54 protein-coding genes (1 of these 54 only partly in view) are annotated in these 56,946 nt (G+C 72.7%); 41 read left to right on the forward strand and 13 right to left on the reverse strand.

Annotation, left to right across the window (positions count from 1 at the left end; genetic code table 11):
* Together infB and rbfA are read left to right on the forward strand one after the other, a co-directional pair.
* Positions 1-2,037, forward strand: a 2,037-nt coding sequence (gene infB, locus ACSJD1_RS15800; protein WP_438856244.1) for a translation initiation factor IF-2, incomplete at its 5' end; no start/stop codon positions are given.
* A 128-nt stretch (positions 2,038-2,165) separates the two neighbouring features.
* Positions 2,166-2,621 (forward strand): 30S ribosome-binding factor RbfA, encoded by a 456-nt coding sequence (gene rbfA / locus ACSJD1_RS15805; RefSeq protein ID WP_438856245.1) that lies wholly within the window; start codon positions 2,166-2,168, stop codon positions 2,619-2,621.
* 87 nt (positions 2,622-2,708) lie between these two features.
* Here the strand turns inward: rbfA and ACSJD1_RS15810 are convergent, their stop codons facing one another.
* A complete protein-coding gene (locus ACSJD1_RS15810) occupies positions 2,709-3,641 on the reverse strand; it encodes a LysR family transcriptional regulator (protein WP_438856246.1) in 933 nt (310 codons plus the stop codon).
* A 124-nt stretch (positions 3,642-3,765) separates the two neighbouring features.
* Here ACSJD1_RS15810 and ACSJD1_RS15815 point away from each other — a divergent pair, with 124 nt between their 5' ends.
* The 3 genes from ACSJD1_RS15815 to ACSJD1_RS15825 all read left to right on the forward strand — a co-directional run bounded on the left by ACSJD1_RS15815 (position 3,766) and on the right by ACSJD1_RS15825 (position 8,557).
* The gene (locus ACSJD1_RS15815) at positions 3,766-5,136 is read left to right on the forward strand and encodes an MFS transporter (protein ID WP_438856247.1); all 1,371 of its coding nucleotides are present in this window, start codon (positions 3,766-3,768) and stop codon (positions 5,134-5,136) included.
* Between the two features lie 200 nt (positions 5,137-5,336).
* Entirely contained in the window at positions 5,337-7,160 is a 1,824-nt protein-coding gene (locus ACSJD1_RS15820) for an NAD(P)/FAD-dependent oxidoreductase (RefSeq protein WP_438856248.1), read from the forward strand.
* The gene (locus ACSJD1_RS15825) at positions 7,157-8,557 is read left to right on the forward strand and encodes an adenylate/guanylate cyclase domain-containing protein (protein WP_438856249.1); all 1,401 of its coding nucleotides are present in this window, start codon (positions 7,157-7,159) and stop codon (positions 8,555-8,557) included. The genes ACSJD1_RS15820 and ACSJD1_RS15825 overlap by 4 nt, the downstream gene beginning before the upstream one ends.
* A 6-nt stretch (positions 8,558-8,563) precedes the next feature.
* On the opposite strand, the gene ACSJD1_RS15830 is transcribed toward ACSJD1_RS15825, so the two are convergent.
* Positions 8,564-9,472: an HhH-GPD family protein gene (locus tag ACSJD1_RS15830; protein ID WP_438856250.1), complete on the reverse strand. Its 909-nt coding sequence runs from the start codon at positions 9,470-9,472 to the stop codon at positions 8,564-8,566.
* Positions 9,473-9,545: 73 nt separating this feature from the next.
* On the opposite strand from ACSJD1_RS15830, the gene ACSJD1_RS15835 reads away from it, so the two are divergent.
* Positions 9,546-10,214 (forward strand): nucleoside/nucleotide kinase family protein, encoded by a 669-nt coding sequence (locus ACSJD1_RS15835; protein WP_438856251.1) that lies wholly within the window; start codon positions 9,546-9,548, stop codon positions 10,212-10,214.
* A 48-nt stretch (positions 10,215-10,262) separates the two neighbouring features.
* Here the strand turns inward: ACSJD1_RS15835 and ACSJD1_RS15840 are convergent, their stop codons facing one another.
* Positions 10,263-11,315, reverse strand: coding sequence for a hypothetical protein (locus ACSJD1_RS15840; protein WP_438856252.1), 1,053 nt, complete (start codon positions 11,313-11,315; stop codon positions 10,263-10,265).
* A gap of 72 nt (positions 11,316-11,387) precedes the next feature.
* Entirely contained in the window at positions 11,388-12,395 is a 1,008-nt protein-coding gene (locus ACSJD1_RS15845) for a ketopantoate reductase family protein (RefSeq protein ID WP_438856253.1), read from the reverse strand.
* A 59-nt stretch (positions 12,396-12,454) separates the two neighbouring features.
* On the opposite strand from ACSJD1_RS15845, the gene truB reads away from it, so the two are divergent.
* The 4 genes from truB to ACSJD1_RS15865 are packed head-to-tail and all read left to right on the forward strand — an operon-like array spanning position 12,455 to position 15,166.
* On the forward strand, positions 12,455-13,360 hold the full coding sequence (gene truB / locus ACSJD1_RS15850) for a tRNA pseudouridine(55) synthase TruB (protein ID WP_438856254.1): 906 nt from the start codon (positions 12,455-12,457) through the stop codon (positions 13,358-13,360).
* Positions 13,357-13,725 carry a hypothetical protein gene (locus ACSJD1_RS15855; protein WP_438856255.1) on the forward strand — a complete coding sequence of 123 codons (369 nt, stop codon included), beginning with the start codon at positions 13,357-13,359 and terminating at the stop codon, positions 13,723-13,725. The genes truB and ACSJD1_RS15855 overlap by 4 nt, the downstream gene beginning before the upstream one ends.
* A 26-nt stretch (positions 13,726-13,751) precedes the next feature.
* Positions 13,752-14,240 (forward strand): hypothetical protein, encoded by a 489-nt coding sequence (locus ACSJD1_RS15860; RefSeq protein ID WP_438856256.1) that lies wholly within the window; start codon positions 13,752-13,754, stop codon positions 14,238-14,240.
* Entirely contained in the window at positions 14,237-15,166 is a 930-nt protein-coding gene (locus ACSJD1_RS15865) for a bifunctional riboflavin kinase/FAD synthetase (RefSeq protein WP_438856257.1), read from the forward strand. The genes ACSJD1_RS15860 and ACSJD1_RS15865 overlap by 4 nt, the downstream gene beginning before the upstream one ends.
* 33 nt (positions 15,167-15,199) lie before the next feature.
* Here the strand turns inward: ACSJD1_RS15865 and ACSJD1_RS15870 are convergent, their stop codons facing one another.
* Both ACSJD1_RS15870 and ACSJD1_RS15875 read right to left on the reverse strand, forming a co-directional pair.
* Positions 15,200-15,886 (reverse strand): hypothetical protein, encoded by a 687-nt coding sequence (locus tag ACSJD1_RS15870; protein WP_438856258.1) that lies wholly within the window; start codon positions 15,884-15,886, stop codon positions 15,200-15,202.
* A gap of 112 nt (positions 15,887-15,998) precedes the next feature.
* Positions 15,999-17,453, reverse strand: a complete 1,455-nt coding sequence (locus ACSJD1_RS15875) for a DHA2 family efflux MFS transporter permease subunit (protein WP_438856259.1) — start codon at positions 17,451-17,453, stop codon at positions 15,999-16,001.
* Positions 17,454-17,534: 81 nt separating this feature from the next.
* On the opposite strand from ACSJD1_RS15875, the gene ACSJD1_RS15880 reads away from it, so the two are divergent.
* The 9 genes from ACSJD1_RS15880 to ACSJD1_RS15920 all read left to right on the forward strand — a co-directional run bounded on the left by ACSJD1_RS15880 (position 17,535) and on the right by ACSJD1_RS15920 (position 26,833).
* Positions 17,535-18,173 (forward strand): TetR/AcrR family transcriptional regulator, encoded by a 639-nt coding sequence (locus ACSJD1_RS15880; RefSeq protein ID WP_438856260.1) that lies wholly within the window; start codon positions 17,535-17,537, stop codon positions 18,171-18,173.
* 61 nt (positions 18,174-18,234) lie between these two features.
* Positions 18,235-19,449: an MFS transporter gene (locus tag ACSJD1_RS15885; protein WP_438856261.1), complete on the forward strand. Its 1,215-nt coding sequence runs from the start codon at positions 18,235-18,237 to the stop codon at positions 19,447-19,449.
* 150 nt (positions 19,450-19,599) lie between these two features.
* A complete protein-coding gene (locus ACSJD1_RS15890) occupies positions 19,600-20,544 on the forward strand; it encodes a sugar-binding transcriptional regulator (protein WP_438856262.1) in 945 nt (314 codons plus the stop codon).
* Between the two features lie 33 nt (positions 20,545-20,577).
* Positions 20,578-21,585: a deoxyribose-phosphate aldolase gene (deoC, locus tag ACSJD1_RS15895; RefSeq protein WP_155051793.1), complete on the forward strand. Its 1,008-nt coding sequence runs from the start codon at positions 20,578-20,580 to the stop codon at positions 21,583-21,585.
* Between the two features lie 17 nt (positions 21,586-21,602).
* Entirely contained in the window at positions 21,603-23,165 is a 1,563-nt protein-coding gene (locus ACSJD1_RS15900) for an aldehyde dehydrogenase family protein (RefSeq protein ID WP_438856263.1), read from the forward strand.
* A complete protein-coding gene (locus tag ACSJD1_RS15905; protein WP_438856264.1) occupies positions 23,162-24,022 on the forward strand; it encodes an aldehyde dehydrogenase family protein in 861 nt (286 codons plus the stop codon). The genes ACSJD1_RS15900 and ACSJD1_RS15905 overlap by 4 nt, the downstream gene beginning before the upstream one ends.
* A 10-nt stretch (positions 24,023-24,032) precedes the next feature.
* Positions 24,033-24,272, forward strand: coding sequence for a hypothetical protein (locus ACSJD1_RS15910; protein WP_438856265.1), 240 nt, complete (start codon positions 24,033-24,035; stop codon positions 24,270-24,272).
* The gene (locus ACSJD1_RS15915) at positions 24,269-25,807 is read left to right on the forward strand and encodes an SDR family oxidoreductase (RefSeq protein WP_438856399.1); all 1,539 of its coding nucleotides are present in this window, start codon (positions 24,269-24,271) and stop codon (positions 25,805-25,807) included. Before ACSJD1_RS15910 ends, ACSJD1_RS15915 begins: the two co-directional genes overlap by 4 nt.
* 78 nt (positions 25,808-25,885) lie before the next feature.
* Complete coding sequence (locus ACSJD1_RS15920; protein WP_438856266.1) at positions 25,886-26,833, forward strand: glycerophosphodiester phosphodiesterase; 948 nt, start codon at positions 25,886-25,888, stop codon at positions 26,831-26,833.
* Between the two features lie 51 nt (positions 26,834-26,884).
* On the opposite strand, the gene ACSJD1_RS15925 is transcribed toward ACSJD1_RS15920, so the two are convergent.
* Positions 26,885-27,436: an O-acetyl-ADP-ribose deacetylase gene (locus ACSJD1_RS15925; protein WP_438856267.1), complete on the reverse strand. Its 552-nt coding sequence runs from the start codon at positions 27,434-27,436 to the stop codon at positions 26,885-26,887.
* A gap of 7 nt (positions 27,437-27,443) precedes the next feature.
* Positions 27,444-27,722, reverse strand: coding sequence for a metal-sensitive transcriptional regulator (locus ACSJD1_RS15930; RefSeq protein ID WP_400993551.1), 279 nt, complete (start codon positions 27,720-27,722; stop codon positions 27,444-27,446).
* A gap of 81 nt (positions 27,723-27,803) precedes the next feature.
* Between ACSJD1_RS15930 and ACSJD1_RS15935 the strand changes: the two genes are divergently transcribed.
* Complete coding sequence (locus ACSJD1_RS15935; RefSeq protein ID WP_438856268.1) at positions 27,804-29,774, forward strand: DUF2207 family protein; 1,971 nt, start codon at positions 27,804-27,806, stop codon at positions 29,772-29,774.
* A 47-nt stretch (positions 29,775-29,821) separates the two neighbouring features.
* Here the strand turns inward: ACSJD1_RS15935 and ACSJD1_RS15940 are convergent, their stop codons facing one another.
* Positions 29,822-30,034: a hypothetical protein gene (locus tag ACSJD1_RS15940; RefSeq protein WP_438856269.1), complete on the reverse strand. Its 213-nt coding sequence runs from the start codon at positions 30,032-30,034 to the stop codon at positions 29,822-29,824.
* A gap of 291 nt (positions 30,035-30,325) precedes the next feature.
* Between ACSJD1_RS15940 and ACSJD1_RS15945 the strand changes: the two genes are divergently transcribed.
* The 9 genes from ACSJD1_RS15945 (at position 30,326) to ACSJD1_RS15985 (ending at position 40,967) form a co-directional block, all read left to right on the forward strand.
* Positions 30,326-32,449, forward strand: coding sequence for a DEAD/DEAH box helicase (locus tag ACSJD1_RS15945; RefSeq protein WP_438856270.1), 2,124 nt, complete (start codon positions 30,326-30,328; stop codon positions 32,447-32,449).
* A gap of 155 nt (positions 32,450-32,604) precedes the next feature.
* On the forward strand, positions 32,605-33,636 hold the full coding sequence (locus ACSJD1_RS15950) for a 6-phosphofructokinase (protein ID WP_438856271.1): 1,032 nt from the start codon (positions 32,605-32,607) through the stop codon (positions 33,634-33,636).
* 4 nt (positions 33,637-33,640) lie between these two features.
* Positions 33,641-34,123 (forward strand): 8-oxo-dGTP diphosphatase, encoded by a 483-nt coding sequence (locus ACSJD1_RS15955; protein WP_438856272.1) that lies wholly within the window; start codon positions 33,641-33,643, stop codon positions 34,121-34,123.
* A 91-nt stretch (positions 34,124-34,214) separates the two neighbouring features.
* On the forward strand, positions 34,215-35,393 hold the full coding sequence (locus ACSJD1_RS15960; RefSeq protein WP_438856273.1) for an inorganic phosphate transporter: 1,179 nt from the start codon (positions 34,215-34,217) through the stop codon (positions 35,391-35,393).
* Positions 35,390-35,725 (forward strand): peptidase, encoded by a 336-nt coding sequence (locus ACSJD1_RS15965; RefSeq protein WP_328289034.1) that lies wholly within the window; start codon positions 35,390-35,392, stop codon positions 35,723-35,725. The genes ACSJD1_RS15960 and ACSJD1_RS15965 overlap by 4 nt, the downstream gene beginning before the upstream one ends.
* Before the next feature lie 103 nt (positions 35,726-35,828).
* On the forward strand, positions 35,829-37,307 hold the full coding sequence (locus tag ACSJD1_RS15970; RefSeq protein ID WP_438856274.1) for an NCS2 family permease: 1,479 nt from the start codon (positions 35,829-35,831) through the stop codon (positions 37,305-37,307).
* Between the two features lie 183 nt (positions 37,308-37,490).
* The gene (locus ACSJD1_RS15975; protein WP_438856275.1) at positions 37,491-37,784 is read left to right on the forward strand and encodes a hypothetical protein; all 294 of its coding nucleotides are present in this window, start codon (positions 37,491-37,493) and stop codon (positions 37,782-37,784) included.
* Positions 37,785-37,902: 118 nt separating this feature from the next.
* Positions 37,903-39,282 (forward strand): adenylate/guanylate cyclase domain-containing protein, encoded by a 1,380-nt coding sequence (locus ACSJD1_RS15980; protein ID WP_438856276.1) that lies wholly within the window; start codon positions 37,903-37,905, stop codon positions 39,280-39,282.
* Positions 39,283-39,455: 173 nt separating this feature from the next.
* Positions 39,456-40,967 carry an aspartate ammonia-lyase gene (locus ACSJD1_RS15985; RefSeq protein ID WP_438856277.1) on the forward strand — a complete coding sequence of 504 codons (1,512 nt, stop codon included), beginning with the start codon at positions 39,456-39,458 and terminating at the stop codon, positions 40,965-40,967.
* Positions 40,968-41,081: 114 nt separating this feature from the next.
* Here ACSJD1_RS15985 and ACSJD1_RS15990 read toward each other — a convergent pair whose 3' ends face one another.
* The gene (locus tag ACSJD1_RS15990) at positions 41,082-41,957 is read right to left on the reverse strand and encodes a fumarylacetoacetate hydrolase family protein (protein ID WP_438856278.1); all 876 of its coding nucleotides are present in this window, start codon (positions 41,955-41,957) and stop codon (positions 41,082-41,084) included.
* Between the two features lie 71 nt (positions 41,958-42,028).
* The gene (locus ACSJD1_RS15995) at positions 42,029-43,597 is read right to left on the reverse strand and encodes an AlkA N-terminal domain-containing protein (protein WP_438856279.1); all 1,569 of its coding nucleotides are present in this window, start codon (positions 43,595-43,597) and stop codon (positions 42,029-42,031) included.
* Positions 43,598-43,671: 74 nt separating this feature from the next.
* Between ACSJD1_RS15995 and ACSJD1_RS16000 the strand changes: the two genes are divergently transcribed.
* The 12 genes from ACSJD1_RS16000 to ACSJD1_RS16055 all read left to right on the forward strand — a co-directional run bounded on the left by ACSJD1_RS16000 (position 43,672) and on the right by ACSJD1_RS16055 (position 55,435).
* Positions 43,672-45,159 (forward strand): FAD-binding oxidoreductase, encoded by a 1,488-nt coding sequence (locus ACSJD1_RS16000; protein WP_438856280.1) that lies wholly within the window; start codon positions 43,672-43,674, stop codon positions 45,157-45,159.
* 9 nt (positions 45,160-45,168) lie between these two features.
* Positions 45,169-46,356, forward strand: a complete 1,188-nt coding sequence (locus ACSJD1_RS16005) for a PrsW family intramembrane metalloprotease (RefSeq protein ID WP_438856281.1) — start codon at positions 45,169-45,171, stop codon at positions 46,354-46,356.
* Positions 46,357-46,436: 80 nt separating this feature from the next.
* The gene (locus tag ACSJD1_RS16010) at positions 46,437-47,192 is read left to right on the forward strand and encodes an outer membrane protein assembly factor BamB family protein (protein WP_438856282.1); all 756 of its coding nucleotides are present in this window, start codon (positions 46,437-46,439) and stop codon (positions 47,190-47,192) included.
* Positions 47,193-47,261: 69 nt separating this feature from the next.
* Positions 47,262-48,575, forward strand: a complete 1,314-nt coding sequence (locus tag ACSJD1_RS16015) for a GAF domain-containing protein (protein WP_438856283.1) — start codon at positions 47,262-47,264, stop codon at positions 48,573-48,575.
* A 137-nt stretch (positions 48,576-48,712) separates the two neighbouring features.
* Positions 48,713-50,236, forward strand: a complete 1,524-nt coding sequence (exaC, locus tag ACSJD1_RS16020) for an acetaldehyde dehydrogenase ExaC (RefSeq protein ID WP_438856284.1) — start codon at positions 48,713-48,715, stop codon at positions 50,234-50,236.
* 13 nt (positions 50,237-50,249) lie between these two features.
* On the forward strand, positions 50,250-50,669 hold the full coding sequence (locus tag ACSJD1_RS16025) for a DUF779 domain-containing protein (RefSeq protein ID WP_438856285.1): 420 nt from the start codon (positions 50,250-50,252) through the stop codon (positions 50,667-50,669).
* Between the two features lie 295 nt (positions 50,670-50,964).
* A complete protein-coding gene (locus ACSJD1_RS16030; protein ID WP_438856286.1) occupies positions 50,965-51,333 on the forward strand; it encodes an FKBP-type peptidyl-prolyl cis-trans isomerase in 369 nt (122 codons plus the stop codon).
* Positions 51,334-51,539: 206 nt separating this feature from the next.
* Positions 51,540-52,373, forward strand: coding sequence for a DUF4397 domain-containing protein (locus ACSJD1_RS16035; protein WP_438856287.1), 834 nt, complete (start codon positions 51,540-51,542; stop codon positions 52,371-52,373).
* Positions 52,374-52,378: 5 nt separating this feature from the next.
* Positions 52,379-53,080 (forward strand): class F sortase, encoded by a 702-nt coding sequence (locus ACSJD1_RS16040; RefSeq protein WP_438856288.1) that lies wholly within the window; start codon positions 52,379-52,381, stop codon positions 53,078-53,080.
* 45 nt (positions 53,081-53,125) lie between these two features.
* Positions 53,126-53,794, forward strand: coding sequence for an RNA polymerase sigma factor (locus tag ACSJD1_RS16045; RefSeq protein WP_438856400.1), 669 nt, complete (start codon positions 53,126-53,128; stop codon positions 53,792-53,794).
* Complete coding sequence (locus ACSJD1_RS16050) at positions 53,775-54,608, forward strand: anti-sigma factor (RefSeq protein ID WP_438856289.1); 834 nt, start codon at positions 53,775-53,777, stop codon at positions 54,606-54,608. Before ACSJD1_RS16045 ends, ACSJD1_RS16050 begins: the two co-directional genes overlap by 20 nt.
* A gap of 98 nt (positions 54,609-54,706) precedes the next feature.
* Positions 54,707-55,435: a lysoplasmalogenase gene (locus ACSJD1_RS16055; protein ID WP_438856290.1), complete on the forward strand. Its 729-nt coding sequence runs from the start codon at positions 54,707-54,709 to the stop codon at positions 55,433-55,435.
* On the opposite strand, the gene ACSJD1_RS16060 is transcribed toward ACSJD1_RS16055, so the two are convergent.
* Together ACSJD1_RS16060 and ACSJD1_RS16065 are read right to left on the reverse strand one after the other, a co-directional pair.
* Complete coding sequence (locus ACSJD1_RS16060; protein WP_438856291.1) at positions 55,404-55,826, reverse strand: protealysin inhibitor emfourin; 423 nt, start codon at positions 55,824-55,826, stop codon at positions 55,404-55,406. The two genes, ACSJD1_RS16055 and ACSJD1_RS16060, sit on opposite strands and share 32 nt — an antisense overlap.
* A 10-nt stretch (positions 55,827-55,836) precedes the next feature.
* Positions 55,837-56,946: the 3' portion of a M4 family metallopeptidase gene (locus ACSJD1_RS16065; protein ID WP_438856401.1), read on the reverse strand. The gene runs 54 nt beyond the window's last position; only the last 1,110 of its 1,164 coding nucleotides appear in the window; its start codon lies off the right edge, out of view — the gene reads right to left on this strand; the stop codon is at positions 55,837-55,839.

Here is a 56,946-nt window from a genome sequence, read left to right on the forward strand (position 1 = left end):
GGCGGCGCCGGCGGCGGCTTCCGTCCGGGCGGCGCGCCCGGCGGCGGCTTCGGCGGCCCGCGCCCCGGTGGCGGCGGCGGCCGCGGCCGTGGCCCCGGCGGCGGCACGGCCGGCGCGTTCGGTCGCGGTGGCGGCAAGAGCAAGGCCCGCAAGTCCAAGCGGACGAAGCGGCAGGAATTCGAGATGCGGGAGGCCCCGTCGCTCGGCGGCGTGAGCGTCCCGCGCGGCGACGGCAACACCGTCATCCGCCTGCGTCGCGGCGCCTCGATCTCCGACTTCGCCGACAAGATCGACGCCAACCCCGGTTCGCTCGTCACCGTGCTGTTCCACCTCGGTGAGATGGCGACGGCGACCGAGTCGCTCGACGAGGCCACCTTCGAGGTGCTCGGCGCCGAGCTCGGCTACAAGATCCAGGTCGTCTCCCCGGAGGACGAGGACCGCGAGCTCCTCGAGGGCTTCGACATCGACCTCGACCAGGAGCTCGAGGACGAGGGCGACGAGGACCTCATGCCGCGTCCGCCGGTCGTGACCGTCATGGGCCACGTCGACCACGGTAAGACGCGACTGCTCGACGCGATCCGCAACGCGAACGTCGTCGCGGGCGAGGCCGGCGGCATCACCCAGCACATCGGTGCGTACCAGGTGCACACCGAGCACGAGGGCATCGACCGCGCGATCACCTTCATCGACACCCCGGGCCACGAGGCGTTCACCGCCATGCGTGCCCGTGGTGCCCAGGTGACCGACATCGCGATCCTCGTGGTCGCGGCCGACGACGGCATCATGCCGCAGACGGTCGAGGCGCTGAACCACGCCCAGTCGGCGAACGTGCCGATCGTGGTCGCGGTGAACAAGATCGACAAGCCCGACGCCAACCCCGGCAAGGTTCGCCAGCAGCTCACCGAGTTCGGGCTGGTGGCCGAGGAGTACGGCGGCGACGTGCTGTTCGTCGACGTGTCGGCCCGCGAGAACATCGGCATCCAGGACCTGCTCGACGCGGTCCTCCTGACCGCCGACGCCGGTCTCGACCTGCGCGCGAACCCCGACAAGGACGCGCGCGGCGTCGCGATCGAGGCCAAGCTCGACAAGGGGCGCGGCGCCGTGGCGACCGTGCTCATCCAGTCGGGCACGCTGAAGGTCGGCGACGCGATCGTCGCGGGCACGGCCTACGGTCGAGTCCGCGCGATGACGGACGAGAACGGCGACGCGGTCGCCGCGGCGACCCCGTCGCGTCCGGTCCAGGTCCAGGGCCTCTCGAGCGTCCCGCGCGCCGGCGACACCTTCCTCGTCACCGAGGAGGACCGCACGGCCCGTCAGATCGCCGAGAAGCGCGAGGCCGCCGAGCGCAACGCCCAGCTGGCCAAGGCCCGCAAGCGGATCTCGCTCGAGGACTTCACTCGTGCCCTCGAGGAGGGCAAGGTCGAGGCGCTCAACCTCATCATCAAGGGCGACGTGTCGGGTGCCGTCGAGGCGCTCGAGGAGTCGCTGATGAAGATCGAGGTCGACGACTCGGTCCAGCTGCGCATCCTCCACCGCGGTGTGGGTGCCGTCACCGAGAGCGACATCGACCTCGCCACGATCGACAACGCGATCGTGATCGGGTTCAACGTCCGCCCCGACGTGAAGGCGCGCGAGCGCGCCGCCCGCGAGGGCGTCGACGTTCGCTTCTACAACGTCATCTACAACGCGATCGACGACATCGAGAACTCGCTGAAGGGCATGCTCAAGCCCGAGTTCGAAGAGGTGCAGTCGGGTGTCGCCGAGATCCGCGAGGTGTTCCGCTCCTCGAAGTTCGGCAACATCGCCGGTGTCATCGTGCGGTCGGGAACGATCACGCGGAACGCCAAGGCACGCGTCATCCGCGACGGCGTCGTGGTCGGCGACAACCTGGCCATCGAGTCGCTGCGCCGGTTCAAGGACGACGTCACCGAGGTCCGGACGGACTTCGAGGCGGGCATCGGCCTCGGCAAGTACAACGACATCCAGGTCGGCGACGAGATCGAGACCATCGAGATGCGCGAGAAGCCGCGGGTCTAGGCCCACGGTGCGGGGCCCCGTTCGTCGAGAGATGAGCGGGGCCCCGACCCCTCGACCAGAACCGAAGGAACCGTCCCGGGCGTCGCCGCAGCCGCGGCATCCGGGGCGGAACGGAAAGGCAGGCCATCATGGCCGATCCGCAGCGGGCCAGGAAGCTGGCCGACCGCATCAAGGAGATCGTCGCGCGTCGCCTCGACAAGGGCCTGCGCGACCCGCGCCTCGGGTTCGTCACGATCACCGACGTCCGGGTCACGGGCGACCTGCAGCACGCGAGCATCTTCTACACGGTGTACGGCACCGACGAGGAGCGACGCGATTCGGCGCTCGCGCTGAAGGCCGCGACGGGGATGCTGCGGAGCGAGGTCGGGCGGAACATCACGGCTCGGCTGACCCCGACGCTCGAGTTCATCGCCGACGCGATCCCCGAGAACGCGCAGCACATCGAGGAGCTCCTCCGCGAGGCGCGCGATCGCGACGCCGAGACCACGGCGCTCGCCGCCGGTGCACAGTACGCCGGCGACGCCGACCCGTACGTCACGCCGCGCGAGGCCGACGACGAGTTCGACGACGAGGCGGGTCGCTGACCCACCCGAGTCTGCGCCACTCGGGCCGTCGACGGCCCGATGCGGGGTCTGCTCGAAGCGGTGGACGCCGTTCTGGAGCCCGCGTGATCACGGCCCCGCCGGGGCGTCGGGCGCAGTCCGTCCGAGCAGTGCCGCCCGAGCCTCGGCCATGCGGGTTCGGAGCGCGGCGATGAACGCGACCGCCGTCGGCTGTCGCAGCGCCTCGGGTCGGCACACGAGCCAGTAGGGCAGGCGCTCCTCGACCTCGTCGGGGAAGAGCCGCACGAGATCGTCGTGCGGATCGGCGAGGAACGCCGGCAGCAGGCCGAATCCCGCTCCGGCGCGCGTCGCGTCGACGTGCACGTAGACGTTGGTGCTCGAGACGGCGTCGACCATGCCGCGCGTCGACCGCCGCGCCGCGTCGAGCGCGTCGACCTGGAGCATCGACTCGATGAAGTACACGAGGGGTTCGCCGGCGAGGTCGTCGACCGATGCCGGCACGCCGCGCCGGGCGAGCAGGCTCCGGCTCGCGTAGAGGCCGAGCACGTAGTCGCCGAGGTGGATCGCCTCGGCGCGGTGCACGTGCGGGCGGCCGACGACGACCTCCAGGTCGACGCCGACGCGCTGCTGTGCGGCGCGTCGGGTCGCGGCGACGATCTCCAGCGAGACATCCGGATGCCGCGCGCGGAGCGCCGCCATCGCGGGCGAGGCGATGAACCCGCTGAAGCCGTCGGTCGCCGACAGGCGGACGACGCCCGCGAGCGTCGGCTCGTCGGGGGAGAGGCGCCGCAAGGCCTGCTCGACATCCTCCGCGGCGGCGAGCGCGTGCTCGCCGAGCGGGGTCAGGACCCACCCCGCCGCGCCACGGACGAGCACCCGGCCCCCGAGCGCCTGCTCGAGCGCGTCGATGCGGCGGGCGATCGTGGTGTGGTTGAGGCCGAGCCGTGCGCCGGCCCCGGTGTAGCGGCCCTCCCGGGCGACGGCGAGCAGGACGATCAGGTCGTCGGCGCTCGGCGCCCGGCGCGGCGGTGCGGCTGGCATCTGTGCAGTTTCGCACATCACTGGTGCGAGGTTCGCCATTGGACTGCACAGGCATGCACGCGAGACTCATCCGGTGACGCGACAGCGTCCGACCCCCTCCACGTTCCATGCAAAGGAGCATCGAATGACCCAGGCACCCGCACGGGACGCCGCCACCGAGCCCTCCACCTCCGGCCTGCGGCGCGTCGTCACCGCGTCGATGGCGGGAACCGTCGTCGAGTGGTACGAGTTCTTCCTCTACGCCTCGGCCGCCACGCTCGTGTTCGGCACCGCGTTCTTCCCGCCATCGGACGACCCGTACGCGGGCATCATCGCCGCCTTCCTCACGTACGCGGTCGGCTTCATCGCCCGTCCGCTCGGCGGGATCGTGTTCGGTCACCTCGGCGACAAGTACGGACGCAAGCGCCTGCTGCAGTTCAGCATCATCCTCATCGGCGTCGCGACGTTCCTCATCGGCTGCCTGCCGACCTACGCGCAGGTCGGGCTCCTCGCACCGGCGCTGCTCGTGCTGCTGCGCTTCCTGCAGGGATTCGCGCTCGGCGGCGAGTGGGGCGGCGCGGTCCTGCTCGTGGCCGAGCACAGCCCGTCCGAGCGTCGCGGCTTCTGGGCCAGCTGGCCGCAGGCCGCCGTGCCCGTCGGCAACCTGCTCGCCACGCTCGTGCTGTTCGTGCTCAGCTCGACGCTCTCCGACGAGGCGTTCCTCGGCTGGGGCTGGCGCGTCGCCTTCTGGCTCTCCGCGGTCATCGTGCTCATCGGCTGGTACATCCGCACCAAGGTCACCGACGCGCCGATCTTCCTGGAGATGCAGGCCGAGCGCGACGCAGCGAAGGCGACGAGCTACGGTGTCGTCGAGGTCATCAAGCGGTACCCGCGGGGCGTCGTGACCGCGATGGGCCTCCGCGTCGCGGAGAACATCCTCTACTACGTCGTCGTCACCTTCTCGATCGTCTACCTCACGCAGGTCGTGAAGGAGGGCACGGCGAACACGCTGCTCATCCTCGTGGCCGCGCACGCCGTGCACTTCGCGGTGATCCCGGTCGCCGGCAACCTGTCCGACCGCTTCGGACGCAAGCCGGTCTACGCGGCGGGCGCGATCCTCGGCGCGACGTGGGCGTTCTTCGCCTTCCCGCTCATGAACACGGGGAACCCGATCATCATCTGGGCGGCCATCTCGCTCGGCCTGGTCTTCCACGCGCTCATGTACGCCGCGCAGCCGGCGATCATGGCCGAGATGTTCCCGACGCGCATGCGCTACTCGGGGGTCTCGCTCGGCTACAAGGTCACCTCGATCTTCGCGGGCTCGCTCGCGCCGATCATCGCGACGAGCCTGCTCGGCCAGTACGGTTCGAGCGTCCCGATCGCGATCTACGTGGCGATCGCCTGCGCGATCACGCTCGTCGCCGTGGCGGCGGCGCGCGAGACCCGCGGGCTCGACCTCCGCGAGGTCGACGCCGCCGATCGGGCGCGCACCGAGGCCGACGCGACGATCTCCTGACCGACGGGCGGTCGACCCGCCCGCCGACCCAGACGGATGCCCCGGGGTCGACCCCGGGGCATCCGCTCGTCCATGCGACACCCGGACGGACCGGTGGGCCCTGTCCGGAGCGAGGGAGCGGGCGGTACACTGCGGGCGTCGGCGTCGCCCGGTCGACGACCCGAAGGGGTGGTCGCGGCGTGCCGACGGGAGGAGAAGGCATGAGCGTCGCACGACCGGTCATCATGGTGGTCGTACGGGACCCCGGCGCCCGGACCTCCGTGGTCACCGAGCTCGAGCGCCGCTATCGCGTCGACTACGAGGTCGTGCAGGCGCACGACGAGCAGGAGGCCGCCGAGCGCATCGAGTCGCTCGCCGACGAGGGCGGCCTGCTCGCGCTGATCCTCGCCGATCGCGCGGGCGACCTCGAGGGCCGGACCGTCTTCTCCCGCGCCCGGCGCCGGTTCCCCGACGTCCGGCGCGGCCGCCTCATCGAGTGGGGCCAGTGGGGCGATGCGGCCGTGCGGGAGGAGATCCTGTCGCTGATGGCCGCCGCCGAGCTGGAGTACTACGTCATCCGCCCGTGGCACTCGCCCGACGAGTACTTCCACCGCACGATCACCGAGTTCCTGCTCGAGTGGGAGCGCTCCATCGGCCTGCGACCCAGGGAGGTCGCGGTCATCGGGAAGGCGGGGTTGCCGCGCACGCACGAGCTCCGGAGCCTCCTCGCCCGAGGTGGGATCCCGCACGAGTGGCTGGAACCCGATTCGGACGCCGCGCGCGAGCGGCTGGCGGCGGTCGGCGTCGAGGACGAGGTGCCCGACGTCCCCGTGGTGCTGCTCCTCGACGGACGCCTGCTGCGCGACCCGGGCAACGCCGAGCTCGCCGCCGCGTACGGGCTGACGACGACGCTCGACGGAGAGGCCGATGTCGTGGTCGTCGGGGCGGGGCCCGGCGGGCTCGCCGCGGCGGTGTACGCGGCATCCGAGGGACTGGACGTGCTCGTCGTCGAACGCGAGTCGATCGGCGGGCAGGCGGGCTCCAGCTCGCTGATCCGCAACTACCTCGGCTTCTCGCGGGGCATCTCGGGGTCGGAGCTCGCGCAGCGGGCGTACCAGCAGGCGTGGGTGTTCGGCGCGCGCTTCGCGCATGCGCGCGAAGCCGTCGGCATCGAACGCGACGCCGACGGGTTCCGCGTGCGCGTCGCGCCCGAGGACTGCATCCGCTGCTCGTCGATCGTCCTCGCGACCGGGGTCTCCTACCGCCGACTCGAGGTCGACGAGCTCACGCCGTTCGAGGGGGCCGGCGTCTACTACGGCGCGTCGGCGATCGAGGCGCAGGGCATGGCCGGCCGCCACGTCACGATCATCGGCGGCGGCAATTCCGCCGGACAGGCGGCGCTGCACCTGTCACGGTACGCGGCATCCGTCACCGTCCTCGTGCGCGGCTCGGGTCTCGCGGCGTCGATGTCCCAGTACCTCATCGACCAGCTCGTCGCGCAGGGCGTCGCCGTGCGCACGCGGGCCGAGGTCGTCGGCGGCGGCGGCGACGGCGTGCTCGAGCACATCCGCGTGCGGGATCGCGACACGGGAGAGGAACGCGACGTCGAGTGCGGCGGGCTCTTCGTGCTGATCGGCGCGGCGCCCCGAACCGAGTGGCTGCCGCCCGAGATCCTTCGCGACCGATGGGGGTACGTGCTCACCGGACCCGAGGTCGTCGCCGAGGGCGAACGCGCGAACTGGCCCCTCGAGCGCGAGCCGTTCCCGCACGAGACGAGCGTTCCCGGCGTGTTCGCCGTGGGCGACGCTCGGCGCGGCTCGGTCAAGCGCGTGGCGTCGGCGGTCGGCGAGGGCTCGGTCGTGGTGTCCTCGGTGCACCGGCGACTCGCCGAGGTCGAGACCGGCACGGTGGAGCCGGCGTCCGCGGCGACGCTCGGGGTCGCACCGCCCTCGGAGGAAACGCCCACGCCACCGGCCCCGCCAGCTCCACCTGCGGATGACGTTGCGCCGACGGCCGCGGTCGGGTCGGAGGCATCCGGGCCGTGAGCGCGCTCGCGCCCGGCACGGGGCCGGCGGCGCCGCCGCCGACCGCCGGGCGGATCGCGTGGGCGATCGTGCTCCTCGCGATCCCGCTCGCCGGGCTGGCGCTCCTGATCGCCCGCCCGGCGCTCGACCTCGAGTGGGAGCACCAGCCGACCCACTTCTGGCTCGTGCTCGCGGCCGGGACCATCAACGCGGCGCTCGCGTGGGCGGTCGCGGCGGCGGCGCGCCTGCGCCACGACGCACGACTCGTCCTCGTGTCGCTGTCGTTCCTCGCGGCGGCCGGGTTCCTGGCGCTGCACGCGCTCGCGACGCCGGGCGTGCTGCTCTCGGGCAGCAACACCGGGTTCGCGCTCGCCACTCCCGTCGGCCTCACGATCGCCGCGGTGTTCGCGGCCTGGTCGAGCTCAGACCTCGACGGCGCGCGCGGCGCGCGCGTGCTCCGGCTCGCGCCATGGCTCGTGGCCGCGCTCGTCGCGGCCATGCTCGCCTGGGGCGTGGTGTCGTTGCTCGAGCTCGGCCCGTTCGCGGAGACGGCCCCCGAGCGCATGACGATCCCCTTCGCGCTGCTCGCCATCGTCGGGCTCGCGTGCTACGCGGTCGCCGTCGTCCGGTACCTCCGGATGCCGCGGCACGCCGCCTCGCCGCTGCCGCTCGCGTTCGCCGCCGCCTTCACCCTCCTCGCCGAGGCCGAGATCGCGGTCGTGTTCGGCCGCAACTGGCACCTGTCGTGGTGGGAGTGGCACGCCCTCATGCTGGCCGCCTTCGTGGTCATCGTCGTCGCGGCCCAGCGGTCGTGGCGCGAGGAGCGCTGGGCCGGCCTCTACACGCAGGACACCGCGGCCGGCGAGCGCGAGGTGTCCGTGCTCTTCGCCGACCTCGCCGGCTTCACGAGCTTCTCGGAGGCGCACGACCCGGCCGAGGTCACCGCGACGTTGAACGCGTACTTCACCGACGTGATCCCACCCCTCGTCGAACGCTTCGGCGGCCGGGTGGACCGGTTGATCGGCGACGCCGTGATGGTCGTGTTCGAGGACGCCGGCTCGACCTCGTCGCACGCCCGCCGGGCGGCCGGCGCCGCGCTGGCGCTGCAGCGCGCGGCCGGGGCGGTGCAGGCCTCGCACCCGGACTGGCCGAGGTTCCGTGTCGGCGTGAACTCCGGCGTGGCGAACGTGGGGCTCCTCGGCACCGGCGGCGGGCGCACCTACACCGTCATCGGCGATGCGGTGAACGTCGCCTCGCGGCTGGAGGGTTCGGCGCCCGTCGGCGGGGTCGCGATCGGCGCGGACACCGCACGGCGGCTCGGCGGATCGGCCGTGCTCCGTCCTCTCGGCGCACTCCAGGTCAAGGGCCGCCGGGCACCCGTCGAGGCGTTCGAGCTCATCGGGCTCGACGGGGAGTAGTCGGGCTCACGCCTCCGGCAGTGCGACGCCGCCGTCGACGAGCACGGCGAGACCGTCGGCCACGAGGCCGTCGAGCGCTCGCGCGAGCCGGTCCGGGTCGGCGACGGCGCGCGCGAGTTCCTCGTGGGGAATCGGGCGGTGCGCGGCGCGCAGCTCGCGCATGACGAGTCCGCGTGCTTCGCGGTCGCTGCCCTCGAACCGCGGCTGGCGTGACCGGCGTGGGCCCTCGTACGCCGGGTACCCGGCGGCTCGCCAGGCGCAGCGGGGCGCGATCGGGCACTCGTCGCAGCGCGGCGCACGCGCCGTGCAGACCGTCGCGCCGAGTTCCATGGCGGCGGCGTTGAACGTGCGCGCCTCGCGGCGGTCCTCGGGAAGGAGCGCGGCCATCCCGGCGAGGTCGCGCGCCGTGGACGGCGGGCCGGCCTCGGCGAGCCCGTCGACCGCTCGGGCGATGACCCGCCGCGTGTTCGTGTCGACGACCGGGTGCCGCTCCCCGAACGCGAACGCCGCGACCGCTCGCGCCGTGTACGGCCCGATGCCCTGCAGGGCGAGCAGGGAGTCGAGGTCGCGCGGGACCTCGCCGCCGTGACGCTCCACGATCTCGGTCGCCGCGCGGTGCAGCCACAACGCGCGACGCGGGTAGCCCAGTCGATCCCACATCCGCACGGCCTCCGACGGCGGCGCCGCGGCGAGGTCGGCGGGCGTCGGCCATCGCCGCATCCACTCCTCCCAGCGCGGCTGCGCGCGCGCGACCTGGGTCTGCTGCAGCATGAACTCGCTCACGAGCACCGCCCACGGGGACACGTCGGCCGCCCGCCAGGGGAGCGGCCGGGCGGCGTCGGCGAACCATCGGTTCAGGTCGCCGGGGATCGCGCCGGCCGGCGCCGGGTCGGCGTTCGGCGCGCGGGTCGGCATCCGTCCAGCGTACGGCCCCGCATCGCCGGAGCGGCGGTCGACGAGGTCGAGTGCGCCGACGTACGCTCGGAGCATGCGCCTGGTCACGACGCCCCGGGTGGCGTTCCTCCGAGGAGTCGCCGACGAGATGCTCGCCCGCATGGGCCGCGGGCGGGTGGTCGTCGCGATCGACGGGCCGCTCCGGAGCGGCAAGACCGACCTCGGGGACGACCTGGCCGACGTGCTCCGCGAGCGCGACCGCGCGGTGTTCCGGGCGAGCGTCGAGGACTTCCACCGCTCGCGCGAGGCTCAGGCCGAGTACGGCCCCGACACCCCCGAACGCTACTGGCGATACGGCATCGACGAGTCCCTGCTGCAGCGCACGCTCATCGAGCCGTTCCGGATGGCCGGGTCGACGGCGTTCGTCACGCGCGGCTTCGACCTCGCGCGCGACGCGTGGGTCGAGCCGAAGTGGCGCACCGGTCCCGCCGACGCGATCCTCGTGCTCGACGGCCGGTTCCTGCTGCGGGCGCGCCTGCGCGACGAGTGGGACGTGGCCATCGCGGTCGACGGCGAGCCGACCGATGCCGCGGACCGCCTCGCCTACGCGTCGAGCGATCCGCGCGAGGTCGCGTCGATCGTCGTCGACCTCGCCGACCCGGCGCATCCGCGGCGGGGTGCGGCGGGCGCCGCCGGCGCCGACGAGGGACCGGCCGACGAGGCGTGGGCCGAGGCGGCGGGCACGCCGCCCGAGGCCGACTGACGTCGGGTCGCTCCGCGCCGCTCGGACCGACGCGGACGGTCGGGCGCGTCAGTCCGTCCGCGAAGCGGGCGAGCCGCATGGCGCGGCATTCCCGTCGACGTCCGCCGAGGGGTGGCCGGATCCCTCCGCCGGGCCCCGAGCGCGCGTCGACGCGCGATTCCGCCGGACGACGAGGCGGGCGAGCAGTCCGAGTGCGGCGATCACGACGGCGACGACGAGCGGGGGCACGACGACGTCGGGCATCGTCGAGGCCGATCGGAACACGCCGACCGCCTGGTCGAGCATCTCGTCGGGGTGGCGTGCGAGCACGCGGCTTCCGGCGGCGCTCGAGACCGCGATGATGAGCGCCGGACCGATCCACAGCACCGCGAGCGCGACGATCGCGGCGATGACGCGGCCGACCGTTCCGACGCCGCCCCACGCGATCGCGACGCCGACGAGCACCGCGGGCAGCCAGCGCAGCACGAGGAGCACGGCGTCGGTGACGGGACCGGTCGTCACCGGGTCGGGCAGGAGGAGGCCGCCGACCCAGGACGGCGCGAGCACGGCGGTGAGGGCGAACGCGATGACCGCGCCCGCGCGCGGCGCGGCGGCGACGAGGAGCATCACGAGCACGCCGACGAGGTTCGCGAGCACCGCGATCCCGACGAGGGCGGCGACGTAGAGGTCCGACTCGACGCGCTCCTCGAGCCCGCCGCGGACGACCGTCGTGGTCTGCACGATCGCGGTCGCCTGCACCGCGAGGAGTCCGACGAGCATCCAGGCGACGCCGAAGCGCCGCTGCCGCGTGCGCGTCGCACGCGCGACGATTCCCGCGGTCGCGGCGCCGACGACGAGCAGCGCCGCGATCCTCGTGAGGAAGTACTGGCTGAAGGGCAGGAGGACCAGCGGGTACTCCTCGGGCGCGGCATCCGTCGCCCACAGGTTCTGCAGCGGCAGACGCATGCCCTCGACGAGCCACGGCAGCAGGCCGAGGGCGGCCGCGCCGGCGCCGATGAGCAGGCACAGCCACCAGCCGAGCTGGCGCGAGTGCGCGGCCTCCGGCTCGGTCGGGTCATCGGTCGAGCGGTCCGGCTCGGTGGCGGTGTCGTCGGGTTCCACGTGGGCTCGCTTCGGTCGGGTCGTTCCGGTCGGGTGCACGGGCACCCTAGCCGCACGACGGCCCGGACCCGGTCAGTCCGCGCCGACCTCGCCGAGGACCGCGATCACCCGCTCGGCCGGCAGCGGGGTTCCGGAGGCCTCGACCTCGTGAACGAGCGCCGTGAGCGCGCGGTTCACCGGCGCGTCGATCCCGGCCGCCTGCGCCTCGCGGACGACCGCCCCGTTCAGGAAGTCGACCTCGGTCAGCTGGCCGCGACGGAGGCTCTGCTGCGTCGACCCGAGGTTCGGCACCGAGCCCATGCGCACGCGCATCGACCACGGCAGCACCTGCGCGGCGCCGAGCGGCAGGCGCGCGAACGCGCGCAGGCGACGGTCGCCGAGGCCCTGCAGCGATCCGAAGCGGATGCCGCGGGCGACCCCCACGCGCACGCACTCGCGCATGGAGGCCGCGACCACGCGCCGGAGCGCGGGGTCGTCGACGACCTCCTGGACGCTCCGACCGACGATCGCCGGCACGGCGTTCAGCATGTTGACGACGAGCTTCGTCCACTGCGCGCCCCGGAAGTTCGACACGGCGACGATCGGCACGGCCTCGGAGAGGAGGGCGGCGGTGCGTCGCACCTCGTCGTCGGGCGCCCCGTCGCCGCGACCGAGGTAGCTCGCCGCGGTCGTCGTCACGCGTACGGATCCCGGCTCGGTGTAGTTGGCCGCGATGATCGAGAGCATGCCCATGCACGACGAGCGGGGGAGCAGCCGCTCAGCGGTCGCGACGCCGTCGAGGCCGTTCTGCACGACGACGACGGGCACCCCGTCGATCGCGGCGCCGTTCGCGGTGATCGCGGTCGCGGCATCCTGGGCCTTCGTGCAGACGAGGACGAGGTCGGGGCGCGCGGTGAGCCGCTCGGCGGCGGCCGGATGCGCGAGCGCCTCGCCGTACCCGCCCGAGAGCCGGATGCCGCCCTCGCGGATCGCGTCGAGGCCCGCGCCGCGGGCCGTCACCTCCACGTCGTGCCCTGCGCGCGCGAGCAGTGCGGCGAAGGTGCCGCCGAGCGCGCCCGCGCCGATGATCCCGATCCTCACCGGACCAGCGTAGGGCGACCCGGCCGGGACCGACGGCACCCGCTGTTAGCCTGTACGGCGTGAACAGCGGCATCCTCCTCGTCGACAAGCCGCAGGGGATGACCAGCCACGACGTCGTCGCCCGCGTGCGACGCCTCGCGGGCACCCGGAAGGTGGGTCACGCCGGCACGCTCGACCCCATGGCGACCGGGCTGCTCCTGCTCGGCATCGAGAGCTCGACGCGGCTCCTCCATCACCTCGTGGGTCTCGACAAGGAGTACCTCGCGACCGTGCGCCTCGGCTGGGCCACGACGACCGACGACGCCGAGGGCGAGGCGCTCCCCGCGGCCGCCGCCGAGGCCGTCGCGGGGATCGGACGCTCCGAGGTCGAAGCCGGCATGGCCGAGCTCACCGGCACGATCGAACAGGTCCCGAGCGCCGTCAGCGCCGTCAAGGTCGACGGCAAGCGCGCCTACCAGCGCGTGCGCGAGGGCGAGACGGTCGAGCTCGCGGCGCGCACCGTCACGGTGTCGGCGTTCGACCTCCTCGAGGTGCGCGAGGGCGACGGATGGCTCGACCTCGACGTGCGCGTCGCCTGCTCGTCGGGCACCTACGTGCGGGCGCTCGCCCGCGACCTCGGTTCCGCGCTCGGCGTCGGCGGCCACCTCACCGCGCTCCGGCGCACGCGCATCGGCCGCTTCGACGTCGCCGAGGCGGGTGCGCTCGAGGGACTCGACGTCGCCGCGGCGCGGCTCTCGCCCGCGGCGGCGGCACGGCGCGTGCTGCCGGCGGTCGACGTCGACGCCGACGCGGTGCGCGACCTCCGCCACGGCAAGCGCGTCGACGCCCCGCCTCCGGTCCGTGAGCTCGCCGGGGGCACCCCCGTCGCCGCGATCGGCCCGGGCGACGTGCTCGTCGCGATCGTCGAACGCCGCGGCCCGCAGCTCAAGGTGATCACGGGGTTCCCCGCCGAGGAGGTCGCATGATCGAGTGGTTCGCCTACACGCAGGTCGGGGTCGCGGTCGTCGCGGGTCTGCTCTGCATCGTGCTCGGCCTCGCCGGCCGCGTGCCGAACGACCTCGTGCTCGGCGCGCTCGCGCTCGTCGAGGTGCTGCTGCTCGGCCAGGTCGTCGTCGCGCTCGTCGCACCCGCCGTCGGCAACCCGCCGACCGGGAGCCTGCTCGAGTTCTGGGTCTACCTCGTCAGCGCGGTGCTGCTGCCGCCCGCGGCGGCCCTCTGGGCGCTCATCGACCGTGGTCGCTGGGCGACCGTCGTCTGCGGCGTCGCGGCGCTCGCCGTCGCCGTGATGGTCTACCGCATGCTCCAGATCTGGACCGTGCAGCAGGCGTGAGGCTCGGTCTGGGAGAATCGGACGACATGAACGAGACATCCACCGCACCCGTCGGCGCCCGTCGGCGCGGGCGACTCAGCGGCATCGGCCGGGTGCTCGTCGCCGTCTACGGCGTGCTCGCGCTCGCGGCGACGGGGCGCTCGCTGGTGCAGATCGTCGAGAAGTTCGACGAGGCCCCCGTGGCCTACGCGCTCTCGGCGCTCGCCGCCGTCGTCTACGTCGTCGCGACGGTCGCGCTCGTGATGCCCGGTCGCAGCTGGTACCGCATCGCGTGGGCGACGATCGTGTTCGAGTTCACCGGCGTGATCGTGGTGGGCCTCCTCAGCATCCTGCGGCCCGACCTCTTCCCGCACGACACCGTGTGGTCGTGGTTCGGGCGCGGGTACCTGTTCATCCCGCTCGTGCTGCCGCCGCTGGGCATGTGGTGGCTCGCGCGCCATCCGGTGCAGGATCCCGCGGCCGACGCCGGCGCAACCGCCGGGCGCACCGCGGTCGACGCGGAGGGGCGCGCGTGAGGACCTTCGCGGGGATCGAGGCGGTCCCCGCCCACTACGGTCCGTCCGCCGTGACGATCGGCAAGTTCGACGGCGTCCACCAGGGGCACCGCGCGGTCATCGCGAAGCTGCGCGAGATCGCCGAGTCGCGACACCTCGAGGCGGTCGCCATCACGTTCGACCGGCACCCCGCCGCCTTCCATGCGCCCGACCGGTGCCCGCCGCAGCTCGTGAGCACCCGCCAGAAGCTGGAGCTGCTCGCCACGACCGGCCTCGATGCGACGGTGCTGCTCCACTACGACGCCGCGCTCGCGTCGAACACCGCCGATGCGTTCGTGCGCCGGTTCCTGGTCGACGCGCTCGATGCGAAGGTGCTGCTCGTCGGGTACGACTTCCGGTACGGCGCCGGCAACGAGGGCGACGTGACGATGCTCCGCCGCCAAGGCGAGGAGTTCGGGTTCGAGGTCGTCGTCGTCGAGGACGTCGTGCCCGAGGGCGGGCGGCGCGTCTCGTCCACCTGGATCCGCGAGCTCCTCGATCGCGGCGAGGTCGAGCACGCCGCACGGCTGCTCGGGCACGTGCCGACCGTCAGCGGCTTGGTCGTGCACGGCTTCAAGCGCGGTCGCGAGCTCGGGTACCCGACGGCGAACCTCGCGCTCGACTCCGAGGGGTTCGTCCCCGGCGACGGGGTGTACGCGGGCTGGCTCATCGACGGCGGCGTGCGCTATCCGGCGGCGATCTCGGTCGGCGACAACCCGACCTTCGAGGGCGTGCCGAAGAAGCAGGTCGAGGCGTACGTGCTCGACCGCGACCTCGACCTCTACGACCACGTGGTCGGCGTCGAGTTCGCCCACCGCATCCGCGGCATGGAGAAGTTCGACGGCATCGACGCGCTCATCGTGCAGATGGGCCGCGACGTCGAACGGGCGAGAGCCCTCGTCGGCTGACCGCGGCCCTCCGGGCGGTGGGCGTCGCGCGCGTCAGTCGGTCGCGGTCGGCGCCGGCGACGACTCGTCGTCGAGCGGTCGGTGCGGTGCGACCGTGCCGATGCCGGTGAGGAAGCGCAGGAGCCCGTTCGCCGTGTCGACGAGGAGGCTGCCGTGCCCGAACTCCCATCCGGCATCCGTCGCCCGCAGGGTGTGGCCGGCGATCACGGCTCGGATCTCGGTCGGGGCCGCCGCGGCGCGCCGCAGCGCGACGGTGCCCGACGCGCGAGGCGAGAGCGGCACGACCCTTCCCGCCGCACCGCTGACGAGGAGCGTCGCGACCACCGCGTCGTCGAGTTCGACGACGCCCGTGGGTCGTTCCCGCGCGAGGAGGTCGGCGGCCCGGGCGTCGAGCGCGTCGGCCGCGGCGGCGGGGCCGTCGAGGGCGCGCAGTTCGTCGAGTCGCCGGGCTTCGCCGCCGCGCACGAGTCGCTCGGCCGCGTCGATCGCCCGTCTGGTGCGAGTGCGGTCGAAGCCGCGGACGAGCTCGGCCGCGATGTCGGCGACGCGCCAGCCCGTGCGCTCGGTGGCGCGCGTCCAGAGATCGTCACCTCCGGCGCGCAGCAGCGCGGCGAGCGCTCGCAGCACCTCCGTGGTCTCGGCGCGCCGGTCGGCGGTGACGCCGGACTCGTCCACGTCGGGGCGCCGGCTGAGCGGCAGATAGCGCGAGAGGTCGGCCACGGCACCAGCCTAGACGCGGCGCCTCGTGTCGCGACCGCGGGTCCTGCACCCGGCCGCCGATGGTCCGGCGGACGCGGTCGCGGAACCCGCGGTGCCGGTTCCCGCCGGGGCGTCAGCCGGCGACGGGAACGGCCGCGGTCGCCGGCGCGGTGCCGAGCTGCTCGTCGGCGACCGGAACCGCTCCGCTCGGCTGCGTCGAGCGGCCCGCGGGGAGCAGAAGCGCGAGCAGTCCGGCGACGGCGAGCACCGCCGCACCGGTCGCGACCGCTGGGATCGCCGCCTCCACGTACGCCGTCGGGGTGAGTTCGCCCCCTGCGCCCGTGAAGACCGCCGTGAGCACGGCGACGCCGAGGGCGCCGCCGATCTCGCGGAGCGTCGAGTTGGTGCCCGAGGCCTTCGCGTGGTCGCGCTCGGGCATGTGCGCCAGCACCGCCGTCGCCATGGGGGCGAAGACGAGGCCCATGCCGATCCCCGCGAGGGCGAACGCCGGGACCAGGGTCGGGTAGGCGACGTCGGCGCTCAGGGTGGCGGCGATCCAGAACATGGCCGTCGCCTGCGCGGCGAGCCCCGCGACCATCAGGGCGCGAGTGCCGACGCGCGGAGCGAGCAGGCCCGCGAGGGGTGCGACGAACATCGGCGCCAGCGTCCACGGCATCGTCATGAGCCCGGCCTCGAGGGCGCTGCGACCCTGCACGACCTGGAGGAACTGCACGAGGAGGAAGATCGCGCCGAAGACGCCGAAGCTGAAGGTGAAGCCGACCGCGTTGGCGACGCTGAAGCTGCGGTCGCGGAAGAGCGACAGCGGCAGCACGGGCGAGGCGGCGCGCGACTCCCAGACGAGGAACGAGACGAGCATCACCGCGCCGGCGACCAGCGGGACGAGCACCTCGCCGCTCGTCCAGCCCGCCTCGTTGCCGCGGACGATGCCGAAGACGAGGCCGAGGACGCCGAGGCCGGCGAGGGCGACGCCGAGGAGGTCGACCGGGCGGCGCTCGCCGCGCGCGTCGTCGAGGACGAGGCGCGCCAGGAGGAAGGCGACGACGCCGATGGGCACGTTGATCCAGAAGATCGACTGCCAGTTCCAGCCCTCGATCACTGCGCCGCCGACGAGCGGACCGAGTGCGACGCCCAGGCCGGACACCCCGCCCCAGATGCCGATGGCGAGCGGGCGCAGTCTGGTCGGCACGGCGCCCGCCACGAGCGTGAGCGAGAGCGGCATGATCGCCGCCGCGCCGAGCCCCTGGACGGCTCGGGCGCCGATGACCATCCAGGGCTCGGTGCTGAGTGCGGTGAGCACGCTCGCCGCCGTGAAGACGGCGATCCCGGCGAGGAAGACGGTGCGTCGGCCGATGCGGTCGCCGAGGGCGGCCGCGGGGAGGATGAAGGTCGCGAACGCGAGCGTGAAGGCGTTGAGGAACCACTGCAGCTCCTCGATCCCGGCGCCGAGGTCGACGGCCATGACGGGCAGCGCGTTGGTGATGACGAGGTTGTCGAGCGACGCCATGAACATCGGCAGGGACGTCGCCACGAGGATGAGCCAGACGGGAGCCCGGCGGAGTGATGGCATTTCGCAACTCGTTTCGATCGAATGAAGTAATCGAATGATTACAAGAACCGAATGTAGTTATCGACTGATAACATGTCAAGCATGACCCCACGACCCGAGCGCATCCCCGCCGAGGAACGGCGGGAGCAGATCCTCGCCGCCGCCACGACCGTGTTCGGCGAACTCGGGTACGCGGCCGCGACCACCGATCGCGTGGCACGGGCGGCGGGCATCAGCCAGCCCTACGTCGTCCGGCTCTTCGGCACGAAGGAGCAGCTCTTCCTCGAGACGCTGGACCGCACGCTCGCGCGGCTGCTCGCGTCGTTCCGTTCGGCGCTCGCGGCGGAGGGGACCGGTGCCGGGCCGGCCGAAGGCGGCCGCGCCGACGACGCATCCGATGACGCGAAGGACCGCGAGGCGCGCCTCGGGGCCGCCTACCTGGAGCTCGTCGAGGATCGCGGGACGCTGCTCACGCTGCTCCACGGCTTCATGATGGGCTCGGACCCGGTCATCGGCCCCGCCGCGCGCGACGGGTTCCTGCAGGTGTTCCGGATGCTCCGCGACGAGGCCGGGTTCACGCCCGAGCAGATCCATCGGTTCCTCGCCGACGGGATGCTCATCAACACGCTGCTCGCATCGGGCATCGGACTCGCGGCCAAGCGCGACCGCGACGCGGCCGATCTCATGGACTGCACCTTCGGCGCGCACGTCGCCGAGGTGCTCGAGCGCGCATCCGCGTGAGCGACGTCCCGGTGGTCGGCGCGTCCGGCCGGGCGCCCGCGGCCGCGCCTAGACTCGGCGGGTGAGTCACGCGACGACCAGGCCGCTCTGGCACGGGCGGACGCTCGCGCTCCTCGGCATCCTGCTCGTCGCGTTCAACCTGCGCACGGCCGTCGCCTCGCTCTCGCCGATCCTCGACCTCGTCGAGCGCGAGATCCCGATCTCGACGGCGCTGGTCGCCGTCCTCGGCATGCTGCCGCCGCTCTGCTACGCGGTGTTCGGCATCGCGACGCCGGTGCTCACGAGGCGGGTCGGCCTCGAGCCGGTGCTCGTCGGCGCACTCGTGGCGCTCGTCGTGGGCAGCGCCGCACGAGGCATCGCGGGGTCGGCATGGTGGCTCTTCGTCGCGAGCGCGGTGACGTTCGCGGCCGTCGGCGTCGGCAACGTGCTGCTGCCGCCGCTCGTCAAGCGGTACTTCCCCGACCGCATCGGACTCGTGACCGCGCTCTACGTCACCGCCCTGTCGGTGAGCACGTTCGTGCCGCCGCTCGTCGCGGTCCCGGTCTCCGAGGCAGTGGGGTGGCGCACCTCGTTCGAGATCTGGGCTGCGGTCGCCCTCGCCGCGCTGGTGCCCTGGGTCGCGCTGCTCGTCCACCCGCGCCGCGCCGCGCCGGGGGAGCTGCCCGAGGAGGCCGAGCCCGGGCTGCTCCGCCGTGCGTTCCGGTCGCCGCTGGCCTGGGCGCTCGCGACGGTCTTCGCGATCGCCGGCTTCAACGCCTATGCCGTCTTCGCCTGGATGCCGTCGATGCTCGCCGACACGGCGGGAACGAGCCCGGCCGCGGCCGGCATACTGCTCGCGCTCTACGCCGCGATGGGCCTGCCCGTCTCGCTCGTCGTCCCCGCACTGGCCACGCGCCCGGGGCGGGTGCGGGCGATGGTCGCCATCGCGGCGGGCACCATCGCGGCCGGTTGGGCGGGACTGCTCCTCGCCCCCGGGGCCCTCACCTGGCTGTGGGTGGCGCTCGCGGGCATCGGCCCGCTGCTGTTCCCGCTCTCGCTCGTGCTCGTCAACCTCCGGACGCGAACGCACGCCGGCTCGGTCGCCCTCAGCGGGTTCGTGCAGTCCGTCGGCTACGTCGTCGTCGCGCTCGGTCCCGTCGCCGTCGGACTCCTTCACGAGGCGACCGGTGCCTGGATCGCGCCGATGCTGCTGCTGCTCGTGAGCGCCGTCCCCGCGCTCATCGCCGGGATGGTCGTCGCGCGCGCCGGGTTCCTCGAGGACGAACGGCAGCGCTGAGGTCGTTCCCTCGGCGCGGGCTGCCCGGTCGCGCGATGCTGCCATCCGGCGCGCGTCATCCGTCTCGCTCTGCTCATGTGAGCAGACTTGCACGCGAGTGTTGCCGATGCGCGATCGCCTGCCTACGCTGGATGGGGCGGAAGGAGACGAATGGACGAGACCGACGAACTCCTCTCGATCCGCGCGGCGGAGCTCTACTACGAAGAGAACAAGACGCAGGACGAGATCGGCCAGGCGCTGCGGCTCACGCGCTGGAAGGTGGGGCGGCTGCTCGCGCAGGCCAAGCAGCGCGGCTTCATCCGCATCGAGATCCTGCATCCGCGCGCCAGGCGCCTGCCGATCGAACGGCGCCTTCGCGAGGAGCGGGGTCTGGAGGACGCGATCGTCGTCTCGTCGGCCGGCGTCGCCTCGCCCGACGAGCTGCAGGCGCGCACCGCGCAGGCCGCGGCCGACTACCTGACGGCGCTCCGCCCGGTTCCCCGCACGCTCGGCGTGAGCTGGGGCCGCACGCTGTTCGAGATCTCCCAGCACCTCCGCAACGGCTGGGCGACCGGCGTGAACGTCGTCCAGATCAACGGCGGCGTGAGCCTCAACCGTCGCGCCGGAACGGCGGCCGCGACCGCGGTCGCCATTGCCCAGAAGGGCGGCGGCAGCGCCACGCTGCTGCCCAGTCCCGCAATACTCGAGCACCTCGCGACGAAGGAGGCGATCGAGTCCGACCGCGTCGTCGCGGGCGTGATCGAGCTCGCCAGGTCCGCCGACGCGTACCTCTTCAGCGCCGGCCCCGCCGACCACACATCGGTCCACATCGAGAGCGGCTACCTCACCGAGGCCGACGTCGACCTGCTCGTGCAGAAGGGCGCCGTCGGCGACGTCGTCGGTCGCTACATCGACTCCGAGGGCAACATCGTCGATCCCGCGCTCGACGCGCGGACCGTCGGCCTGACGCTCGAGCAACTCCGCGACGGGCGCCTCCGCATCGCCGTGGTCGCCGGTCGCAGCAAGCACGCCGTCGCCGACGCGGTCGTGCGCTCCGGCCTCTGCTCCGTCCTCGTCACCGACGAGGCCACCGCACTCCACCTCCTCGACGGCTGATCCGGCCGAACCACGAAAGACAGGTCACCAACCATGTCCGGCACCTCCCTCGTCACCGCGCGCGAGCGCGCACTCGCCGTCCTCGGCGGCGAGCCCGACGACGCAACGCTCCGCAGGTACCTCCACGGCATCGCGGGCGTCGACGCCGTCGGGCTCGAGCAGCGCGCTGCGGGCCTCGGCACGCGTTCCATCAAGACGTCCTCCAAGAAGTGGGCGCTCGACCGCATCATCTCGCTCGTCGACCTGACGACGCTCGAGGGCGCAGACACCCCCGGCAAGGTGCGCTCCCTCGTCGCCAAGGCGATGAACCCCGACCCCGCGGATGCCACGACCCCGCGCGTCGCGGCCGTCTGCGTGTACGGCGACATGGTGCCGTACGCGGTCGACGCCCTGGGCTCGGTCCACGGCGACCCCGACGACGGTCTCATCTCGGTCGCCGCGGTCGCGACGGCGTTCCCCTCCGGTCGCTCGTCGCTCGAGATCAAGCTCGCCGACACCGCGGAGGCGGTCGCGAACGGCGCCGACGAGATCGACATGGTCATCGACCGCGGCGCGTTCCTCGCCGGCCGGTACGGCCTGGTCTTCGACCAGATCGCCGCGGTCAAGGAGGCCTGCCGGCGCCCCGACGGAACGAGCGCGAGCCTCAAGGTGATCCTCGAGACCGGCGAACTCGTCACCTACGACAACGTCCGCCGCGCGTCGTGGCTGTCGATCCTCGCCGGCGGCGACTTCATCAAGACCTCCACCGGCAAGGTGCAGCCGGCCGCGACCCTGCCCGTCACGCTCCTCATGCTCGAGGTCGTGCGCGACTGGCACCTGATGACCGGCCAGCGCATCGGCGTGAAGCCCGCCGGCGGCATCCGCGCCTCGAAGGACGCCATCAAGTACCTCGTCACGGTCGCCGAGACCGTCGGCGAGGAATGGCTGCAGCCGCACCTGTTCCGGTTCGGCGCGTCCAGCCTGCTGAACGACGTGCTGCTGCAGCGCCAGAAGATGGCGTCCGGCCACTACTCCGGCGCCGACTACGTGACGATCGACTGAGACGAGAGCACCGCATCATGAGCTTCCTCGAATACGCACCCGCCCCCGAGTCGCGGGCGATCCTCTCGCTCCGCGACAGCTACGGCCTCTTCATCGACGGCGAGTTCGTCGACGGCCGCGGCACCCCGTTCCCGTCGATCTCGCCCGCCAGCGAGGAGCGCATCGCCATGATCGCGAACGCGAACGAGGCCGATGTCGACGACGCCGTCGCCGCCGCGCGTCGCGCGCACGACCGCGTCTGGTCGCGCATGACCGGTCGCGACCGCGGCAAGTACCTCTTCCGGATCGCCCGCCTCATCCAGGAGCGCGCCCGCGAGCTCGCCGTCGCGGAGTCGCTCGACAACGGCAAGCCGATCAAGGAGTCGCGCGACGTCGACGTGCCCCTGGTCGCGGCGTGGTTCTTCTACTACGCCGGCTGGGCCGACAAGCTCGACTACGCGGGTCTCGGCGCGAACCCGAGGGCGCTCGGCGTCGCCGCGCAGGTCATCCCGTGGAACTTCCCCCTGCTCATGCTCGCGTGGAAGATCGCGCCGGCCCTCGCGGCCGGCAACACCGTCGTGCTGAAGCCGGCCGAGACGACCCCGCTCACGGCGCTCATCTTCGCGGAGATCGTGCAGCAGGCCGACCTGCCCCCGGGCGTGGTGAACATCATCACCGGCGCGGGCGACACGGGCGCCGCGCTCGTCGGGCACGAGGGCGTCGACAAGGTCGCCTTCACGGGCTCGACCGGCGTGGGCCGAGCGATCGCGAAGCAGGTCGCCGGGACGCACAAGAAGGTCACGCTCGAGCTCGGCGGCAAGGCCGCGAACATCGTGTTCGACGACGCGCCCATCGACCAAGCGATCGAGGGCATCGTCAACGGCATCTTCTTCAACCAGGGCCACGTGTGCTGCGCGGGCAGCCGCCTGCTCGTGCAGGAGTCGATCCACGACGAGGTGGTCGAGCGGCTGAAGACCCGCCTGTCGACGCTGCGCCTCGGCGACCCGCTCGACAAGAACACCGACATCGGCGCGATCAACTCCCGCGAGCAGCTCGACCGCATCCGCGAGCTCTCCGACGCCGGCGTCGCCGAGGGCGCCGAGCGCTGGAGCGCGCCGTGCGAGATCCCCGAGAACGGCTTCTGGTACGCGCCGACGATCTTCACCAACGTGCAGACCTCGAACCGGATCGCGCGCGAGGAGATCTTCGGGCCCGTCCTCTCGGTGCTCACCTTCCGCACGCCGCAGGAGGCCATCGCGAAGGCGAACAACACGCCCTACGGCCTCTCCGCCGGCATCTGGACCGACAAGGGCAGCCGCATCCTCGCGGTCGCCGACCAGCTCCGCGCGGGCGTGGTGTGGGCGAACACGTTCAACCGCTTCGACCCGTCGAGCCCGTTCGGCGGCTACAAGGAGTCGGGCTACGGCCGCGAGGGCGGCCGCCACGGCCTCGGCGCGTACCTCGCGCCCGCATCGGTCACCGGGACCGCCCGCCCCGCGCCCCGTGCCGTCGAGGCCGCCTCCGCGGCATCCGCCGACGAGAAGCCGGCCCGCCGCATCCGCCGAACGACCAAGCCCGCGAAGAAGGGAGCCGCGAAGTGAGCCGCCTCGCCGTGCCCAAGACCTACAAGCTGTTCATCGGCGGTGCGTTCCCGCGCAGCGAGTCCGGCCGCACCTACGAGGTGCGCTCGGCCGACGGCGGGTTCCTCGCCAACGCCGCGAAGGCCTCGCGCAAGGATGCCCGCGATGCCGTGGTCGCCGCCCGCGCCGCCGTCGCGGGCTGGGCGGGCGCCACCGCATACAACCGCGGCCAGGTGCTCTACCGCATCGCCGAGCTCCTCGAGGGCCGTCGGGCGCAGTTCGTCGCCGAGATCGAGGAGGCCGAGGGCCTCACCCGCGCCCAGGCCGGCGCGCAGGTCGACGAGGCCATCGACCGCTGGGTCTGGTACGCGGGCTGGGCCGACAAGTTCGCCCAGGTCGCGGGCAACGCGAACCCGGTCGCCGGCCCGTACTTCAACATCTCGGTGCCCGAGCCGACGGGTGTCGTCGCGATCGTCGCGCCGCAGGACTCCTCGCTCGTCGGATTCGTCTCCGCGATCGCGCCGGCGCTCGTCGCCGGCAACGCGGTCATCGTGGTCGCGAGCGAGCGGTTCCCGCTCTCGGCGATCAGCCTTGCGGAGGTGCTCGCGACGAGCGACGTGCCGAAGGGCGTGGTGAACGTGCTGACCGGCTCGCCCGCCGAGATCGCACCGTGGCTCGCGAGCCACGCCGACGTGAACGCGATCGACCTCGTCGGCGCGGGCGCGCTCGACTGGGTCGACCTCGAGATCGCGGCGGCCGACACGCTGAAGCGGGTGCTCCGGCCCGAGCAGGGTCCGGATGCCGCGGCTCCGGCGCTGGACCGGATCGCCGCGTTCACCGAGACGAAGACGGTCTGGCACACGAAGAGCCTGCGGTAGGCGGCAGCGCATGTCCGGACGCGATGGGGCTTCCGACGAGCGCGGGCGACTCGTGGTCGATCCGTTCGACTACCGCGTGACCGGGCACGGCGCGGTCATCGTCCTGCGCGGCGGCCGCCCGGTGATGACCGTGGGCGGTCGCTCCGCGGCCAGGCTCGTGGCCGCGCTGCAACGTGCGGACGATTCACAGGCGCAGCACCTCCTCGCCCGAGCGAGCGGCAACTATCGTCGGGGGAACGAGCACGGCTGAGGCCGCGCGACGCCGACGAGAGGAGGCCGCAGGTGCGGGTCCTGGTGACCGGGGCGACCGGGTACATCGGCGGACGCCTCGTACCGCGCCTGGTCGCGGAGGGGCACGAGGTTCGGGTGATCGTCCGCCGACCCGAGCGTCTGCGCGACGTGCCCTGGGCGGACGACGTCGACGTGGTCGCCGGCGACCTCACGGATGCCGCGGCCGTCGACCGCGCCACCCGCGACATCGACGTCGTCTACTACCTCGTGCACTCGATGGGCGGGCGCGGCGACTTCGAGGACGTCGAGCTCGCGATCGCACGGAACGTCGCCGACCGTGCGGCGGCGAACGGCGTCCGGCGCATCGTCTACCTCGGCGGGCTGCACCCCGAGGACGGTCGGCTGTCGCGGCACCTGCGCTCGAGGGTCCGGGTGGGCGAGATCCTCCTCGGCTCGGGCGTCCCCACGATCGTGCTCCAGGCCGGCGTCGTGATCGGGTCCGGCTCCACGTCGTTCGAGATGATCCGGCACCTGACGGAGGTGCTGCCGTACATGCCCGCGCCGCGATGGGTGCGCAACTTCATCCAGCCGATCGCCGTGCGCGACGTGCTGCACTACCTGATCCGCGCGGCCGAGGTCCCGCCCGAGGTCAACCGCACGTTCGACATCGGCGGACCCGACGTGTTCCGGTACGGGCAGCTCATGAACGGCTACGCGGTCGAGGCCGGCCTCCGGCAGCGGCCCATCGCCGCACTGCCGGTCCTGACGCCGTGGTTGGCCGGGCAGTGGGTGAACCTCGTCACGCCGATCCCGCGCCGCATCGCCGTGCCGATCATCGAGTCGCTGCAGTTCGACTGCGTCATGCGCGAGCACGACATCGACGACGTCATCCCGCCGCCAGCCGGTGGCCTGACTCCTTATCGCCGGGCCGTCCGCCTCGCGCTCGAGCGCGAACGGGAGGGCGAAGTCGAGACGAGCTGGCGCAACGCGGAGGTCGCGGGAGCCCCGAGCGATCCGTTGCCGAGCGATCCCGACTGGTCCGGCCACACGGTCTACACCGACCATCGCGAGCGTCGTTCCACCGCGCCGGTCGAGGCCCTGTTCGCGGTGATCGAGGGCGTCGGCGGCGAGAACGGGTGGTACTCGTTCCCGCTCGCCTGGGCCGTCAGGGGCTGGATCGACAAGCTCTTCGGGGGAGTGGGGCTGCGGCGCGGTCGCCGCGACCCGGACACGCTGCATCCGGGCGACGCGGTCGACTTCTGGCGCGTCGAGCGCATCGAGCGCCCGAGGTTCCTCCGGTTGCGCGCCGAGATGCGCGTGCCCGGCCGCGCCTGGCTCGAGATGTCGGCCGAACCGGATGGCTCCGGCTCGCGCTACCGTCAGCGCGCCGTGTACTTCCCGAAGGGGCTCGCGGGGCGCCTCTACTGGTGGGCGGTCTTCCCGTTCCACGGGATCGTGTTCGCGGGCATGGCCAACCGGATCACTGCGGAGGCGGAGGCCGCCGCCGCGTCGGCGTCGTCGCCCGCGGTTCCCGCGACCACGGAGAAGAAGTAACGAAACGGTAACGGCCTTTGCTAGGGTGACCTGCACGGTCCCGCGCAAGGAGGCGCGGGTCGTGGAAAGGCCCCCTCCGTGCGTCCCACCCGAGACGCGGTCGTCCCAGCGACCGCGGCCCCTGCTCGACCCGATGCCAGCACCCTCGCCCGCCCGCCGCGGCCGCTCGTCCGCATCCCGCTCGCCGTCGCCGGAATGGTCGCGATCGCCGCCGCGCTCTGGGGCGTCTCCACGCCCACCGACGTGTACGCGATCGACGTCTTCGGCGCGCTCCGCCAGCCCGGCGATGCGGCGGCCATCATCGGGCACCGCGGCGATCGATCGCAGGCTCCCGAGAACACCATGCCGGCGCTGGAGCTTGCGATGGACGAGCTCGCGTACGTCGAGACCGACGTGCGACTCACGCGAGACGGCGTGCCCGTGCTCTTCCACGACACCGACCTCGAGCGGATCGCCGGTCGCGACGCGCGCGTCGAGGACCTCGACCTCGACCGACTGGAGCGGATCGACGCCGGCGCCTGGTACTCCGTGGAGTGGGCGGGCGAGCGCATCCCGACCCTGGAGGGCTTCCTCGTCGCGCTCGCGGAGCGCGAGGACGCGCGTGCGCTCGTCGAGCTCAAGGCCGACTGGACCCCGGACCAGGTGCGAACCGTGCTCGACCTCGTCGAACGCCAGGGGCTCCGCGGCCGCGTCGTCCTGCAGAGCTTCAGCATCGAGACCCTGCAGTCCATCCAGCGCGTCTCGCCGACCACGCCGCGCATCATGCTGATCCGCGAGCTGCCGGCCGACCCGGTGCCGCTCGCCGTGCACCTCGGGCTCATCGGGTTCGGCACGACCGCGGCATCCGTCACCGCGGCACCCGAGGCGATCGACGCCGCCCACGCGGCCGGCCTCGCCGTGCTCTGCTACACCCTCAACAGCCAGGACCGTTGGCAGGAGGTCAGCGCACTCGGGGTCGACGGCATCATCACCGACCAGCCGAGCGACCTCGATGCGTGGATCGCCTCGACCTCGCCCGGCACCTGAGGCCGGGCGGCCGAGGCCCGGCACCCGGGGCCCGGCCGACCGGGAACGCGGTCAGCGCACGACCGTCACGTCGGCGCCGAGGCGTGCCGCAGCCTGCTCGAAGGCCCCGTGCATGGGCTCGGAGAAGAGCACGAATCGGACGAGCCCGGGCGTCTCGGCCGCCGCGGCGGCGCTGGCGATCGCGACCTCGGCCGCGTCGTCGGCCGGCCAGCCGTAGACGCCCGCCGACACCGCGGGCAGGGCGACGGATGCCGCGCCGAGTTCGGCCGCGAGCGCGAGCGAGTTCCGGTACGCGCGCGCGAGGAGCGCCCGACGGCGCACCGCCTCGGGACCCTCGCCGGGCCACACGGGTCCGACGGTGTGTACGACCCAGCGCGCGGCGAGCCGCCCGCCCGTCGTCGCCACGGCCCCGCCCGTCGGCAGCCCGTCGGGGAGCGTCGTCTCCCTCAGGCGTCGACACGCGGCGAGGATCTCCGGGCCGCCCGCGCGGTGGATCGCGCCGTCGACGCCCCCGCCGCCGAGCAGCGACGAGTTCGCCGCGTTCACGATCGCATCGACGCGCTCGCGGGTGAGGTCGCCCGTGACGAGCTCGATCCGCGGCATCCGGCGGTCAGCCCCGGTTGTTGGAGAGCTCGAAGATCCGCACGAGCTCGGCGACGGCCGCCTCGCGCTGGTCGCCGCCCTCCTCGTACATGTGCGAGACGTGGGTGCGGAGGTGGTTCTCGACGAGGAGCTTGTTGAGCGACCCGAGGGACTTCTGGACCGCGAGCGACAGCGTGATGATGTCGATGCAGTAGTCGTCGTTCTCGATCATCTTCTCGATGCCGCGGAGCTGGCCCTCGATGATCTTCGTCCGGTGCAGCGCCCGCTTCTTGATGTCCTCGATCACCCCGTCAGGATACGCCCGGACGAACGGCCGGGGCCCGGTTGCATGGATGACGCGGAGCGCCGTGTTCGCTAGCGTGATCGCATGACGACCCCGCGTCCGAACCGGCGGCGTCCGCTCCTCGTCGCGGCGAGCGCGCTGGCCGCGCTCGCGCTCGGTCTGGGCCCGGCCGCGGGGGCGGCGGCAGCGCCGTCGTCCGACGCCGGCGCCTCGGCGAGATCCGTCGAACGGCCCGTCGCCGCCGTCCCGGCCGACGTCGACGACTTCACGTTCGCGAGCTTCGACGCGATCTACGAGCTCGGCCGCGACGGCGACGGCCGCTCCACGCTCCGCACCACCGAGACGCTCGTCGCCCTCTTCCCCGAGTACGACCAGAACCGCGGCATCCGCCGCGCGATCCCGCGCGACTACGACGGGCATCCGACCGACATCCGCATCCGCTCCGTCGTCGACCAGGCCGGCGTGCCGAGGTCGTTCGAGACCGAGCGGAGCGAGGACGGCGAGTTCGAGCTCGTCACGATCGCCGCCGACGACTTCGTGCACGGCGAGCAGACCTACGTGATCACCTACGACCAGCGCAACGTCACCTTCGACCCCGACGACCTCGACCTCCAGGAGTTCTACTGGGACGTCAACGGCACCGGATGGCGACAGCCGTTCGGCACCGTCAGGGCCGAGGTGCGCCTCGCGCCCGATCTCGTCGAGGCCTTCACGGGTGACGTCGCCTGCTACAGCGGCTACGAGGGCTCCACGACGGCGTGTGCGAGCCTGGAGGTGCAGCCCGATGGCGAGCCGATCGTCGTCGCCCGGGCCGACACCCTCGGTCCGTACCAGAACCTGACGGTCGCGCTCGGGTTCACCGCCGGCACGTTCGAACCGCGCGACGAGCGGTTCACGTCGTCGCCGGCGGCCATGACCTCCCTCGCGGGCGCGATCGCCGCGGTCGCGATCGCGATCACCGCCGGCGTCCTGCGGGCCACGCGCTGGCGTGATCACCCCGGCCGCGGCCTGATCATCGCCGAGTACGAGCCGCCCGAGCGGCTCACGCTCATGGAGGCGGCCGACCTCGTCAAGGCGGCGTCGAAGGGCATCACGGCGACGCTCCTGGCCGAGGCCGTCGACCGCCGCGTGCGGGTCGTCGAGACCGGCTCGCGCAAGTACTCGGTCCAGCTCGCGGCGCCCATCGAGGGGGCCGACCGAGACGCGTCGGCCATCCTCCGAGCCGTCTTCGGGCCGATGGCGGTGATCGGCTCGCGGCGCGACCTCAAGTCGCGGGACGCCGCGCTCGGCACCACGCTGGCCCGGCTCCGGACCTCCGTGCACTCCCGCGTGGAGCGCGAGGGCCTCCGGCGCCGACCCGATCGCGGCATGCGCGCGCTCCTCTCGCTCTTCGCGATCGGAGCGGCGGTGCTCGCCGCGGTCTTCGGGTTCGTCGCACTCGACGAGCGGATGGGCGGCGGATGGCCGTGGCTCACCATCCTCGTCGCCGGCGCCGCGGTGTTCGTCACGTTCGGCCTCGTCGGCGGGGTCCGCCCGCTGACCGAGCGCGGTCGCGCGCTGCGGGATCACCTCGACGGCCTCCGGGACTACATCCGCCTCGCCGAGGCCGATCGCCTCCGCGTGCTGCAGTCCCCGAGCGGAGCGGAGCGGGCGCCGATGCCGGCGCTCGACATCCCGCCGCCCGCCCCCGGCGCGATGCCGAGCGGGCGCCCGGCGCCGGTCGGAAGCCGGCCCATCCGCGCGGACGGCACGCCCGACCCCGAGGCGGTGCTGCGGCTCAACGAGCGGCTCCTGCCGTACTCGGTGCTCTTCGGGATGGAGCGCGAGTGGAGCCAGGTGCTCGCATCGCTCTACGCCGCGCAGGGGCGCGAACCCGACTGGTACTCGGGCCGCAGCGGCTTCAACGCCGGGTACTTCGCCGCGAGCGTGAGCTCGTTCAGCAGCGTGTCGAGCACGAGCTGGTCGGGATCCTCCTCGAGCTCGTCGTCCGGCGGCTCGGGCGGCGGCGGGTCCTCCGGAGGTGGCGGCGGAGGCGGAGGAGGCGGCGGCGTCTGACCCGCCCCGATCCGCCGCTCGTCGGCGGGCGCCCCGGCCGGCCCGGGTCACTCCTCGTCGGCGGCGGGAGCGCGCTCGTCGGTGAGGACCACGCGTCGCTCCGCGTCGATGCCCACCACGTCGTCGTCGGCGTCCTCGCCGACGGGTCGCTCGTCCTCGTCCTCGTCGGGCTCGGGCTCGGGCGGAAGCTCGCCGTCCTGTGCGACCTGGAACTCGTGATCGTCGGCGATGCCCCCGCCGACCCCCGTCGACTCGTCCATGGCACGAGCGTAGCCGCGCGTGCGGCCCGCCGACAGGGCCGAGGTCCCGACCCGCCGGGCGCGCCGATCGGGCCGCATTCGCGCCGATCGCGCCGCGGCGCGTAGAATGGCCGAGGCGCTCGACGGATCCATCCATCGACCGACGGCTGGGGGAACTCGCTCCGCCATGCTCGGCCTCTCCGGATCCGGCGCACCGCGACGGCCTCGACGTCCGATCCCGTCAGCCGGTGCCGACCACCCGCCCGTGGTCCCGATCGCCGGATCCCATCGGGCCCAGACAGGGGAGGACCATTGGCCCAGACGAGGCAGCGACAGCGCACGCGCTCGCGTGACGACGACGCGCCCATCATCCCGATCCTCGCGCGCAAGGTGCGAGAGGTCGAGCAGAAGGCCCAGAAGAACAAGCTGGGTCCCACGAACCGCACCAAGTTCCAGGTCATCGCGCTGCTCATGCGCGAGGAGCGGGCACGGGTGAAGGGCGACGCCGAGATCGCCGACGGCGCGCGCGCCGAGCTGCTCAAGCGCCTCGACGGCATCGCGCAGATCCTCGCGAAGACGGCCGCGCGCGACACGAGCCTCATCACCCTCCTCGAACCCGACGCCTCGATCTCGACGGTCGCGCAGCGGTTCCGCCGCGACTGGCTCCTCGAGTCGGGTGCCGAGCTCAGCGAGGACGAGCTGATCATCGTCCGCGAGCCGGCACCGGCGCCCGAGATCGCGGTCAACCAGGTCGTGCCGCCGTCGGTGAAGGCGCGGCAGCTCGCGAACCCGTTCCTCGCGCCCGACTTCGACCGGGGCGACCATCACGTCGTGCCCGTGCGACGCCTGGCGAACTGGGAACTGCTCGGGCCGTTGTTCAAGTCGTTCGAGACCGGATCGGGCGGCCAGGCCGCATCGATGGACCTTCCCGAGGCGCCGCGGGTCGACCGGCTCGCACCGCGCGGCCTCGAACTCATGCCCCACCAGGCGCGCTTCATCGAGTCCGCCCGCGAGGGCCACCGCACGTTCCTGCTCGCCGACGAGCCGGGCCTCGGCAAGACCGCGCAGTCGGTGCTCGCGGCATCCGTCGCCGACGCCTACCCCCTGCTCGCCGTCGTCCCGAACGTGGTGAAGATGAACTGGGCGCGCGAGGTCGAGCGGTGGACGCCGCACCGCCGCGCGACCGTCATCCACGGCGACGGCGACACGGTCGATGCATTCGCCGACGTGGTCGTCGTGAACTACGACATCCTCGACCGGCACATGTCGTGGCTCTCGACCATGGGCTTCCGCGGCATGGTCGTCGACGAGGCGCATTTCATCAAGAACCTCCAGTCGCAGCGATCGCGCAACGTCCTCGCGCTCGCCGAGCGCATCCGCTCGAACACGCCGGGCGGCGATCCGCTGCTGCTCGCGCTCACGGGAACCCCGCTCATCAACGACGTCGACGACTTCCGGGCGATCTGGCAGTTCCTCGGCTGGATCGCCGGCGACCGGCCGTCGCCCGAGCTCCTGGGCAAGCTCGAGGAGACGGGGCTCACGCCCGCCGAGCCGGGCTTCTACGCCGAGGCGCGACGCACGGTCATCGACCTCGGCATCGTCCGTCGTCGCAAGGTCGACGTCGCCGCGGACCTCCCCGACAAGCGCATCGCCGATCTCCACGTCGAACTCGACGACGAGCTGGGTCGCTCGATCCGGGCCGCCGAGCGCGAGCTCGGCAACCGGCTCGCCAACCGGTTCCGCGCGTTGGTCGAGTCGCGGAAGCTCCGCGTGGGCGACCTCGACGAGCTCGAACGCGACCAGTACATCCGCGCCGTTGCGCTCTCCGAGCTCGAGGAGTCGAAGTCCTCGAAGTCGGGCGAGAACGTCTTCACGATGGTGCGCCGCATCGGCCAGGCGAAGGCCGGCCTCGCCGCCGACTACGCCGCCCAGCTCGCGCGCTCTGCGGGCAAGGTCGTCTTCTTCGCCAAGCACATCGACGTCATGGACCAGGCCGAGGCCGCGTTCGCGGCCCGCGAGCTGCGGACGGTGTCCATCCGCGGCGACCAGAACGCGGTCGCGCGCCAGCAGGCGATCGACGCGTTCAACACCGAGGCCGACGTCTCGATCGCGGTCTGCTCGCTGACGGCGGCGGGCGTCGGGGTGAACCTGCAGTCCGCGTCGAACGTCGTGCTCGCCGAGCTCAGCTGGACCGCGGCCGAGCAGACGCAGGCGATCGACCGGGTGCACCGGATCGGCCAGGACGAGCCGGTGACCGCGTGGCGGATCATCGCCGCGCACACCGTCGACGCCCGCATCGCCGAGCTCATCGACCAGAAGCAGGGGCTCGCGCTCCGCGCGCTCGACGGCAGCGACATCGAGCCCGGTTCGGCCGATTCCGTCCAGCTGGATGCGCTCCAGCACCTGCTGCGCCAGGCGCTGGACGGCGCCCTGTAGTTCCGGTCCGCGGCATCCGTCGTCGCCGCCGCGCCCGCCCGAGCGGTGGTCGCGGCGCGACCGGATGCCGCGAGCCCCGCTAGACTCCGTCACGTTCGCGCCTCGACGATGCGGCACCCCCGCGAACGTCCCTTCTCACGAGGAGTCACTCAGGCATGAAGATCGGCATTCTGACGAGCGGCGGCGACTGTCCCGGGCTGAACGCGGTCATCCGCGGTTCCGTGCTCAAGGGCGTCATCTCGCACGACGCGGAGTTCGTCGGGTTCCGCTGGGGCTGGCGCGGCGTGGTCGAGCGCGACATCATGCCGATCACGCGCCACGACGTCCGCGGCCTCTCGAAGCAGGGCGGTACCATCCTCGGCTCGAGCCGCACGAACCCCTTCGAGGGCGAGCAGGGCGGCCCCGAGAACATCCGCCGCATGCTCGACGAGGAGGGCATCGACGCGATCATCGCCATCGGCGGCGAGGGCACGCTCACCGCCGCCCGACGGCTGTGGGACGAGGGCGGCATCCCCGTCATCGGCGTCCCGAAGACCATCGACAACGACCTCGCCGCCACCGACTACTCGTTCGGGTTCGACACGGCCGTCGAGATCGCGACCGAGGCGATCGACCGCCTCCGCACCACGGCCGAATCGCACAACCGGGCGATCGTGCTCGAGGTCATGGGCCGCCACGTCGGCTGGATCGCCCTGCACTCCGGCATGGCCGGCGGCGCGCACGCGATCCTGATCCCCGAGCAGCCGATGGGCATCGACGAGATCTGCGAATACGTCGAATCGGTCCGCGACCGCGGCCGCGCACCGCTCATCGTGGTCGCCGAGGGCTTCAAGCTCGACACCATGGAGGAGGCGCACTCGCACCTCGGGCTCGACGCGTTCAACCGGCCACGCCTCGGCGGCATCGCCGAGAAGCTCGCCCCGATGATCGAGGAGCGCACGGGCATCGAGGCGCGGCACACCGTGCTCGGGCACATCCAGCGCGGTGGCGCCCCCTCGGCGTACGACCGCGTGCTCGCGACGCGGCTCGGCATGGCCGCGGTCGACGCGGCGGTCGACCGCGCCTGGGGCAGCATGGTCACCCTCCGCGGCACCGACATCGAGCGCGTCTCGATCGCCGACGCGACGGGCGGACTGAACGTCGTCCCGCAGTCGCGCTACGACGAGGCGCGGATCCTCTTCGGCTGAGCGGATGCCGCTGCCCGAGGTCTGCGTCTGCTACGTCCTGCGCGAGGTCGAAGGACGCACCGAGGTGCTGCTCGGCCGGAAGAAGCACGGCCTCGGCGCGGGCAACTACGTCGGACTCGGCGGCAAGCTCGAGCCCGGGGAGTCGGCCGTCGACGCCGCCGTGCGCGAGGTCGAGGAGGAGTCCGGGCTGCTGGTCGCGGCGGTCGACCTCGAGTCGCGCGGGCGGCTGACCTACCTCTTCCCCCACCGCGAGGCATGGAGCCAGGTCTCGAACGTCTTCGTCGTGCGGGCGTTCACGGGGGAGCCCATGCCCTCCGATGAACTCGATCCCGAGTGGTTCGCCCTCGACGAGGTGCCGCTCGCCGAGATGTGGGACGACGCGCGGAGGTGGCTGCCCGGCGTGCTCGCGGGCGGCCGGGTGCGTCGGACCTACGTGTTCGGCGAGGACCTCGCGACCGTGGTGGATGAGCCCGACGAGGTCGCGTAAGATCGACGGGGCTCGGCGCTCGCCGAATTCCGCAACCCACCTTCCGTGAACATCCGGCGAACCCCGGTCCGCCGACGACAGAAAGACGCCGGTGGATCTCACCCTCATCGTCGTGCTGGTCATCGCACTGGCGCTCTTCTTCGACTTCACGAACGGCTTCCACGACACCGCCAACGCCATGGCGACGCCGATCGCGACGGGGGCGCTCCGGCCCAAGGTCGCCGTGGCGCTCGCCGCGGTCCTGAACCTGATCGGCGCGTTCCTGTCGACCGAGGTGGCCAAGACGATCTCCGGCGGCCTCATCCGCGAGGGGGAGAACGGCGTGTTCATCACGCCCGAGCTCATCTTCGCCGGCCTCATCGGCGCCATCACCTGGAACATGGTGACGTGGCTGCTCGGCCTGCCGTCGTCGTCGAGCCACGCCCTGTTCGGCGGTCTCATCGGCGCCGCGCTGGTCGGCTTCGGTGTCCAGGCCATCGACGGCGGCGTCGTCATGTCGAAGATCATCCTGCCCGCCCTGCTCGCGCCGCTCACGGCCGGGCTCGTCGCCTTCGCGGCGACCAAGCTCGCCTATGCGATCACGAGGCGGTACGACGGCAAGCCCGACGGCCGCGACGGCTTCCGCCACGCGCAGATCTTCTCCAGTTCGCTCGTCGCGCTCGCGCACGGCACGAACGACGCCCAGAAGACGATGGGCGTCATCACGCTCACGCTCATCTCGGTCGGTGCGCAGCCGGTCGGCTCGGGTCCCGAGATGTGGGTCATCGTCACCTGCGCGATCGCGATCGCGCTCGGCACCTACATGGGCGGATGGCGCATCATCAAGACCCTCGGCACCGGCCTCACCGACGTCAAGCCCGCTCAGGGGTTCGCGTCCGAGACCGCGACGGCGGCGACCATCCTCGCCTCGAGCCACCTCGGCTTCGCGCTCTCGACCACGCAGGTCGCCTCCGGCTCGGTCATCGGGTCGGGCCTCGGGCGTCGCGGCTCGACGGTGCGATGGCGCACCGCGGGGCGGATCGGCATCGGCTGGATCCTCACGCTGCCCGCCGCGGGCGGCGTCGGCGCGCTCGCGGCACTGGTCGCGACGATGGGGGTCGTCGGGGTCCTGATCGACGCCGTCGCGGCGGCGGTGATCATCGGCGGGATCTTCCTCTGGTCGCGACGCGACGAGGTCTCCCATCGGAACGTCCTCAGCGAGGTGGCCGATTCGGGTCGCGCTGTGAAGATCAAGCGCAATCCCAAGCCGAAGCGGAAGGTGGCCTCGTGATCGACTGGATCTCGTTCGTGATCGTGCTCGTCGCCTCGCTCGTCGGCGCGAGCGTCGTCGTGAGCGCGTACGCACTCGGCATCCGCCTGCTCACGATCGGGGGTCGCACGCCCGTCGTCGCCCCGGCGGAGTTCACGGATGCGATCACCGTCATCTCGCCCGAGGAGGCCGCGCGCGCCGCCAAGCGTGCAGCGAAGGCGGCCCGCAAGAGCCCGCTCACCGACGGGCAGAAGCGCGCGGCCGTCGTCGGCGCATGGGCCTGCTTCGCGCTCAGCGGACTCGCCGTGCTGTACGGCATCTACCTCATCGTTCCCGCACTCCACGGCGGCTGAGCCGCCCCGCATCGTCGGGCCATCGTCGTCCCGCAGTCCGCTCCCGTGAGCGGAAACCGACCGATCGTGCGCGCCGCGCACCCGACGAGACGACCAGGACCAGATGACCACCTCCCGACCCGACACCGAACCGAGCCCCGACCTCGCCGAGCCGCGTCCGACCGGCGCCGTCGACCGCTTCTTCGAGATCACGCGGCGCGGATCGACGATCCCCGCCGAGATCCGGGGCGGCGTCGTGACGTTCGTGACGATGGCCTACATCGTCATCCTGAACCCGATCATCCTCTCGGGCGGCACGGATGTCGCGGGCGAGAACCTGGGCTTCGCGCAGGTCGCCGCCGTCACCGCGCTCACCGCAGGCGTCATGACGATCCTGTTCGGCGTCGTGGCCCGCCTGCCGTTCGCGTTCGCCGCCGGCCTCGGCATCAACTCCTTCCTCGCCGTCTCGGTGGTCGGACAGGTCACGTGGGCCGAGGCGATGGGGCTCGTGCTCGTCAACGGCCTGATCATCGTGCTGCTCGCCGCCACCGGCCTCCGCCGCCTCATCTTCGAGGCCGTGCCCATGCCGCTGAAGCTCGCGATCACGGTCGGAATCGGACTCTTCATCGCGTTCATCGGCTTCGTGGACGCCGGGTTCGTGACGGCGACCGGCGCGTCCTCCCCGCCCGTCGGCCTCGGCGTCGACGGCTCGGTCGGCACGATCCCGACGGTCGTCTTCGTCGTCACGCTGCTCCTGACGGGCGTGCTCGTCGCGCGCAAGGTCAAGGGCGGCATCCTCATCGGCCTGCTCTCGGGCACGGTACTGGCGCTCGTGCTCGAGGCCGTCCTCGACCTCGGCCCGAGGTTCGGCGCCGACGGTTCGGTGAACCCCCAGGGCTGGGGGCTGTCGGTGCCCGAGCTGCCCGCGCAGTGGGTGAGCCTGCCCGACCTGTCGCTCGTCGGCCAGGTGAGCTTCGGCAGCTTCGAGCGCATCGGCGTGCTCGCCGCGCTGATGCTGGTCTTCACGCTCGTCTTCACGAACTTCTTCGACGCGCTCGGCACCATGACGGGCCTGTCGAAGGAGGCGGGCGTCGCCGACGCGAAGGGCGAGTTCCCGCGCCTGCGTTCGGCGCTCGTCGTCGAGGGTCTCGGGGCGGTCGCGGGCGGCTTCACGTCGAGCTCGTCGAACACGGTGTTCATCGAGTCCGGCTCCGGCATCGGGGAGGGTGCGCGCACGGGCCTCGCGAACCTCGTGACGGGCGCGCTGTTCCTCCTCGCGATGTTCCTCACGCCGCTCACCTCGGTGGTGCCGTCGGAGGTCGCCGCGGCGGCCCTCGTGATCGTGGGTGCGCTCATGATGTCGCAGATCCGGGAGATCGACTTCGGCGACTTCAGCGTGCTGCTGCCGGTGTTCCTGACGGTCACCGTCATGCCGCTCACGTACTCGATCGCGAACGGCATCGGCGCGGGCTTCATCAGCTGGGTGGTCGTCCGCTCGCTCGCGGGGCGGGCGAAGGAGATCAGTCCGCTGCTCTGGGTCGTCGCCGCGGGGTTCGTGGTCTACTTCGCCCGGGGACCGGTGGAGGCGCTGCTCGCAGGTTGAGCCGCGCCGGGGAGCCCTGCGGGCACGGAGGCGGTCCTGCCGGCCGGTCGTTCCGGGCCGGCCCTGCCGGGCCGATCCTGCAGTGCCGGTAGCCGCCCCGCCGATCGGGGGGTTCGCCCCATGTCGTCGCATCGGCCGCGTCCGTAGCCTCGGATCATCCCGATGGACAAGGAGATCCGACCCATGACCACCATCAGCCCCGCACCGATGACGACCGACGTCGAGACGCGCGGGTTCGCCGTGTCGAGCCTCGTGCTCGGCATCGTCTCGTTCGTCGCCGGCTTCACGTTCGTCGTGCCCGTCGCCGGCCTCGTGCTCGGCATCCTCGCCCTGCGCCGCGAACCGTCGGCGCGCACCATGGCGATCTGGGGCATCGTGCTGAACGCCGTCATGCTCGCCGGCGTCGTCATCGCCACGCTCGCGTTCCTCGCGTTCGGCCTGCTCCTGCTGCCGTTCGCGCCGCTCGCCTTCGTCTGAGCGCCCGCTTCCGCCGAGGCCCCCGACCCACCGGTCGGGGGCCTCGCCCGCGTTTCCGGACTGCACTCGGAGCAGCGTCGGGTCTACCCTGACGCGTGAGGGAACGGGCGGGGAGCGGATGGACGGCGAGCACGGTCAGGGGATCTCGACGTGGGGGTCGGGAGCGCCGGAGCCGCGCTACGCCGAGAGCGAGGACGGGTCCGTCGCCTACCAGGTGTTCGGCCGGGGACCGCGCGACCTCATGCTGATCGGCAACTGGGCCAGCAACATCGAGGTGATGTGGGAGCACCCGTCGATGGTGCGATACCTCGAACGGCTCGGGCGGTTCGCGCGCGTGATCTGCTTCGACAAGCGCGGGGCGGGACTCTCCGACCCGGTCGCGATGGGTGCGCTGCCCACGCTCGAGCACTGGATCGACGATGCGAGCGCCGTGCTCGACGCCGCAGGGTCGACGTCGGCGACGCTGCTCGGCGACGCGGAGGGCGGGCCCATGGCGATGATGCTGGCGGCGAGCCATCCGCAGCGCACCGACGCCCTCGTGCTCGTGAACACCTTCGCGCGACTGCTCCGCGCGCCGGACTACCCGATCGGCATCCCCGAGCCGACGGCGGAGCTGCTCCTCGGCGAATGGCGTCGCAACTGGGGCACCGGCGCCGTCCTGACGCTCACCGCCCCCGACGTGGCCGACGACCCCCAGCTGCAGCGGTGGGTCGGGCGCTACATGCGCCTGTCGGCATCCCCGGCAGCGGCGACCCGGATGTACGAGTGGGTGCTCCAGCTCGACGTGCGGTCGGTGCTGCCGAGCATCCAGGTCCCGACCCTCGTGCTCCACAAGTCCGGCAATCGGCACTACCGGCTCCCGATGGGTCGCTACCTCGCCGAGCACATCCCGGGTGCGCGGCTGGTCGAGCTGCCGGGCGCGGCCTGGTATCCGCCGTTCGTCGAGGCGGACCGGCTCCTCGACGAGGTCGAGGAGTTCGTGACCGGCGACCGCCCGGCGCCGATCGACGACCGCGTGCTCGCGACCGTGCTCTTCACCGACATCGTCGGCTCGACCGACCTCGCCGCCCGGCTGGGCGACCAGCGCTGGCTCGACCTCAAGCTCGCACACGACGAACTCGTCCGATCGCGGATCGATCGGTACCGGGGCACCGACGTCTCGTCGACGGGCGACGGTTTCCTCGCCCTGTTCGACGGCCCGGCGCGCGCCGTGCGCTGCGCGTGGGAGATCGCATCGGCGGTGCGCTCGCTCGGCCTCGAGATCCGCGCCGGCGTGCACAGCGGCGAGGTCGAGTTCCAGGGCGAGGACGTCGCGGGCATCGCGGTGCATTTGGCCTCCCGCGTCATGTCGCGCGCGGAGGCGGGCACGGTGTTCGCCTCGAGCACCGTGAAGGACCTCGTCGTCGGTTCGGGCATCGGATTCGAGGACCGCGGCACGCACGTGCTGAAGGGCGTGCCGGGCGAGTGGCGGCTGTTCGAGGTCACGGGGCCGGGCTGAGCCGGCCGACGCCGACGTGGTGCACGCGACGCACGAATCGGACGCGGTGTACAGCGGACGCGCATGGAACGTACACGCTGCAGCACGAATCGCCGCAGGCCCGCGAGTAGGCTCGGGAACGTACCGAGCGCGGCGATCCCGCGCGTCCCCGAGGCGATGGAGCCGAAGTGTCGATGACCCGACCGCATCCCAACACCGTCGAGAGCGTCCGATCCAACGACGAGGTGATCCCCACGAACACGACAGAGACGCGGACCGAGACCGACTCGCTGGGCTCGGTCGAGGTCCCCGCAGACGCCTACTGGGGCGTGCACACGATGCGCGCGCTCCAGAACTTCCCGATCTCCAAGCGCCCGATCTCCGTCTACCCCGAGCTCGTCGTCGCGCTCGCGCAGGTGAAGCAGGCGGCATGCCGGGCGAACAAGGAGCTCGGCGCGCTCGACCCGCGCAAGCAGGCGTGGATCGACGAGGCCTGCCAGCGCATCATCGACGGCGAGTTCCACGACCAGTTCGTGGTCGGCGTCATCCAGGGCGGTGCGGGCACCTCGACGAACATGAACGCGAACGAGGTCATCGCGAACGTCGCGCTGGAGATCGCGGGCTACCCGCGGGCCCGCTACGACCTCATCCACCCGATCGACGACGTCAACCGCAGCCAGTCGACGAACGACACGTACCCGACCGCGCTGAAGCTCGCGATGACCGCGTCGCTGACGACGATGCTCACCGAGCTCGACCTGCTGCGCATCTCGTTCGGCCGCAAGGGCCGCGAGTTCCACGAGGTGCTGAAGGTCGGCCGCACGCAGCTCCAGGACGCGGTGCCGATGACCCTCGGCCAGGAGTTCCACGGCTTCGCCACCACGCTCGGCGAGGACATCGCCCGCCTCCGCGAGACCATCAAGCTGCTCTCCGAGGTGAACCTCGGCGGCACCGCCGTCGGCACGGGCATCACGGCCGACCCCGGGTACGCGGCCGCCGTCGTGCGCCACCTCAGCCACATCACGGGCCAGCGACTCGAGACCGCGCCCGACCTCGTCGAGGCGACGAGCGACACGGGCGTCTTCATGACCTTCTCGAGCGCCCTGAAGCGAAGCGCGATCAAGCTCTCGAAGATCTGCAACGACCTCCGGCTGCTCTCGTCGGGCCCGCAGGCGGGACTCGGCGAGATCTTCCTCCCGCCCAAGCAGGCGGGCTCGAGCATCATGCCGGGCAAGGTCAACCCGGTCATCCCCGAAGCGGTCAGCCAGGTCGCCTACGCGGTCGCGGGAGCGGATGTCACGGTCACGATGGCCGCCGAGAACGGCCAGCTGCAGCTCAACGCGTTCGAGCCGGTCATCGCGCACTCGCTCCTGCAGTCGATCACCTGGATGCGGCAGGCGTGCTGGACCCTCCGCGTGAACTGCGTCGACGGCATCCTGCCGAACACCGAGCACCTCGAGGCGCAGGTCGCCTCCAGCGTGGGCGTGATCACCGCGCTCATCCCGTTCATCGGGTACGCCGAGGCGGCGAAGCTCGCGAAGGCCGCGCTCGCGACGGGTCGTCCGGTGGCCGACCTCGTCGTCGAGGCCGGACTCATGACCCGCGAGGACGTGACGCGGCAGCTCATGCCGTCCCGACTGTCGGGCGTGCACCCGATCACGCAGGCGATCAACGTCGTCGAGCTGAAGGGCGAGCCGAGCGACTGAACCCGGGCTCCGGGAGTCGACCGACACGGCGACGGATGCCACGCGGCATCCGTCGCCGTCGTCGCGTGCGCCATGCGCCGGCGATCCCGACCGCGCGGTCGGTCGATCGCCTCGTCAGATGACGCGGCAGTGCGTGGTGAGCGAGCCGATGCCCTCGATGCTGACCGTCACGGTCGAGCCGTCGTGGAGGAAGACCTGGGGGTTGCGCGAGTAGCCGGCCCCGCCGGGGCTGCCCGTCGAGATGAGCGTGCCCGCCGGCAGGGTCGCGGTCTTCGAGAGGTAGGAGATGATCTCGGCGACGCTCCGGACCATCTCGTTCGTCGAGGCGTCCTGCAGGATGTGGCCGTCGAGGTTCGTCGTCAGCCACAGGTCCTGCGGGTCGGCGATCTCGTCGGCCGTGACCACGACGGGACCGGTCGGGGTGAAGCCGTCGAACGACTTGCAGCGCGACCACTGCGCCTCGCTGAACTGGATGTCGCGGGCCGTGATGTCGTTGACCACCGTGTAGCCCCACACGTGGTCGAGGGCGTCCTGCGGCGAGACGTTGCGGGCGGGCGTGCCGATGATGACGCCGAGCTCGGCCTCGTAGTCGACCTGGGTGGCGACGTCGCCCGCCCACGTGGCCGTGCCGCCGTGCGCGCCGAGGGAGTTCGGCCAGAGCGAGAAGATCGTCATCGCCGACTCGGAGCGCAGCTTCAGTTCGGACGCGTGCGCGGCGTAGTTCGCCCCGATCGCGAGCACCTGCGCCGGCCGCAGCACGGCCGAGTCGTGGCGGAGGTCGGCCATCGGCGTCGTCGGCGTGCCCGACGCGAGCGCTGCGGCGACGATCGCACGCACGTCGGCGAGGGCATCGGGGCCGCGCTCGATGAGCTCCTGCAGATCGCGCGGAGCCTCGGGCATGAGCTCGTCGAGGAAGCTCGCCTGCTCGTCGTGGACCACCGCGAGTCGGGGGGTCGTCTGGCCTTCGACTCGGAGGTGCGCGAACTTCACCTGTCTAGGCTATCGGCCGCCTCCGCGAGCCCGCTGTGCAGAACGTACAACGAAGTCGCCTCGCGGCTCCGTCATGTCGACAACGCGGATGCCGCGACCCGCCAGAGGTGCATCGAGGCGTAGCTGCGCCACGGTGCCCAGGCCGCACCGCGTGCGGCCAGCGCCTTCGGGTCGGACGGAAGGCCGATCCGTTCGGCTCCGTTCCGGAGGGCGAGATCGGAGACGAGCAGTTCGTCGGGTTCGCGGGTCACGCGCATCGCGAGGTACCCGGCCGTCCAAGGGCCGATGCCCGGCACGGCCAGGAGCTCGGCTCGCAGCTCGCCGCGCTCGCGCTCGGGCGCGACGACGAGGTCGCCGGAGGCGAGCCGGCCGCAGACGTCGACGATGGTGCGGATGCGGGCGGCCGGGCCGCGCAGCACCTCGGCGCCGTGCGCGGCGATCGCCGAGGGCGTGGGGAAGAGCGTGCGGACATCCCCGCCGAGCTCGACGCGTTCGCCGAGGTCGGCGGCGAGCCGCGTCAGCGCCGTGCGGGCGGCGGCGACCGAGACCTGCTGGCCGACGAGTGCGCGCACGACGAGTTCGTGCGGATCGAGGCAGCCCGGCATGCGGATGCCCGGGACCGCGGCGACCGCCGGCGCGAGGACCGGGTCGCCGGCGAGCGCCGCATCGATCGCCTCTGCGTCGGCGTCGAGGTCGAAGAGGCGCCGGACCCGGGCGACGAGCGGGGCGAGGTCGGCGAGGCTCGACAGGTGCGCCTCGACGTCGAGCGCAGCTGCATCACCGACCGCGGCCAGGCGCACGAGGGCGGGACCGGTCGGCAGCGCGAGCGCTCGCGCGTAGTGGTCGGGGCCGGCGCTCTCGACGCCGCCGAGCGCCCGGGTCGCGAGCCATGCGAACACGCCCGCGGCGTCGAAGGGCGGCCGTGCGGGAAGGCGGAGTCGGACGACGCCGGCGTCGCCGGGCGCGGGCGACCCCGAGTCGTCCGTCGCGGCGGTCGAGGCGAGTGGTGCCGATGCGGTCGCGGTCGCGACCCGGCCGCCGCGTCGGCCATGCGCGGTCGCGCGGAGCTCGAGCGGGCTGCGCTCGTAGACCGCGCGCACGGTGTCGTTGAACTGGCGGATGCTGCCGAAGCCGGCGGCGAACGCGACATCGGAGACGCGCATCGACGTCGACGTGAGCAGGGCGCGGGCGGTCTGCGCGCGGTGCGCGCGCGCGAGTGCGAGGGGGCCGGCGCCGAGTTCGGCGGTGAGCACGCGGGTGAGGTGCCGGGGCGTGTAGCCGAGCCGCCCGGCGAGGCCCGGCACGCCCTCGCGCTCGACGACGCCGTCGGCGATGAGCCGCATCGCGCGCGCGGCCAGGTCGTCGTCGAGGTCCCACTCCGGTGAGCCCGGCACGGCATCGGGCAGGCACCGCTTGCAGGCGCGGAGGCCGGCCTCGTGCGCGGCCGCGGCCGTGCGGTAGAAGGTGACGTTGCGCGGCTTGGGCGGCGCTGCGGGGCAGCTCGGCCGGCAGTAGATGCCCGTCGAGTGGACGCCGGTGATGAACTGGCCGTCGAAGCGGGCGTCGCGTGCGAGCATGGCCCGGTAGCGCTCGGCGAAGACGGGGTCGGCGAGCGGGTCGGCGGTAGCGGTGGGGGTCACGCTTCCAGCGTCGCATCCGCCGCCGACCTTGCATAGCGGAAATCGGACATCGCTGCGTCGGTACGCTGGAGCCCATGCCCACCGACGCGCCCCCGCCCACCGACGCGCCCGTGCCGACCGACGTGCCCCGGCCCGCTGACGCGGCACCCGAGGAGTCGACGGCCGACCTGCGCGCGCGCCTCGCGGAGGCGTTCGCCGACCGGGTCGCCTTCGACGGGCCCGAGCTCGAGGCGGTGCGCGAGGACCGCTCCGGATGGCGCAGCGACGCGCCCCCTGCAGCCCTGGTGCGCGCGACGTCGGTCGATGACGTGCAGCGGCTCATGCGCATCGCGAGCGCCACCGGCACCCCCGTCGTCCCGCGGGGAGCGGGCACCGGCCTCGCCGGCGGCGCGATCTCGAGCCGCGGGTCGATCGTGCTCGACCTCTCGCAGATGGACCGGATCCTCGAGATCGACGACGTCGACGAGCTCGCGGTCGTCGAACCCGGGGTGCTGAACGGCGACCTCGACCGCGCCGCCCGGGAGCGCGGGCTCTGGTTCGCGCCCGACCCCGCCAGCCGCGCCATCTCGTCGATCGGCGGCAACATCGCCACGAACGCCGGCGGGCTGCTGTGCGCGAAGTACGGCGTGACCCGCGAGAGCGTGCTGGGGCTCGCCGTGGTGCTCGCCGACGGCTCGCTCCTGCGCACCGGCCACCGGACCGTCAAGGGCGTGACGGGCTACGACCTGACCGCGCTCCTCACCGGCTCGGAGGGCACGCTCGGCGTGATCGTCGAGGCGACCCTGCGCCTGCGCCCGATCGTGCACGGGGCGATCGAGACGGTCGCCGCGGCCTTCCCCGACGTCGAGTCGGCGGGCGTCGCCGTCGGAGGCGTCGCCGCCGCCCGGGTGCGCCCGGCCATCCTCGAGCTCATCGACCCCGTCGGGCTCGCGCGCGTCGCCGAGCACCTCGGCGCCGACGCGCTCCTCGGCACGCCGCTCGCCGACTTCGCCCCGGGCGAGACCTTCCTCCTCGCGCAGTGCGATGCGGGGGATGCCGCGGCCGAGGCGGACGTCATCGCCCGCGTGTTCGGCGAGGCGGGTGGGCGGGTCGAGCGGTCGACGGATGCCGCGACGGGCGAGCGCCTCCTCGACATCCGTCGAGCGATGCACCCGGCCCTCGCATCGCGCGGCAACGTCCTCATCGAGGACGTCGTGGTGCCGCGATCGAAGCTGCCCGAGATGTTCCGCGAGATCGCGCGGATCGGCGCGCACTACGGCGTCGAGATCCCGACGCTCGCGCACGCGGGCGACGGCAACCTGCACCCGAACTTCGTGTTCGAGGGCGACGAGGTGCCCGAGCACGTCTGGACCGCCGCCGACGAGCTGTTCCGCGCCGCGGTGCGGCTCGGCGGCACCCTGACGGGCGAGCACGGGGTCGGGGTGCTGAAGCGCCGCTGGCTCGCGGAGGAGCTCGGCGACGCGTCGGTCGACCTCCAACGCCGGATCAAGGCCGTGTTCGACCCGGCGGGCATCCTGAACCCGGGCGTGATGTTCCCACCCGGCGTGGGAGGTCATCGCTAGGCTTCCCGCGTGAGCCTGACGCCGCCGCCCGACCCGTACGCGTCCCCGAACCCGGTCGGACCGACCCCCGGGGACCCCGCCTTCGCGACCGCGGTGCCCGGGCGCACGCGCACCGGCACGGGCGCGGGTGCCGCGATCGTCGTGCTCATCGCCGCGGCGGGCCTCGTCGCGCTGCTCGTGGCGGGCTACCTGGCGGTCGCGCTCGGCGCCTCCGTCGTCGCCGTCGGCACGCTCGTCGCATTGGTGCCGCTCGCCATCGTCCTGTTCGCGGTCCGCTGGATCGACCGCTGGGAGCCCGAGCCGCGCTGGGCGCTGTGGCTCGCGTTCCTCTGGGGCGCCGCGGTGTCGGTCGCGATCGCGCTCATCGTCGACCTCGGCGTGCAGCTCTTCGCCGCCTTCAGCTCGCCCGACGGCGCGACCGCGGACGAGGCACTGCAGGCCGTCGTGCAGGCACCGATCGTCGAGGAGCTCGCGAAGGGCGTCGGCGTGCTGCTCATCTTCCTGCTCGCCCGGTCGCACTTCGACGGTCCGGTCGACGGCCTCGTCTACGGCGCGACCGTCGCCGCCGGGTTCGCCTTCACCGAGAACATCCTCTACTTCGGCGTCGCGCTGATCGAGGGCGGCGCGGGCGAGCTGGGCACGACATTCATCATCCGCGGGCTCTTCTCGCCGTTCGCGCACGTGCTGTTCACGGCATGCACCGGCGTCACCATCGGCTTCGCCGCCCGGCGCGGTCGCGGGGCCGGCGTCGTCGCGTGGTTCCTGGTCGGCCTCGTCGCCGCCATCCTGCTGCACGCGTTCTGGAACGGCTCGCTCGCCTTCGCCGACGCCTTCGCGCTCTACTTCACCGTGCAGGTGCCGATCTTCATCGCCGCGATCGTGGTGACCGTGCTCCTCAGGCGCGAGGAGCAGCGCGTGACCCGCAGGCGGCTGACGGAGTACGCGGCCGCCGGATGGTTCAGCCAGGACGAGGTCGACGGCCTCTCGACGTGGCCGGGGCGACGGGCCGCGCTCGCGTGGGCTCGCGCGCAGCAACCGCCGCGCACCGAGCAGGTCCGGCGGTTCATCGCGGACGCCACGCGCCTGGCGTTCACCCGGAACATCATCGCGACCGGCCGGGCCGACGTGGGCCGGCACGCCGACGAGCGCGCCCTGCTCGAGGCCGTCGCGCGCGACCGGCGGGCGATCTCCGGCTGATCGCCATTGCCGCGCCCCACGTCCGGGTGTAGCGTGCGACGCGTCTGGGGCGCCGTGCCTTCGACCTGGAGGTCCCGCCCATGCTGCTCACACGCGCGCTCGCGACGACGACCGGTGCAGCGGTGATCCTCATCGCAGGACTCGGCGTCGGCCCAGCCGTCGCGGCGCCGCCGTCGAACGGCACGGTCACCTGGGCCACCGACCTTGCATCGGTGGTCGGGACCGGCCTGGACGCGACCTCCGTCGCCGCGGGCAAGGATGCGGCGTTCGCCGGAACGACCACCGGGGTCGTCGTCGCGGCCGATGCCGCCACGGGCCTGCTGCTCTGGGCGAGCGATCTCACGGGGGGAGCGGGCTCGCCGGTGGAGGTCTCGGGCGTGGCGTCGGGGAAGGACGTGGTCGTCGCGGGCACCTCGACGGGTGGGGTGACGGCGATGGATGCCGCGACGGGGCTGGTGCGATGGGCGACCGATGTCGCCGGCGTGCTGGGGACCGACCTCGCGGTGACCTCGGTCGCGGCCGACAAGTCGACGGTCGCGGTGGGGACCTCGACGGGCGTGGTCGTCGCGTTCGACGCTGCCACGGGCCTGCTGCTCTGGGCGAGCGACCTCACGGGGGGAGCGGGCTCGCCGGTGGAGGTCTCGGGCGTGGCGTTCGGGAAGGACGTGGTCGTCGCGGGCACCTCGACGGGTGGGGTGACGGCCATGGACGCCGCGACCGGAGCCCTGCGGTGGGTCACCGACGTCGGGTCGGGATCGGCGGTCTTCGGCGTCGCCGCCGAGAAGTCGCGGGCGTACGCCGCGATCGCCGGCGGCGTACTCGTGGCCGTCGACTGACCCCCGCCGTCTTCGGTGTCGCGCTCCCCGCACGCCCGGAGCGGACGACTATGATGGCCCCGTTCCGCATTGACGGCGATCGGAGACGGCATGCCCGTGCCGCAGCACGATCCGCGAGGGAGCGGTGACGGCTCCCTGCGCGATCGACTGCTGCGCGCCCAGGAGGACGCGCTCGCGACGGGCATCGTGCCGCTCAGCCTGAGACCGGTCGTCCGAGCCTCGTGGGAGCGGGCCATCCGCGGTTCGATCGACCCGGACCGCGCGCTGCCCGGCATGGGCCTCGACGAGGACGCCTTCCGCGAGTACCGCGCGTCCCACGCGCTCGCCCCGGTCATGCCCGTGATCCGCCGCCTGCTCGTCGACGGCGCGGACGAGAGCGGGCTCGTCGTCGCGGTCGGCGACGCCGACGGCCGCCTCCTCTGGGTCGAGGGCGATCCCTACCTGCGTCGACGGGCCGAGGACATGCTCTTCGTCGCCGGTGCCGACTGGTCGGAGGGCACCATCGGCACCAGCGCGCCGGGCACGGCGCTCGCGCTCGACCGCGCGGTGCAGATCCGCGGCGCCGAGCACTTCAACCGCATCGTGCACCCCTGGAGCTGCACGGCGGCGCCGGTGCACGACCCCGAGACCGGAGCGCTCCTCGGCGTCATCGACATCACGGGGACCGACCTCGCCGTCGCGCCGCACGCCCTCTCGCTCGTGTCGGCGACCGTGGCGGCGGTCGAGGCCGAGTTGCGCATCGCCAGCCTCGAGACGACGGTGCGCAGCACCATCCGCCGCTCCCGCATGCGTGCGCTGCCCGTCGAGCGCACGTCGCTCGAGGTGCTCGGCGAGCGGCGCCCCCGCCTCGGCGCCCACGAGCTCAGCCCACGGCACGCCGAGATCCTGACCCTGCTCGCATGGCACCGGAACGGCATCGGCGCGGAGCGCCTCGCCGCGCTCGTCTACGAGGGCGACCCGTCGCCGGTCACGCTGCGTGCCGAGATGACGCGCCTGCGCCGCGTGCTCGAGGCGGCGGGCGAACCGCCGCCGGAGTCGCGCCCGTACCGCCTCGGGCGCGAGCTCGACGTCGATGCCGCGCGTGTCGCCCGACTCGTCGGGCAGGGATCCCTGCGCCGGGCGCTCGAGCAGTACCCCGGGCCGCTCCTTCCCGCCTCGGTCGCCCCGGGCATCGTCGAGCTCCGCGACGAGCTCGCGAGCCGTCTGCGCGAATCGATGATCGCCGACGCATCGCCCGAGCTGCTCGCGGAGTTCGCCGAGCGCGACGAGCACCGCTACGACGCCGGGGTCTGGCGCGCGCTCCTCGAGGTGCTGCCTCCGCGTTCGCCGCGGCGTGCTTCGGTGGTCGCGCACCTCGAGCGCATCGACGCGGCGCTCCGCTGACGCGCGAGCCGGAGGCATCCGTCGACCGCAGTGCAACGCTGCTGCAACCCCCGGGCAACCGGGACGCAACGCGCGCGCTCGTACCGTGACGATCGCCCCACTCCGAGGGCATGACGACGACGTCACGAGGAGACACGATGACCGTGTACGCCGCGCCCGGCACCGCCGGCGCACTGATCCAGTTCAAGCCGCGCTACGAGCACTTCATCGGCGGCGAGTGGGTGAAGCCCGTCGAGGGCGCCTACTTCGACGACATCTCGCCGGTGAACGGCAAGCCGTTCGCGGAGGTCGCCCGCGGCACGGCCGCCGACATCGAGGCCGCGCTCGACGCGGCGCATCGGGCCGCCCCGGCGTGGGGCCGCACGAGCACCGCGCACCGCGCCGCCATCCTGAACGCCATCGCCGACCGCATCGATGCGAACCTCGAGCTCCTCGCGGTCGCCGAGACCTGGGACAACGGCAAGTCGATCCGCGAGCCCCTGAACGCCGACCTGCCGCTCGCGAGCGACCACTTCCGGTACTTCGCGAGCCTCATCCGCGCGCAGGAGGGCAGCTTCACGCAACTCGACGAGGACACCGTCGCCTACCACTTCGACGAGCCGCTCGGCGTCGTCGGCCAGATCATCCCGTGGAACTTCCCGCTGCTCATGGCCGTGTGGAAGCTCGCGCCGGCGCTCGCCGCGGGCAACGCGGTCGTGCTGAAGCCCGCCGAGCAGACGCCCGTGTCGATCCTGGTGCTGGTCGAGCTCATCGCCGACCTGCTGCCGGCGGGCGTCCTCAATGTCGTCAACGGCTTCGGCGTCGAGGCCGGCAAGCCGCTCGCGTCGTCGAACCGAATCCGCAAGATCGCGTTCACCGGCGAGACCACGACGGGCCGGCTCATCCTGCAGTACGCGTCGGCGAACATCATCCCCTCGACCGTCGAGCTCGGAGGCAAGAGCCCGAACATCGTCTTCGAGTCGGTCGCCGACCGACGCGACGCGTTCTACGACAAGGCGCTCGAGGGCTTCAGCCTGTTCGCGTTCAACCAGGGCGAGGTCTGCACCTGCCCGAGCCGCTCGCTCATCCAGAAGTCGATCTACGACACCTTCCTCGACGACGCCATCGAGCGCACGAAGCTCGCTCGCCAGGGCAACCCGCTCGACACCGAGACGCAGGTCGGCGCGCAGGCGTCCAACGACCAGCTCGAGAAGATCCTGAGCTACATCGACATCGGCAAGAAGGAGGGCGCGAAACTGCTCCTCGGCGGCGAGCGCGTCGACCTCGGCGGCGACCTCAGCGAGGGCTACTACGTCGCGCCGACGATCTTCGAGGGCGAGAACCGCATGCGGCTCTTCCAGGAGGAGATCTTCGGGCCGGTCGTCGCCGTCACGAGCTTCAGCGACTACGACGACGCCATCCGCATCGCCAACGACACGCTCTACGGCCTGGGCGCGGGCGTCTGGAGCCGCAATGGCAACGAGGCCTACCGGGCCGGCCGCGACATCGAGGCCGGTCGCGTCTGGGTGAACAACTACCACGCGTATCCCGCGGGTGCGGCGTTCGGCGGGTACAAGTCCTCCGGCATCGGCCGTGAGAACAACAAGGAAGCCCTCTCGCACTACCAGCAGACGAAGAACCTCCTCGTCAGCTACAGCGAGAACCCGCTCGGGTACTTCTGATCGGGATCCGGCCATGACGATCGAGACGACGGATGTCGCGGCGCTCGCCGCACGCGTGGTCGCATCGGTCACGGTGCCGGGGGACGTCTCGCCGCGGGTGGAGCTCACGCCCGCGGCGAGCGTCCTGCTCGCGACACTGTGGTCGAAGCACGGGCCGCTCATGTTCCACCAGTCCGGCGGCTGCTGCGACGGCAGCGCACCGATGTGCTACCCGGCCGACGACTTCGTCACGAGTGCGGCCGACGTGCTGCTCGGCGAACTCGACCTCGGGTCGGGACGCGTCGTGCCGTTCTGGATGTCGGCCGAGCAGTTCCAGTACTGGCGCCACACGCACCTCACCGTCGACGTGGTGCCGGGCCGGGGGAGCGGGTTCTCGCTCGAGGCGCCGGACGGCGTGCGCTTCCTCATCCGCTCGCGGCTCATGGAGGAGTGAGCGGCGGCCGGCGTCCGTGTCGGCTCCGGGCGCCGGCCATCACCGCAGCCGAAACGAGCCGCAGACTCCATGCCGCGGGGCGGCGTTTCCGCCGCCTGCCCCTTCCTCGTCGCGGCGGCCAGGGCCGCCGTACACGAAGAAACTCGTCGCCCCGCGGTGTGGCCTCAGCCGACAGCACTCCGGGGCGACGAGCTCTCTAGGGCTACAGACTGCAACGTGTTCGCCGTCAGCACAAGACCCGCATGGACGGGTGTCCCGGATTGAACGCGCAGGCGGCATCCGTTTGGATGGACGCATGACTGATACGAACAGCAAGCCCGAGGTCGAGGCTCCCGAGGGTCCGGCTCCCGTCGACCTCGTCATCGAGGACATCGTCGTGGGCGACGGCCCGGAGGCGGCACCCGGCTCGACGGTCGACGTGCACTACCTCGGCGTCGAGTACGACTCGGGCGAGGAGTTCGACTCGTCGTGGAGCCGCGGCCAGTCGATCAACTTCCCGCTGCAGGCACTCATCGCCGGCTGGCAGGAGGGCATCCCCGGCATGAAGGTCGGCGGACGCCGCAAGCTCACCGTCCCGCCGCAGCAGGCCTACGGCACCGCCGGCGGGCACCCGCTCTCGGGCAAGACCCTGATCTTCGTGATCGACCTGCTCGGCGTCAGCTGACCCGAGCACCACCGCATCCGGCGAGGGCCGGCGCACCCGCATGGGGCGCCGGCCCTCGCCGTCTCCGCATGGTCCCGAACCCGGTCGGCGCACGCGATCAGGGGAGATCTTGCATGCATGTGCATCCGATCGGCCCGCTCATCCGGAAGGAAGTGGTGTCAGGCAAGATCCGCCCCGCGCACCGCGGGAACGACCAGGAGGACACCATGAAGAAGTTCATCGCCGCCGGCCTCGGCGCCGGAGCGCTCGTCGCACTCGGCGGGCTCGCGCCGGCGACAGCAGCCGAGGATGCGGCCATGCTCTCCGTGCTGCACGGGGTGCCCGGCCTCACCGTCGACGTGTACGTGAACGACGAGCTGACACTCGACGACTTCGAGCCGGGCGACCTGGCCGGCCCGTTGGAGCTGGCCGCGGGCACCTACTCGGTCGCGATCACGGCGGCCGACGCCGCGGATGCCTCGGAGCCCGTGATCGGCCCGATCGACCTGCCGCTCGAGGCGGGCGGGAACTACACGGCCGTCGCGAACCTCGATGCCGAGGGCAACCCGACCGCGAACCTGTTCACCAACGACGTCTCGGAGATCGCGGCCGGCGAGGGCCGGCTGACGGTGCGCCACGTCGCCGCGGCACCTGCCGTGGACGTCCTCGCCGGAGGCGAGGCCGTGATCACGGACCTCGCGAACCCCGACGAGCAGTCGCTCGACCTGCCCGCGGGCACCGTCGAGGCGTCGGTCGCCGCCGCGGGCACGACCGACCCGGTCCTCGGGCCGGCTCCGGTCGACGTCGCGGAGGGCACGCTGACGATCGCCTACGCATGGGGGAGCCTCGAGGACGACACGCTCGCACTCGCGGTGCAGACCGTGACCGGGATGCACTCGAGCCCCGACGGGGTTCCGGCGGGGGCTGCCGGACTCGTCGCGACGAACGCACCCGAGCGCGTGTTCGGGCTCTGGGCGGCCGCGGGCATCGCGGCGCTCTCGGTGATCGCGATCGCCGCCGGTGCGGTTCGCAAGGCCGCGTCGGCGAAGGCCGAGCGCTGATCATCATGCGGGGGAAGGCGGTCGCGGCCGGGGTGTTCGGGTCCCCGGTCGCGGCCGCCGCCGTTCTGGCGCTGCTCGTCGGGTGCACCATGGCGCCCGGCGACGGCGACGACCGCGGCCCCGCTCCGTCGACCGCCACGACGCCAGTTCCGGCTCCGTCCGACGGGCTCGGCGCCCGGCCGGCCGCGGCCGGTCAGGCATCCGCGGTTCCCGAGATCCCGCGGCGCTCGGCGTCCCTCGAGGCGAATCGGGCGCCCGCACCACCGGCACCGGTCCGGATCGAGGTCCCGGACCTCGGCATCGACATGTCGATCGAGCCGGTCGGACTCGGAGCCGACGGAACCATGGGCCTCTTCGACGACCCGTCGCTCGCGGCCTGGTACCGGTGGGGTCCGGGACCCGCCTCGGACGCCGGTTCGACGGTCATCGCGGCGCACGTCGATTCCCTGCAGTACGACGTGTTGCCCTTCGCGAGGCTGAAGGACGCGGCGCCCGGGACCGCGGTGATCGTGACGGATGCCGCTGGGACGCGTCACGCGTACTCCGTCGAGTCGCTTCAGGTCACCGAGAAGGCCGCCGTGGACTGGGACGCGGCGTTCGACCGTTCCGGTCCGCCGCGGTTGACGCTCGTCACATGCGGCGGTGCGTTCGACTACGACGCCCGGCGATACCTCAGCAATCTCGTCGTCACCGCAGTGCCGAGTTGACCGAAGAGTCCGTGCAGAACGAGGAGCCAGGAGGGGGTGCTCGATATGCTGATGCCCACGCCGCAGTCGACGATCGCGGCGCCGCCGCTCGTCATGGTCGACGTGCGGTCCCGCCAGAGCCGACGAAGGGATGAGCGCCGCACGGTGAGCCCGATCGCCTTCGACACCCTCGACGACCGAGCCCTCGCGGAGCAGTTCTCCGCGGGCGACGAGCGTGCGCTCCGCGAGGCCTATTCGCGTTGGTCGCCGCTCGTGTTCCGCCTCGCCCTGCGCTCGCTCGGCGATCGCACCGACGCCGAGGACGTGACCCAGCAGGTCTACCTCGCGGCGTGGCGCGGGCGGGCCACCTTCGATCCCTCGCGCTCGACGCTCAGTGCCTGGATCGTCGGCATCACCAAGCACCGCATCGCCGACGCGCACGAGGCGCGCGCTCGCGTCCGGCGCCTGCAGGAGAGCCTCGTGGCCGAGGCATCCGTCGCCGCCGATGACATCGACGACGACTTCGCCGAGCGTGCCATGGTCGCCGAGGAGCTCGGCCGGCTCGAACCGGTGCCGCGGCGGGTCATGCACCTCGCGTTCTACGACCAGCTCAGCCATTCGCAGATCGCCGAGGCGATGGACCTGCCGATCGGCACCGTCAAGAGCCATGTCCGACGAAGCCTGCAGCGGCTCAGATCACGATGGGAGGTGGAGGATGGACCACATCGAGCCTGAGGAGCTCGCCGTGCTGGCCCTCGACGGCGGCGAGCCCGACGTCGCGATCCTCGCCCACCTCGAGGCCTGCGCGGCGTGCGCGGCCGAGTACGCGACGCTCGCGCGAACCGTCGAGCTCGGGCGCGAGGGTCTCGGCGACGAGCTCGAGTCACCGCCCTCGGCCGTCTGGGAGCGCATCCACGGCGAACTCGGCCTCGCGCCGGAGCTCGCCGGGGACCCGCTCGCACCGGCGGACCCGCCCGCACCGGCGGAATCGGCCGAGGCGCCCGGCACCGCCGCCGATGCGCGGACGGCGGTGGGCACGGAACGGCACGTCGCACCGAGTCGCCCGCGCACACCCGGCATCGCGACGGGGGGTGGGCGCGCGCGTCGGCGGCGCTGGTGGCCGATCGCCGCGGCGGCCGCCGTCGTCGGGCTCCTCGCGGGCATCGGCATCGGGGTCTCGATCGGCGGGGCCGGCGGGGATTCCGACGCCGCGACCGTGCTCGCGAACGCCGAACTCGACGCCTTCCCGGGGTGGGACGCCGTCGGTTCGGCCACGGTCGAGGAGGACCCGTCGGGCGAGCGCACGCTCCTCGTCGATCTCGACGCCGACGTCCCCGCCGGCGAGGTGCGCGAGGTGTGGCTCATCCGCTCCGACGCCTCGGGTCTCGTCAGCCTCGGCCTGATGGACGGCGACTCGGTTCGTCTCAGCGTCCCGGCAGGCATCGACCTCGACGAGTACTCGCTGGTGGACGTCTCGGCCGAACCGGTCGACGGCGATCCCGCGCACTCGGGCGATTCGATCGTCCGCGGCGAGCTCAGGGCGGCGTGAGGCTCGGGCGGGTGCCGGGTCGGTGCAGTGCGGGGCGATGCCGCGCGAGCCGGTAGATTGCGTGGGACCCGATCCACGTTCCCGAGAGGCACGACGACGTGACCCCTGCCCTCCCCGGCTCGCCCGTGCGTGATCAGGCCGCGCCCCCACCAGCACCGCTCGCGCGGGCCGACCGCCGACACCTGCTCGTCGCCTTCGGGGGATTCGCGGTGCTGAGCCTCGTCCACCTCGTCGTGCTCATCGGAGGGTTCGACGGCGCCGCCGTCACGGCGACGAAGCTGCTGCTCATGCCCGCGTTGATCGTCGTGGTGCTCGTCGCGCGTCCGCGCGAGGTCGCGACGACGTGGCTGCTCATCGCAGCGCTCGTCCTGTCATGGGGCGGCGATGCCCTGCTGACCGGTTCTGGCGACGGATGGTTCGTGGCCGGCCTGCTGTCGTTCCTCGCCGCGCACGTCGCGTACGTGGTGCTGTTCGCACGGCTGCCTGCGGCCGGTCGCCGGCTGCCGTGGTGGACGTTCGCGTACGTCGTCTGGTTCGCGGCGTTCCTGGCCCTCCTCGCGCCCGGCCTCGGCGGGCTCCTCGTGCCGGTCGCGGTCTACGGTGCGGTGCTCGGCACGATGGCCGCGCTGGCGGGCGGCCTCGGCGGGGCCGTGGCGCTCGGCGGAGCGCTCTTCGTGGTCTCCGACTCGGTGCTCGCGCTCGGGCGGTTCGTGCCCGGCTACGAGTTCGCGGCGCACGACCTCGTCGTGATGTCGACCTACCTGGCCGCGCAGGGCCTCATCGCGTTCGGCGTGCTCACGCGTCGGATCGGCGCTCCGGCTCGGTAGCCGCGGGCTCCGACCCCGGCTCGCGCGCCGGCGCGAGCGATGGCGCCGGCGCGGGTGCAGGCGCGGGCGTAGGCGCGGGCGTAGGCGCGGGCATGGACCGCCCCCCGGCATCCGGTCGCCTGCGCTCGGGCTCGGCGACGTCCCTGACCCGATCCACCAGGTCGCGCCACGGTCCGGTGACCTGGCGTTCGGCGAGCGTCGCCTCGTGCGGCTCGCACCGGATCCGGTAGGTGTACCGGTCCGGCTCGGGCGGTCCGGGCGGCGTCTCGCTCCAGGGCAGGCGCTCGACGAGGAGCACCCACTCCTCGGGGTCGGGCTGGTCCTCGACCTCGACGGTCCACGTGAGCCGCAGCCCGGCGAGCCCTCCGCTGCGGACGACCTCGACCTCCATGCTCCGGATGCTACTCCGCTTCGATCCCGACGGCGCTCCACCCGTTCGCCACGGCCAGGACCTCGCGTGAGCCTTCGCCGTACCGTTCACGGGCTGCCCCGAGCGTGGCCGCGGCGAACTCCGCGAACCCGTCGTTCGGCCTCAGGGTGCCGCCCGTGAGGGCGTCGTACCAGATGCGGCCGACGTGCTCCCACGCGAACCCCCCGAGTTCGACGGCTGCGAGTGCGAACGCGCGGTTGGGGATGCCGGAGTTCAGGTGGACGCCGCCGTTGTCGGCGTCCGTCTCGATGTAGTCGCGCATGTGCGCGGGTTGCGGGTCGCGGCCGAGCACGTCGTCGTCGTAGGCGGTGCCGGGTTCGAGCATCGAGCGCAGCGCGCGACCCTGCACGAGCTCGGTGAAGACGCCCTCGCCGATGAGCCAGCTCGCCGCGTCGGCATCCTGACCCATCGCGTACTGCTCGGTGAGCGCGCCGAACACGTCGGAGACGTGCTCGTTGAGCGCGCCCGACTGGCCCCGGTAGCGCAGGCGAGCGGTCAGCTCGGTGACTCCGTGCGCGAGCTCGTGCCCGATGACCGAGATCGACTGCGTGAATCCGCGGAACACCTCGCCGTCGCCGTCGCCGAACACCATGCGCTCGCCATCCCAGAAGGCGTTGTCGTAACGGTCGCCGAAGTGCACGGTCGCCTCGAGCGGCGCACCCTCGCCGTCGATCGCGTCGCGCCCGTAGACCCGCTCGAAGAGCGCCCAGACCTCGCCGAGGCCGTCGTACGCCTGGTCGACGGCCGCGTCGCCCGTCGGCGGACGACCCTCGGTGCGCGCCAGCCGGCCGGGCAGCGACTCGGCGCCCTCGGCATCGGAGATGCGACGGTCGGGCGCGGGCTCGGCGACCGCGGCCTCGGAGTACTCGCCCGGTGCCGTCTCGGCCTGGGCCTCGAGCGTCGTCGACCGCGTGTGCTCGTGCGGGAGCAGGCCGGGATGCGCGCCCTCGGTGCGGAGTTCGCGCATCGGCTCGTCGCGCAGCAGCGAGCGGCGGGCGGCGTCGGCCGCGACGTCGTAGTGCTCTTCGGCGGCGGCGATCCGCAGGAGCAGGTACGGCGGCACGATGCCGGCGCGAGCACG

The sequence above is a fragment of the Agromyces excoecariae genome (assembly GCF_051715505.1).
Taxonomy (GTDB): Bacteria; Actinomycetota; Actinomycetes; order Actinomycetales; family Microbacteriaceae; genus Agromyces.

Bases quoted from the DNA above. Each gene is read 5' to 3' on its own strand.
- rbfA (WP_438856245.1), top strand. From the start codon at position 2,166: ATGGCCGATCCGCAGCGGGCCAGGAAGCTGGCCGACCGCATCAAGGAG.
- ACSJD1_RS15810 (WP_438856246.1), bottom strand. From the start codon at position 3,641: ATGCCAGCCGCACCGCCGCGCCGGGCGCCGAGCGCCGACGACCTGATC.
- ACSJD1_RS15815 (WP_438856247.1), top strand. From the start codon at position 3,766: ATGACCCAGGCACCCGCACGGGACGCCGCCACCGAGCCCTCCACCTCC.
- ACSJD1_RS15820 (WP_438856248.1), top strand. From the start codon at position 5,337: ATGAGCGTCGCACGACCGGTCATCATGGTGGTCGTACGGGACCCCGGC.
- ACSJD1_RS15830 (WP_438856250.1), bottom strand. From the start codon at position 9,472: ATGCCGACCCGCGCGCCGAACGCCGACCCGGCGCCGGCCGGCGCGATC.
- ACSJD1_RS15835 (WP_438856251.1), top strand. From the start codon at position 9,546: ATGCGCCTGGTCACGACGCCCCGGGTGGCGTTCCTCCGAGGAGTCGCC.
- ACSJD1_RS15855 (WP_438856255.1), top strand. From the start codon at position 13,357: ATGATCGAGTGGTTCGCCTACACGCAGGTCGGGGTCGCGGTCGTCGCG.
- ACSJD1_RS15860 (WP_438856256.1), top strand. From the start codon at position 13,752: ATGAACGAGACATCCACCGCACCCGTCGGCGCCCGTCGGCGCGGGCGA.
- ACSJD1_RS15875 (WP_438856259.1), bottom strand. From the start codon at position 17,453: ATGCCATCACTCCGCCGGGCTCCCGTCTGGCTCATCCTCGTGGCGACG.
- ACSJD1_RS15880 (WP_438856260.1), top strand. From the start codon at position 17,535: ATGACCCCACGACCCGAGCGCATCCCCGCCGAGGAACGGCGGGAGCAG.
- ACSJD1_RS15890 (WP_438856262.1), top strand. From the start codon at position 19,600: ATGGACGAGACCGACGAACTCCTCTCGATCCGCGCGGCGGAGCTCTAC.
- deoC (WP_155051793.1), top strand. From the start codon at position 20,578: ATGTCCGGCACCTCCCTCGTCACCGCGCGCGAGCGCGCACTCGCCGTC.
- ACSJD1_RS15900 (WP_438856263.1), top strand. From the start codon at position 21,603: ATGAGCTTCCTCGAATACGCACCCGCCCCCGAGTCGCGGGCGATCCTC.
- ACSJD1_RS15910 (WP_438856265.1), top strand. From the start codon at position 24,033: ATGTCCGGACGCGATGGGGCTTCCGACGAGCGCGGGCGACTCGTGGTC.
- ACSJD1_RS15925 (WP_438856267.1), bottom strand. From the start codon at position 27,436: ATGCCGCGGATCGAGCTCGTCACGGGCGACCTCACCCGCGAGCGCGTC.
- ACSJD1_RS15935 (WP_438856268.1), top strand. From the start codon at position 27,804: ATGACGACCCCGCGTCCGAACCGGCGGCGTCCGCTCCTCGTCGCGGCG.
- ACSJD1_RS15940 (WP_438856269.1), bottom strand. From the start codon at position 30,034: ATGGACGAGTCGACGGGGGTCGGCGGGGGCATCGCCGACGATCACGAG.
- ACSJD1_RS15950 (WP_438856271.1), top strand. From the start codon at position 32,605: ATGAAGATCGGCATTCTGACGAGCGGCGGCGACTGTCCCGGGCTGAAC.
- ACSJD1_RS15955 (WP_438856272.1), top strand. From the start codon at position 33,641: ATGCCGCTGCCCGAGGTCTGCGTCTGCTACGTCCTGCGCGAGGTCGAA.
- ACSJD1_RS15970 (WP_438856274.1), top strand. From the start codon at position 35,829: ATGACCACCTCCCGACCCGACACCGAACCGAGCCCCGACCTCGCCGAG.
- ACSJD1_RS15975 (WP_438856275.1), top strand. From the start codon at position 37,491: ATGACCACCATCAGCCCCGCACCGATGACGACCGACGTCGAGACGCGC.
- ACSJD1_RS15980 (WP_438856276.1), top strand. From the start codon at position 37,903: ATGGACGGCGAGCACGGTCAGGGGATCTCGACGTGGGGGTCGGGAGCG.
- ACSJD1_RS15985 (WP_438856277.1), top strand. From the start codon at position 39,456: ATGACCCGACCGCATCCCAACACCGTCGAGAGCGTCCGATCCAACGAC.
- ACSJD1_RS16000 (WP_438856280.1), top strand. From the start codon at position 43,672: ATGCCCACCGACGCGCCCCCGCCCACCGACGCGCCCGTGCCGACCGAC.
- ACSJD1_RS16010 (WP_438856282.1), top strand. From the start codon at position 46,437: ATGCTGCTCACACGCGCGCTCGCGACGACGACCGGTGCAGCGGTGATC.
- exaC (WP_438856284.1), top strand. From the start codon at position 48,713: ATGACCGTGTACGCCGCGCCCGGCACCGCCGGCGCACTGATCCAGTTC.
- ACSJD1_RS16025 (WP_438856285.1), top strand. From the start codon at position 50,250: ATGACGATCGAGACGACGGATGTCGCGGCGCTCGCCGCACGCGTGGTC.
- ACSJD1_RS16030 (WP_438856286.1), top strand. From the start codon at position 50,965: ATGACTGATACGAACAGCAAGCCCGAGGTCGAGGCTCCCGAGGGTCCG.
- ACSJD1_RS16035 (WP_438856287.1), top strand. From the start codon at position 51,540: ATGAAGAAGTTCATCGCCGCCGGCCTCGGCGCCGGAGCGCTCGTCGCA.
- ACSJD1_RS16040 (WP_438856288.1), top strand. From the start codon at position 52,379: ATGCGGGGGAAGGCGGTCGCGGCCGGGGTGTTCGGGTCCCCGGTCGCG.
- ACSJD1_RS16045 (WP_438856400.1), top strand. From the start codon at position 53,126: ATGCTGATGCCCACGCCGCAGTCGACGATCGCGGCGCCGCCGCTCGTC.
- ACSJD1_RS16050 (WP_438856289.1), top strand. From the start codon at position 53,775: ATGGACCACATCGAGCCTGAGGAGCTCGCCGTGCTGGCCCTCGACGGC.
- ACSJD1_RS16060 (WP_438856291.1), bottom strand. From the start codon at position 55,826: ATGGAGGTCGAGGTCGTCCGCAGCGGAGGGCTCGCCGGGCTGCGGCTC.